The sequence below is a fragment of the Pseudomonas sp. HMSC067G02 genome (genome assembly GCF_001813485.1).
Lineage (GTDB): Bacteria > Pseudomonadota > Gammaproteobacteria > Pseudomonadales > Pseudomonadaceae > Pseudomonas > Pseudomonas aeruginosa.
This window is the reverse complement of sequence record NZ_KV812623.1, coordinates 65047-119240: the sequence shown is the minus strand read 5'-3', so window position 1 is coordinate 119240 and position 54194 is coordinate 65047. Positions and strand designations below refer to the sequence as shown.

The following is a 54194-nucleotide window of genomic DNA, read 5'->3' as shown; positions in this document are numbered from 1 at the left end:
CGGCGGCGAAGGCAGCCACACCTGCGTACCGTTGCAGGGCAGCGGCACCTTCGCCGTGGAAGCGGCGATCGGCACCCTGGTGCCGCGCGACGGCAAGGTCCTGGTGTTGATCAACGGTGCCTACGGCAAGCGCCTGGCGAAGATCTGCGAGGTCCTGCAACGGCCCTTCAGCACCTTCGAGACCGAAGAGAACGTGCCGACCACCGCCGCTGACGTCGAGCGCCTGCTGGCCGCCGATCCGGCGATCAGCCATGTGGCGCTGATCCACTGCGAGACCAGCACCGGCATCCTCAATCCGCTCGAGGCCATCGCCAAGGTCGTCGAGCGTCACGGCAAGCGCCTGATCGTCGATGCCATGAGCTCCTTCGGGGCGATCGGGATCGATGCCCGGAAAGTTCCGTTCGATGCCTTGATCGCCGCCTCCGGCAAGTGCCTGGAGGGCGTCCCCGGGATGGGCTTCGTCTTCGCCCGCAGCGCCGCCCTGGAAGCCAGCGCCGGCAACTGCCACTCCCTGGCCATGGACCTGCAGGACCAGCACGCCTACATGCGCAAGACCGGGCAGTGGCGCTTCACCCCGCCGACCCATGTGGTCGCCGCCCTGCACGAAGCGCTCAGCCAGTACGAAGAGGAGGGCGGCCTGCCGGCGCGCCAGCGGCGCTACGCGGGCAATTGCGAAACGCTGCTCGGCGAGATGGCCCGGCTCGGTTTCCGCAGCTTCCTGCCGGCGGAAATCCAGGCGCCGATCATCGTTACCTTCCACGCGCCGCGCGATCCGCGCTACCGCTTCGCCGACTTCTACCAACGCGTGCGGGAGAAGGGCTTCATCCTCTATCCGGGCAAGCTGACCCAGGTGGAAACCTTCCGCGTCGGCTGCATCGGCCACGTCGACGCCGCGGAGATGCAGCAGGCGGTCGCCGCCATCGGCGAGGCGCTGCGCGAACTGGAAGTCCTCGAGATCTGAACTGAACGACAACGAGCAGAAAAGGGTTCACGACAATGAATTACAACCAGCCAGCCACCCTCCAGGCCGCCATCCTCGACTGGGCGGGAACCGTGGTCGATTTCGGCTCCTTCGCGCCGACCCAGATATTCGTCGAGGCCTTCGCCGAATTCGGCGTCCAGGTCAGCCTGGAGGAGGCGCGCGGTCCGATGGGAATGGGCAAGTGGGACCACATCCGCACGCTCTGCGACATCCCGGCGATCGCCGAGCGCTACTGCGCCGCCTTCGGCCGCCTGCCCAGCGACGACGATGTCACCGCCATCTACGAGCGCTTCATGCCGCTGCAGATCGAAAAGATCGCCGAACATTCGGCGCTGATCCCCGGCGCCCTGCAGGCGATCGCCGAACTCCGCGGGATGGGCCTGAAGATCGGTTCCTGTTCCGGCTACCCGGCGGTGGTGATGGAGAAGGTGGTAGCCCTGGCCGAGACCAACGGCTACGTCGCCGACCACGTGGTGGCCACCGACGAAGTGCCCAACGGCCGGCCATGGCCGGCCCAGGCGCTGGCCAACGTGATCGCCCTGGGGATCGACGATGTGGCGGCCTGCGTGAAGGTCGACGACACCTGGCCGGGTATCCTCGAAGGGCGCCGCGCCGGCATGTGGACGGTGGCGCTGACCTGCTCGGGCAATGCTCTGGGCCTCACCTACGAGCAGTACAAGGCGCTGCCGGCGGCCGAACTGGAGCGCGAGCGGACGCGTATCGAACAGATGTTCGAAGGTGCGCGTCCGCACTACCTGATCGAGACCATCGCCGAGCTGCCAGCGGTGGTCCGCGACATCAATGCGCGCCTGGCGCGCGGCGAGATGCCGCAGGGTAACTGAGCCACGTCTGTGCCGAGGCCGCCGCGGGCAACCGCGGCGGCCTCGGTTTTCTAACCGGCGTCCGGGTGCCCCAGGCGAGTCTTGAGGAAGTCGATGAACGCGCGGACCTTCGACGGCAGGTGGCGGGTCGGCGGATAAACGGCATGCACGCCCTGGAGCGGAAACCCGTGGTCCGCCAGCAGGCGTTGCAGTGCGCCGCAGCGCAAGTCGGCCTGCACCAGCCAGTCCGGCAGCACGGCGATACCCAGGCCGTCGAGGGCAAAGGCGCGCAGGGCCGCGGCGTTGTCGGCCAGCAGCATGGGATGGCGCGGTCCGCGGTAGCTGCGCAGGGCGCCGTCGGGGGCGCGTACTTGCCAGGGCAGGGAGTCCGCCAGCCGGCTGTGACCGAGATTCTGCAGGCGCTCCAGACTCTCCAGGTCGGTCGGCGGCGGTTCGCCGAGCGCCGCCAGGCAGGCCGGGCTGGCCACCGCCAGGACCTCGAAGCTGGCCAGTTGCACCGCATGGTGGGTGGAGTCCTCCAGGCGCCCCAGGCGGATGGCGACGTCGAAGCGTTCGCCAATCAGGTCGGCATGCAGCGATGAGGTCGACAATTGTACCTGCAACGCCGGGTGCAGCCGGGCGAATGCCTGCAGGGCCGGCACCAGTTGGCGCAGGCCGTATTCCTGGGTGGTGGTGACGCGCAGGCTGCCACGCAGTTCGCCATGCTCGGCGCGGGCGTCGTCGATGGCCAGGCGCGCCTCGTCGAGCACCTTCACGCAGCGCTGGTAGAAGCGTTCGCCAGCATCGGTCAGGGCCATCCGCCGGGTGCTGCGGCTGAGCAGAGAAACGCCCAGCTCGGCCTCCAGCCGCTTGAGGTTGAAGCTGACTACCGCACGCGTCTGGCCGAGGGTGTCGGCGGCGGCGCTGAGGGAACCGCAGTCGACCACGGCGCGAAAGGTTTCGAAGCGGTCGAGGCTGACCATGGAAGGCGACCCTATTGTCAAATTCGATTTGACAGTCTATGCGCGATTAGCCTCTCCAGATAGCGCGAGCGCCTCGCTATGCTCCCCGGCAAACCTCCGGAGCGCCCATGAATCAACCGTCCCGCCTGGCCACTTTGTACCTGCTGGGGTTCGCCCTGGACCTGGTGAACATCTTCATCGCCAGCGTCGCCTACCCGGACATCGGGCGTTCCCTTGGCGCTTCGGTGGCGACCCTGGCGTGGATCGGCAACACCTACCTGCTCGGCTTGACCCTGGTGATTCCGTTGAGCGTCTGGCTCGCTTCGCGCCTGGGAGAACGGCGACTGATACTGCTGGCACTGGCCGGTTTCGCCAGCGCTTCGCTGGGTTGCGGCCTGGCTGGATCGGCGGCGACGTTGATCGTCTGGCGCCTGTGCCAGGGGTTGGCCGGCGGGTTACTGATCCCCCTCGGCCAGGCCATGGCCTATCGGAATGTCCCGGCGTCGGCACGGGCCGGCCTGACCGCACGGGTGATGCTGGTGGCGCTGATCGTTCCCGCCGTGGCGCCTGCCCTCGGCGGCTGGCTGGTGGACAGCCTGTCCTGGCGTGGGATCTTCTTCGCCAGCGTGGCGCCGGCGCTGCTGGTGCTGGCCCTGGCGATGCGCTGGCTGCCCAGGCACAAGCATGCGGCGCAGCGCCTGGACCTGCGCGGCCTGCTGCTCGGCTCGGCGGCGCTGGCCACGCTGCTGGTGGCGCTCGCCTGGCTGGGATCGCCCGGCGGCGGCGGGCGTGGCCTGCTCCTGGCGCTGCTGGCCTGCGTGCTGGGCTGCTGCTACTGGCGTGACGGGCGCGCTCGTACCGACGCGCTGCTCGACCTTGGCTTGCTGGAGGCGCCATTGCTGCGTACGGCGATTCTGGTCTATCTCTGCGTGCCGGGAGCCTTCATGGGCGCCAACCTGGTCGCCATGCTCTATCTGCAAGGCCCCCTCGGCCTCAGCGCGAGCCGTGCCGGTGCGCTGATGCTGCCCTGGGCGCTGGCGGCCGGCCTGGCCATCGGCCTGACCCGGCGACGCTTCAATCGCTGGGGGCCGAAATCCTTGCTGCTGGCGGGCATGGCGATACAGGCCGGCGGCCTGCTGTGGCTGGCTCGAAGCGGGGAGGGGAGCGGCTTCTGGCAACTGGCGGGGGCCTACGCGACCATGGGATTCGGCGGCAGCCTGTGTAGCAGCGCGGCACAGGGCATGGCCTTGCTCGACGTCCCGGCGGCGCGCATGGGCCATGCCAGCGCCTTGTGGAACATCAATCGGCAACTGGCGTTCTGCCTGGGCATGGCCGTGCTCGGTGGGTTGCTCAACCTATTGCAGGCGCGGGCCGACCCCGCGGCCTTCGTCCACTGCTTCCTGTTCGCCGCCGCTTTCACGCTATTGCCTCTGCCGTGGGTGAGGCGTATCGATTCCGCCGGGGTTCGCGCCCTGGTCCAGACCTGAAAGGAGCTACACCATGACTTGTGCCTACCGCCGGGAAATCCACCATGCCCACGTGGCGATCCGCGACTGGCTGGCCGGCGACTCACGGGCTGACGCGCTGGATGCGTTGATGGCGCGTTTCGCCGAGGACTTCTCGATGGTCACGCCGCATGGCGTGGTCCTGGACAAGACTGCTCTGGGCGAGCTGTTCCGCAGCAAGGGCGGCACCCGTCCTGGGCTGCGCATCGAGATCGACGGCGAGAGTCTGCTGGCTTCAGGCGTGGATGGCGCGACCCTGGCCTATCGGGAAATCCAGTCCGACGCGGCGGGTCGCAGCGAGCGCCTGTCCACCGTAGTCCTGCACCGTGACGACGAAGGGCGGCTGTACTGGCGCCACCTGCAGGAAACCTTCTGCGGCTGAGCCTGCCTCAGTCGCTGGCACCGAGCAGGCGCAGGAAGGCATCGGCGAGTTCGCCGGCCAGCGGCTGGGTATCCAGGCGGCCGCCGGCGATGGCGTCGTCGGCGGCGCCATGCAGCCCGGAGTAGAGCAGCAGGGCGTTCAGCCGTGGGTTGCGCAGCGGCCAGGCGCCGGCCGCCGCGCCGTTCTCCAGTAGCTCCGCCAATTGCTCCAGCACGCGGTCGCGCTCCTGGTTGCCGCGCTGGTGGTGATGGTGCTCGCTGTAGACCACATCGTGCAGCCGGTAGCCCTCCAGGTAGCCCGCCAGGCCGCTCTCGGTCCAGGCGCGCAGGCGGCCGGGATGGTCGTTCGCCGGACAGGCCTCGACGGCATTCGCGATGCGCTGCTGGAAAGCCTGGGTGAAGCGCTCGCGTAGGGCCAGGAGGATGTCGGCCTTGGCTTGGAAGTAGTGATAGAAGGTACCCTTGGCGACCCCCGCGGCAGCGACGATGTCGCTGATGGTGGTGGCGTCCACACCCTTGTCTAGGAACAGTTGCTGCGCCGCCGCCATCAGTTCCTCGAGACGAACCTCAGCAGGCTTGGTGCGCGGTTGGCGGGCAGGCTGTTCGGCGTGGCGATCGGGCATGGAGCGCGGGTCCGGTGGTTGGGTTGGCCGCAGTGTAAAAGAGCGTGGAGGGGAAGACGAGGCATGACAGGGAGATGAGAATGTTTCGCGATATTTATTGACTGACCGTCGGTCAATGGATTATTCCTGGGCCAGCGCCCTCTCATCGGAGTACTCCATGAACCCTTCGCGTCGTGTCGCCCTGGTCGCCGCCATTTACCTGGGAACCTTCATCGCCTCGCTCGACATCAGCATCGTCAACCTCGCCCTGCCGACGCTGCAGTACGCCCTGGATACCGACCTGGCCGGCCTGCAGTGGGTGGTCGACGCCTATGCGCTGTGCCTGAGCGCCTTCATGCTGTCTTCCGGACCGCTGAGCGACCGCTACGGTCGCAAGCTCACCTGGCTGCTCGGGGTCGGCCTGTTCAGCTTCGGTTCGCTGCTCTGCGCGCTGGCCACCTCGCTGCCGCTGCTGCTGTTCGGACGCGCGGTCCAGGGCATCGCCGGGGCGCTGTTGATACCCGGCGCGCTGTCGATCCTTACCCAGGCTTTCCACGATCCCGGCCAGCGCGCCCAGGTGATCGGCGGCTGGACCTCCTTCAGCGCGCTGTCGCTGATCCTCGGCCCGCTGCTCGGCGGCCTGCTGGTGGAGCACGCCGGCTGGCAGAGCATCTTCCTGATCAACCTGCCGCTCGGCCTGCTGGCGCTCGCCCTGGGCCTGTGGGGCATCGAGGAAACCGCGCACCCCGAGCACGCCGCCTTCGATCCCCTGGGGCAGTTGCTCAGCGTGGTCTGGCTGGGAGCGTTGACCTACGCCCTGATCGCCGCGGGAGAGGGCGGCTGGTTGTCTCCCACGGCCTGGCCGGCGCTGCTCCTGGCCGGGGTCGGCCTGCTTGGCTTCCTCTTCGTCGAGCGGCGGACCGCCCGACCGCTGCTGCCCCTGGGGTTGTTCCGCCAGGCCGGGTTCGCCGTCTGCAACCTGGCCTCGTTCGTCCTCGGTTTTTCCGGCTACGCCAGCCTGTTCTTCCTCTCCCTGTTCTTCCAGCAGGTGCAGGGTGCCTCGGCGCAGCAGGCCGGCTTCTACCTGGCGCCGCAGTTCCTCGCCATGGGCGCACTGTCCATGCTGTTCGGCCGGTTGCAGCGGCACGTACCGCTGCGACGCCTGCTGGTGCTGGGCTACCTGGTGATCGGCCTGGCCATGCTGGCGCTGGCCGCTTGCGGTACGGGAACCGCGTATCCCTGGGTCGGCCTGTTGCTGGTGGCGCTCGGCCTGGGCATGGGCCTGGCCGTTCCCGGCACCGGTCTGGCGGTCATGGCGAGCGTGGCCCGCGAGCGTTCCGGGATGGCCTCGGCGACCATGAATACCCTGCGCCAGGCCGGCATGGCCGTCGGCATCGCGTTGCTGGGAGCGCTGCTGAGCGGGCGGGCGATCGTCGTCCTGGGCGATCGGCTGGAGGAGCTGGGGATTGCCGATGCGCAACGGCTCGCCACCCAGGCGATCACGGCCCATCGCTTGCCTGGTTCCCTGGCGGGGCTCGACGCCGAGCTGCCGGCCGCGCTGGCCGAGGGCTTCCGTCTGGCTATGCTGGTGGCCGGAGCCAGCGCCCTGCTGGCCGCCGCGCTGCTCTGGCGCCTGCGCGTTAGCGCCGGCCCGGCGGCGGATACAGTTGGCGCATCTGGACGAACGGCAGGGGTACAGTTGCAGGCCGATAGACGCTGACTCTCGGGTCACGATGCTGGCGCGGGGGCGATTTCCTTGCGTTATGCTGCTCGAAGCGAAGAATATTCGCGTATTCCAACTGTTGTGCTAGGGTATGGCCTGCGACAACCTGTCGCAGGCAGGTAAAAGCCCTACTTTATCTATGTTTGAGAAAGTCTATTGCAAGATGTGTCATAGGCTCCTCAGCTGAAATGAATTGTAATAACTGACGCTCAGTTTCGGTCCAACGAGCGTCGCGCGAGTCTCTGCTCCGCATCGCGATAAATGGGTTCCTGCCTTGCCTGTTGCACAACAAATAGCCGACCGATAACTGCGACCTGATCACCCGGCGGGAAGGGCAATCCTTCTCGCCCAGGCATGCACGTGCCTTGGCCGCCCTTGGCCTCTTCCGGCACAGCTTCGAAAACGCTGTTCATCAAGGAACGACTCAGCGCGTGGAACGAGTCCGCCACCGGAATCGGGAAAGGTATCCGCTTGCCTTCTCCCGTGGCCGGGCAATGGCCGTTCCGTACCCCGGCGGCGACTGCATGTCTGGAACTGGCTGAAGCCAGCGGTCTCCGCCACAAGCCTTGCAAGGAGACATCCATGAGCGACCACTCGCTCCTTCCATCGATTAAGGCCGGAAGATGACCAAAGCAAACCCGTTTGCCGCATTGAAATGGCTTTCCCTGGCGCCCGCGCTGCTGCTCGGCGGCTGCGACATGACCCTGTTCAACCCGAAAGGGCAGGTGGGCATGGACGAGCGCACCCTGATCATTACCGCGACCCTGCTGATGCTGATCGTGGTCATCCCGGTGATCGTGATGACCCTGGCGTTCGCCTGGAAGTACCGCGCCTCGAATACCCAGGCCGAGTACAAGCCGGACTGGCACCACTCCAACCGCATCGAGGCGGTGGTCTGGCTGGTGCCCTGCGTGATCATCGCGATCCTCGGCTGGATCACCTGGGAAAGCACCCACAAGCTCGACCCGTACCGTCCGCTGGACTCCGAGGTCAAGCCGGTCACCATCCAGGCCGTTTCGCTGGACTGGAAGTGGTTGTTCATCTACCCGGAGCAGGGTATCGCCACGGTCAACGAGATCGCCTTCCCGAAAGACACCCCGGTGAATTTCCAGATCACCTCGGATTCGGTGATGAACTCGTTCTTCATCCCGCAGCTGGGCAGCCAGATCTACTCGATGGCCGGGATGATGACCAAGCTGCACCTGATCGCCAACGAAGAAGGCGTATTCGACGGTATCTCCGCGAACTACAGCGGCGGCGGTTTCTCCGGCATGCGCTTCAAGGCCATCGCCACCTCCGAGCAGGGCTTCCAGGACTGGGTCGCCAAGGTCAAGGCGGCACCGGCCAGCCTGTCGATCGGCACCTATCCGGAACTGGTCAAGCCGAGCGAGAACGTTCCGCCGACCTACTTCTCTTCGGTCAGCCCGGAACTGTTTGGCCACATCCTCACCAAGTACGAGCACCACGGCGACGCCAAGGGTGCCGCGCACGGCGAGCACGCCGGGGCTGAGCACGAAGCCGCCATGACCGGTCACGACATGCAGGACATGGACATGCAAGCCATGCAGGGCATGAAAGACATGAAGGACATGCACATGCAACCGAGTACCCAGGAGTAAGCGCAGATGTTCGGGAAACTGACACTCTCGGCCGTGCCTTACCACGAGCCCATCGTCATGGTCACACTGGCCGTCGTCGCCCTGCTGGGCCTCGGCGTGGTCGGTGCGATCACCTACTACCGCAAGTGGACCTACCTGTGGACCGAGTGGCTGACCTCGGTCGACCACAAGAAGATCGGCGTGATGTACATCGTCGTCGCCCTGGTCATGCTGGTCCGCGGCTTCGCCGACGCGATCATGATGCGCGGCCAACTGGCCCTGGCCGAAGGCGCCAACCACGGCTACCTGCCGCCGGAGCACTACGACCAGATCTTCACCGCGCATGGCGTGATCATGATCATCTTCATGGCCATGCCGTTCATGACCGGCCTGATGAACCTGGCCGTGCCGCTGCAGATCGGCGCGCGCGACGTGGCGTTCCCCTTCCTCAACTCGCTGAGCTTCTGGCTGCTCGTGGTCAGCGCCATGCTGGTCAACGTGTCGCTGGGCCTGGGCGAATTCGCCCGTACCGGCTGGGTGGCCTATCCGCCGCTGTCGGAGCTGGCCTATAGCCCCGGGGTAGGGGTGGACTACTACATCTGGGCGCTACAGATATCCGGGATGGGCACGTTGCTCACGGGGATCAACTTCCTGGTCACCGTGTTCAAGATGCGTGCCCCGGGCATGAAGCTGATGCAGATGCCGATCTTCACCTGGACCTGCACCTTCGCCAACATCCTGATCGTCGCCTCGTTCCCGATCCTCACTGCTGCGCTGGGCCTGCTGTCGCTCGACCGCTACCTGGACATGCACTTCTTCACCAACGAGCTTGGCGGCAACGCCATGATGTACATCAACCTCTTCTGGGCCTGGGGCCATCCCGAGGTGTACATCCTGATCCTGCCGGCCTTCGGTATCTTCTCCGAGGTCACCGCGACCTTCGCCGGCAAGCGCATGTTCGGCTACAAGTCGATGGTCTGGGCCAGCGCCGCGATCACCTTCCTCGGCTTCACCGTGTGGCTGCACCACTTCTTCACCATGGGGTCGGGCGGTGACGTCAACGGCTTCTTCGGCGTGGCCACCATGCTGATCTCGATCCCCACCGGGGTGAAGCTGTTCAACTGGCTGTTCACCATCTACAAGGGCCGCCTGCGCTTCAGCACGCCGATCCTGTGGACCCTGGGCTTCATGGTGACCTTCACCATCGGCGGCATGACCGGCGTCCTGCTGGCCATCCCGGGCGCGGACTTCCTGCTGCACAACAGCCTGTTCCTGATCGCCCACTTCCACAACACCATCATCGGCGGCGCGGTATTCGGCTACCTGGCCGGCTTCGCCTTCTGGTTCCCGAAAGCGTTCGGCTTCACCCTCGACGAGAAGTGGGGCAAGCGTTCCTTCTGGTGCTGGCTGGTGGGCTTTTACATGGCCTTCATGCCGCTCTACATCCTCGGCTTCATGGGCATGACCCGTCGCCTGAACCACTACGACAACCCGCTGTGGAAGCCCTACCTGGTGGTCGCGTTCTTCGGCGCCGTGCTGATCTTCTGCGGCATCGCCTGCCAACTGATCCAGCTGTTCGTCTCGGTCCGCAACCGCAAGCAACTGGCCGACGTCAATGGCGACCCGTGGGAAGGCCGCACCCTGGAATGGGCCACTTCCTCGCCGCCGCCGTTCTACAACTTCGCCGAGCTGCCGAAGGTACAGGACGTGGATGCCTTCCACGACATGAAGAAGGCCGGCACCGCCTACCGCAAGCTGCCGGCCTACCAGCCGATCCACATGCCGAAGAACACCGCCGCGGGCTTCTCCATCGCCGTGTTCGCCTTCGTCTTCGGCTTCGCCGCCATCTGGCATATCTGGTGGCTCATGGCGGTCGGCTTCGTCGGCATGATCGGCTCCTTCATCGTGCGCAGCTACAACCAGGACGTCGACTACTACGTCCAGCCCGAAGAGATCGAGAAGATCGAAAGCGCCCGTTTCCAGCAACTCGCCAAGCAGGTCTGAACCATGTCGACGGCAGTATTGAACAAGCATCTGGCCGACGCCCACGAAGTGGGCCACGACCACGATCATGCACACGATAGCGGCGGCAACACCGTATTCGGTTTCTGGCTCTACCTGATGACCGACTGCGTGCTGTTCGCCAGCGTCTTCGCCACCTACGCGGTGCTGGTTCACCACACCGCCGGCGGCCCCAGCGGCAAGGACATCTTCGAGCTGCCCTACGTGCTGGTGGAAACCGCCATCCTGCTGGTTTCCAGCTGCACCTACGGCCTGGCCATGCTCTCCGCGCACAAGGGCGCCAAGGGCCAGGCGATCGCCTGGCTCGGGGTCACCTTCCTGCTCGGCGCCGCGTTCATCGGAATGGAGATCAACGAGTTCCACCACCTGATCGCCGAAGGTTTCGGCCCGAGCCGCAGCGCCTTCCTGTCGTCCTTCTTCACCCTGGTCGGCATGCACGGCCTGCACGTCAGCGCCGGTCTGCTGTGGATGCTGGTGCTGATGGCGCAGATCTGGACCCGCGGCCTCACCGCGCAGAACAACACCCGGATGATGTGCCTGAGCCTGTTCTGGCACTTCCTCGACATCGTCTGGATCTGCGTCTTCACCGTCGTCTACCTGATGGGGGCCCTGTAATGAGCAGCGCTGCACACGACAACCACGGCGCCGGCCACGGCAGCCTGGGTTCCTACGCGATCGGCTTCGTGCTCTCGGTGATCCTCACCGCGATCCCGTTCTACATGGTCATGGACGGCGGCTTCTCGCGCCACGCGACCATCCTCACCATGGTCGTCCTCGGCCTGGTGCAGGTGGTGGTGCACCTGATCTGCTTCCTGCACATGAACATGTCGTCGGAAGGGCGCTGGAACGTGATGGCGTTCATCTTCACGGTGATCGTCATCCTGCTGGTGGTCGGTCTCTCGCTGTGGATCATCTTCAGCGCCGACATGCTGATGATGCCGATGCCCTGAGGGCCATGACGTGAAGCTGAAACGCTATCTCCTGGTGGCCAAGCCGGGAATCATCTTCGGCAACCTGATCGCGGTGGCGGGGGGATACTTCCTCGCCGCCCGCGGCAGCGTCGAGCCGATGCTGTTGCTGGCCACGGTCATCGGCCTGTCGCTGGTGGTCGCCAGTGGGTGCGTGCTGAACAACTGCATCGACCGCGACATCGACCGGCACATGGAGCGGACCCGCGGGCGGGTCACCGTGACCGGGCAGATCTCGCTGAAGGCTGCCCTGGCCCACGGCCTGGTCCTCGGGGTCGCCGGCTTCGGCCTGCTGTGGTGGCGGACCAACCCGCTGACCACCGCGCTGGCCGGCTTCGGCTACTTCGTCTACGTCGGCCTGTACAGCCTGTGGTTCAAGCGTCGTTCGCAGTACGGCACGCTGGTCGGCAGCCTCTCCGGGGCGATGCCGCCGGTGGTCGGCTACTGCGCGGTGAGCGGCCAGTTCGACGCCGGCGCTGCCTCGCTGCTGGCGATCTTCTGCCTGTGGCAGATGCCGCACTCCTATGCCATCGCCATCTTCCGCCTGAAGGACTACGAGGCGGCCGGCATCCCGGTGCTGCCGGTGGCGCGCGGCATCGCGGTGACCAAGATCCACATCGTGCTCTACATCCTCGCTTTCATGGCGGCGACCCTCGCCTTGTGCCTGGGCGGCTACGCCGGCTACGGCTACCTGCTGGTGGCGGTGGCGGTGAGCCTGTGGTGGCTGGCCATCGCCCTGACCGGCTACTGGACCGCCGACGACCGGGTCTGGGCGCGCAAGCTGTTCGCCTTCTCCATCGTCGCCATCACCGCGCTGAGCGTGATGATGTCCATCGACTTCCAGGTGGCGCCCGCCACTCATCTGGTCGCCTCGCTGTTCTGAGGCGACACGCTTTAGGGAAAGCCCCGCCGGTCGATTGGCGGGGCTTTTTTTTGTCTGCGCGATGGCAGGGATGCGGTCGCCGCCTGGCAGAAGGGCCGCGCGGCGAGCCCTCTGTTCCGGGACTCTGCCGTTGGTTATCAGATTTTTCCGGGAGCTTTTTCGGAGCTGTCCGGCTTGTGGAAAAAACCCTCCATCAATCAAATGCCAATGATTCTCAATAACCAAGATGGAGTACTTCATGGATCGTCGCAACGAGCCGTCCCCCTTGCCCACCAAACGCCCGCTGGCGCCGCTGATGCTGTTGATGGCCGCCTGCTCCTCGCCGGCCCTGGCCGAGGACGCGGCGCGCAAGGACGATCCCCTGGAACTGGGAGCCGACACGGTCACCGGCGAGCAGGCGTCGTCCAGGGTCGAACGCTCGGCCTCGGCCAAGTACGCCGTGCCGCTGCTGGATACCCCGCAGACCGTCACGGTGGTGCCGCAAAAGGTGATCCAGGAGCAGAACGCCCTGAGCCTGCGCCAGGTGCTGTCCAACGTCTCCGGCATCACCTTCAACGCCGGCGAAGGCGGCGGCGGTTCCGGTGACAGCATCAACATCCGCGGCTTCAGCGCCAACGCCAACATGCAGATGGACGGGCTGCGCGACAGCGCCCAGACCAGCCGCAGCGACCTGTTCAACCTGGAGGCGGTGGAAGTGATCAAGGGACCGAACTCGGTGTTCGGCGGCGCCGGCACCAGCGGCGGCAGCATCAACATGGTCAGCAAGCAGCCCAAGGCCGAAGCCTTCACCCACCTGGGCGCCGGGCTGGGCACGGACCGCTACCGGCGCCTGACCCTGGACACCAACCAGCCGCTGGAAGGGCTCGGCGAGTCGACCGCCTTCCGCCTCAACCTCATGGCCCACCACAACGATGTCGCCGGGCGCGAACAGATCGACAAGCAGCGCTGGGGCATCGCGCCATCGCTGACCTTCGGCCTGGACACCCCGACCCGCCTGACCCTGAGCTACTTCCACCAGCGCGACGACAACCTTCCCGACTATGGCGTGCCGGCGCTGAACGGGCGCAAGCTGGACGGCGTCAGCCGCCACGATTATTTCGGCTGGCGCAACCTGGACGAGGAACGGATCGACAACGACGTCGCCACCCTCAAGCTCGAACACGATTTCAGCGACGACTTCCAGTTGCAGAACCTCATCCGCTATTCCCACCTGCATCGGGACACGGTGATCTCCGCCTCCCACGTCAACCAGAAGGGCCTGCCGCCGGGGCGCTACCTGCCGGCGGGACCGCAAGCCTACGGGCGCGATTCGAAGACGCGGATGTGGATCAACCAGACCAACCTCACCGGCCGCTTCGATACCTTCGGCCTGGCGCATACGCTGATCGGCGGCTTCGAGCTGTCCCGCGAGACCTACGACCGCACCACCTACTCCTACAACCTGGGCAAGTTCTACCCGGCCAACGGCTTCGACCTGCACAACCCGCCGGGCTACTGGAACGGCCCCACCGACAAGCGCGACAGCGCGCGCAACCGGACCGAACTGGAGGTCAAGGCGCTGTACGCCTTCGACACCATCGCCCTGGACGAGCGCTGGGACCTCAGCCTGGGCCTGCGCTACGACTGGATCGACGGCACCTCGCGGAGCACGCCCTCAGGCAAGCCGACGGTGCGCGCCGACAGTTCCGACGGCAAGCTGAGCACTCGGGCGGGGCTGGTATTCAAGCCGCTGGAGAACGGGCGGGTGTACTTCTCCTACGGCACCTCCTTCAACCCCTCGGCGGAACACCTGGTCACCACCGGCTCGGGCGTGACCGAGGCGACCGGAGGCCTGGCGCCGGAGAAGAACAGTACCTACGAGCTGGGCACCAAGTGGGAGTTCCTCGGACGGCGCCTGGAGCTGGACGCGGCGCTGTTCCAGGTGAAGAAGGAGGACGCTCGCGAACGCCTGGCCGACGGCAGCTACGTGCTTGCCGGCGAACAGCGCGTGCGTGGCCTGGAGCTGAGCGCCAGCGGCAAGTTGAACGAGCACTGGGACCTCTTCGCCACCTACACCTACCTCGACAGCGAAACCCTGAAATCCAGCAACCCGCAGCGTGAGGGACAGGCCCTGGGCAATACCCCGCCGCGCTCGTTGAGCCTCTGGAGCACCTACGAACTGCCCGAGGGCGTGACCCTGGGCTATGGCGCACGCTACGTCAGCCAGCGCAACGTCACCTCGGTGGACAACGGCAAGCTGGATGCCTACTGGGTGCACAACATGATGCTCGGCTACCAGGCGACGCGCGACCTGAAACTGCAACTCAACCTCGACAACCTGTTCGACAAGGCCTACGTCGAGCGGGTGCGCCAGGTGTACGGCAACCAGTCGCGCTCCTCGGCCATCGAGTATGGCGACGGTCGCACGGCGATTCTTTCGGCGATCTACGCGTTCTGACGGCAGGCAGGCCATGGAAGCCGGCGCCCACTGCCTGGGCGCCGGTTCTTCCCGGCGATTTCCTCTGAACTTTTTCACTGCGGCGCCTATCAACTCCTTTGCAAGTCATTTTTCAGGGAGCCTCTTCGATGGCACGCAAAAACGCAGTGAAAGACAACCTCGAGCAGATCCAGCACCAGAGCTACAGCGAGCTGCAGGAACTGCTCTCCGAAGCCAACAGCATGCTCGCCGACAGCGCCGCCTTCGCCGGCGACAAGGCCGACAGCGCCCGTGCGCGGATCGGCGCGCTGCTGGAGAAGGCCAACGATGCCCTCGGCAAGGGCGGTAGCGCCGTGGCCGAACGCAGCCGCCACGCGGTGGATGCGACGGAAAGCTATATCGGCGCCAATCCCTGGCAGACCGTGGCCATCACCACCGCGGTGGGCCTGCTCGCCGGCTTCCTGCTCGGGCGTCGCTCCTGAGCACGCGGTCGGTGCCGCACAACGGACTCGTTACCTTCGCTTGAAAAAAGGAATTGCCCATGCTTTCGATCAAGAAGAACCTCGGCCTCCTGGCCATGACCGTGGCCCTGGCGGCCTGCGCCTCCAATCCCAACGACCTGCCGGATTTCCCGGAGCATGAATACGCGGCGACCCAGCAGGTGGGAGAGGGCGTGATCAACGGCGACCTGTACCTGACCAGCGCGTCGGGTGCGATCCAGAAGGGGACCAACACCAAGGTCACCCTGGAGCCTGCGACCAGCTACATGAAGGCCTACTACGCGAAGTTCGGCAACCTCGATGCCGCCAAGCGCGACCCCGACGTGCAACCGCCGGTGCTCGACCCGCGACGCGCCACCTACGTGCGCGAGGCGACCACCGACCAGAACGGTCGCTTCGACTTCGACCACATCCCCAACGGCACCTACTACATTTCCAGCGAGCTGACCTGGAGCGCCCAGAGCGATGGCAAGACCATCACCGAGGGCGGCACCGTCACCAAGCTGGTCACCGTGAGCGGCTCGCAGCCGCAGAAGGTGCTGCTGACCCGCTGACCTCCGGCGGTGTTCGGCCAAAACGGCAAGCCCCTGCCATCGCGGCAGGGGCTTTTTCCTGCCGGCGCGGCCGGACCGCTTGACAGCCAACCGGGCGGCGCCGTAGTTTCGATACCCATGACCTTCGCGACCCTGCTTACCCGCCGCAGCATTATTACCGCCATTCCAGCTATGGCGGGTTAGCCAGCGTCCACTCCGAACCCGCCCTCGAGGCGGGTTCTTCGTTCTGTCTCCTGGGCCAAAACCACCGAACCGGGAGAACAGCATGCAGCACCAGACCCTCCAGAACCTCGTTGGCCGGGCCGACGCCCTGATCAATGCCGGGCAGTTCGATGCCCTGATGGATTTCTATTGCGACGACGCCACCCTGGTGGTCAAGCCGGGCCTCAACGCCTGCGGCAAGGCGCAGATCCGCCAGGCGTTCGACGCCATCGCCCGGCACTTCGAGCACAGCCTGCGAGTGCGCCAGCACGACCTGCGGGTGATCGAGGCGGGAGATACGGCGCTGGTCATGGCCGAGGCGGTGATCGAGTCGAAGGCCGGACGCCTGCAACGTCGGGCCACCTACGTGTTCCGCCAGGAGGCCGATGGCCAGTGGCGCTGCGCGGTGGACAACTCCTACGGCACCGACCTGCTGGCCTCGGTGGCGGCGAGCGCGGAGGCCAGCCGATGAGCGCCTCGAGCCTCAGCGCAAGCAAACCCCTGCTGGCCGGCTACGTGGAACGCATCCTGGCCGCGCCGGTGTACGACGTCGCCGTGGAAACCCCCTTGCAGGTCGCGCCGCAGTTGTCCCAGCGCCTGGGCAACCGGGTGCTGCTCAAGCGCGAGGACCTGCAGCCGGTGTTCTCTTTCAAGATCCGCGGCGCCTATACCCGTGTCGCGCGCCTGAGCGACGAGCAGAAGGCCCGCGGGGTGATCACCGCCTCCGCCGGCAACCATGCCCAGGGCCTGGCCCTGGCGGCGCAGCGCCTGGGCGTGCGGGCGGTGATCGTGATGCCGCGCACCACTCCCGAACTCAAGGTCAAGGGCGTGCTGGCGCGCGGCGGCGAGGCGTTGCTGCACGGCGACGCCTTCCCCGATGCGCTGGCCCATGCCCTGCAACTGGCCGAGCGCGAAGGCATGACCTTCGTCCCGCCCTACGACGATCCGGACGTGATCGCCGGACAGGGCACGGTGGCGATGGAGATCCTCCGCCAGCACAGCGGCCGCCTCGACGCGATCTTCGTGCCGGTCGGCGGCGGCAGCCTGATCGCCGGGATCGCCGCCTACGTCAAGCACCTGCGTCCGGATATCCGCGTGATCGGCGTCGAGCCGGAGGATTCCAACTGCCTGCAGGCAGCGCTGGCCGCCGGCGAGCGGGTGGTGCTGGGCCAGGTCGGGCTGTTTGCCGACGGGGTGGCGGTGGCGCAGATCGGCGCTTGCAACTTCGAGGTCTGCAAGGACCACGTCGACGAGGTGATCACCGTCGGCAGCGACGAAATCTGCGCGGCGATCAAGGACATCTACGACGACACCCGTTCGATCACCGAGCCGGCCGGCGCCCTGGCCGTAGCGGGAATCAAGAAGTACGTGGCCCGCGAACGCACCGAGGGGCAGACCCTGGTGGCCATCGACTCCGGTGCCAACATCAACTTCGACCGCCTGCGCCACGTTGCCGAGCGCGCCGAACTGGGCGAACAGCGCGAAGCGATCATCGCCGTCACCGTGGCCGAGCGGCCGGGCAGCTTCAAGGCCTTCTGCGCGGCGCTGGGCCGGCGCCAGATCACCGAGTTCAACTACCGCTACCACAGCGACCGCCAGGCCCACCTGTTCGTCGGCGTGCAGACCCATCCGCTCACCGACAGTCGCGCCGACCTGCTCGCCGGCCTGCGCGAGCAGGGCTTCCCGGTACTCGACCTGACCGACAACGAGATGGCCAAGCTGCACATCCGCCACATGGTCGGCGGCCACGGTACCGAGGTGCGCCGCGAGCGGCTGTTCCGCTTCGAGTTTCCCGAACGCCCCGGGGCCTTGCTGAACTTTCTCGACAAGCTCGGCTCGCGCTGGAACATCAGCCTGTTCCACTACCGCAACCACGGCGCCGCCGACGGTCGGGTGCTGGCCGGATTGCAGGTGCCGGACGAGGAGCGCGGCGAGCTGGAGGCGGCGTTGCAAGCCATCGGCTATCCGTACTGGGAGGAAACCCACAACCCGGCCTACCGGCTGTTCGCCGGTTGAGCGGCGCTCCGCCAGCAGGACATGGCCCTGTCATGTCCCTCGGCTAGACTCCTGCCAGGGATATCCGCCCAGCGAGGGACATGGCCATGCGCAAGCGCAACCCCCGGCGGGCCACGCCGGAAGAACTGCGGGTCTGCTCGGTACTGAAGGAAAAGGGCACCCGCGAGGAACTCGCCCACCTCGCCGCCCGCGGTGAGTGGAGCAACGTGCCGGCGTACAACGCCAGCCGCGAGCAGATCGCCGACCACCTGGGCAAGAGCGTGTCGCCGGAATCCGACGCCTCGTTCTTCGACTCGCGGCGCTTCAGCGAGGCGATCGTTCTGCTCAAGAGCCGGCCGGTGCTGCTGGTGAAGAACGGTATCTTCGACGAAGCGCCGCTGGCCGGCCTGGAGCAGCGCCTGAAGAAGCATCGCGCCGCGCTGGCCACGCCGATCCGCTCGGTCGGCCGGCTGGAATTGATCGACCACGACAGCATGGACTGGTGCGGTACCGGCTGGCGCATCGAGGACGACCTGATCGTCACCAACCGGCATGTCGCCAGCCTGTTCGCCGAACGCCAGGGCAGCCTGTTCCGCTTCCGTCTCAACCAGGCCGGCAAGCAGGTGCGCACCCGCGTGGACTTCCGCGAGGAATACCGCCAGCCGGAAAGCGACGAGCATGTGATCGCGCGGGTCCTGTGGATCGCCCCGGACGTCTCCGAGGCGCCGGACATGGCGATCCTCCAGGTAGTGAAGGGCGACCTGCTGCCGCCGCCGCTGGTCCTCGCGCGCCAGGATGCCGAGCCGCGCCAGGCGGTGGCGGTGGTCGGCTATCCGGCGCGCGACAGCCGCAACGACGCCGGGGCGATGGAAGATATCTTCGGCAACATCTACGACGTCAAGCGTTTCGCTCCCGGCGAAGTCGTGGGATTGCCCCATGACGCCTGGTACCTGACTCACGACTGCTCGACCCTGGGCGGCAATTCCGGCTCGGCGGTGCTTTCGATCGACGGCGGCGAGGTGGTCGGCCTGCACTTCGGCGGCCAGTTCCGCAAGACCAACTATGCGGTGAAGGCCAGCGTGATCCGCAGCCTGCTGGCGCGTCGCGCCTGGGTGCCGGTGGCCGGGGCGGAGCTGAAGCGCGGCGCGCCGCGCTTCCAGGAAAAGCAGCGCAGCGTCGCCGACCTGGCCGAGCGCAAGGGCTTCGACGAGGCCTTCCTCGGGCCGAAGGCGACCTTGCCCAAGCCGGGCAAGAGCCACCAGGTGCTGCCGGTGGGCAAGGGCACGCGCCTGGACTATCTGCATTTCTCGGTGGTGATGAGCGCCAGCCGGCGCTTGCCGATCCTCACCGCGGTGAATATCGACGGCGCGCTCAAGCGTTCGCTCAAGCGCAAGGATTCCTGGGGCTTCGACCCGCGCATCGAGGCGGCCGCGCAGGTCGGACACAAGGACTTCTACGGTCCGGCTTCGTTCGACAAGGGCCACATGGTGCGTCGCGAGGATCCCGGCTGGGGCGACAGCGATGCCATCGCCCGGCAGGCCGAGGACGACACCTTCGTCTATACCAACGCGGTGCCCCAGGTGGCGCAGCTCAACCAGCGCAGCTGGCTGTCGCTGGAGGACTACGTGCTGCAGAACGCCAGGAGCGAGGGCTTCCGCATCTCGGTGTTCACCGGCCCGGTGTTCCGCGACGACGATCCGCTCTACCAGGGCGTGCAGGTGCCGCTGGAGTTCTGGAAGGTGGTGGCGATGATCGACGCTGACAGCGGCGAACTGGGAGTGTCCGCCTACCTGCTGGGGCAGGAAGGGATGATGCCCAGCGAAGGCTTCCGCTACGGTGCGTTCAAGACCTACCAGGTGCCGTTGGCGAAGGTCGAGGCCAGCGCCGACCTGCGTTTCTCCAGCGCCCTGCGCAAGGCCGACGTGCTCGCCGGCACGCCGCTGGAGGAGGCGCTGGAAAGCGGACGCTTCATAGAGATCGACGGACCGGACGACCTCCTGCTGAGCCGGCCGGGGCCGGCCGGCAAGGGCCGCTGAGGTTCAGGCCGGCTGCCGCCACTCGCGTAGCAGTTCGATGAAGGCGCGCAGCTTGGCCGGTACGTGGCGGCGGTTCAGGTAATACAGCCACATCGGCGGCAGCGGCAGGCAACTGCCAGGCAGCACTTCCACCAGGCGCCCGGCGGCGAGGTCCGCGGCGACCCGCTCGCGGATGAATGCCTGGGCGATCCCGGCGCCGGCGCGGGCCGCCTCGATGATCGTCTCGGTGTCGGTGCTGACGAAGCGTGCCGGCAGGTCCACTTCCAGTTCCCGCCCGTCTTCCCGCAAGCGCCACTTGTGCAGGCGGCCGCTGCGCGGGAAACGGAAGCGCACGGCGGCATGCCCATCGAGGTCGGCGACGCTGGCCGGCGTACCGTGCTCGGCGAGGTAGGCCGGAGTGGCCACCAGCAGGCACGCCAGCGGCGCTGTCAGTTGCACCCCGACCATGCCCGGCTGCAGGGCGTCGGCCAGGCGGATGCCGGCATCCAGCCGTTCCCTGACGATATCCACCAACTGGTCCTCGTAGCGGATCTCCAGTTGCACCTTCGGGTAGCGTCGCACGAACTCGTTGAGCATCGGTGCGATCACCAGGTTCTTCGCCAGGTGCAGGGCGCTGATGCGCAGCTGCCCGGAGGGTTCCTCGAGGCTTTCGCCGAGCGCTTCGCGGGCGCGCACCAGGTCGCGGTAGGGCTGTTCGGTCTGTTCGTGGTAGCGCTGCCCGGCCTCGCTCAGGCTGACCCCGCGGGTGGTGCGGTGGAACAGCTTGAGACGCAGCTCGGCTTCCAGTTGGTTGATCGCCTGGCTCACCGCCGCCGGCGTCACCCCGAGCAGGGCGGCGGCGCGGGTGAAGCTGCCGGTGTCGGCGACCTGCCTGAAGACGTGCAGGCCGGCGAGGGGATCGCGTCGATTCATTGTTAGAAAAACTTGAAAGTCTACGTAGGAGAAGGCCGGTTCTGTTAAAGCTTCGACCTTTCTAGACTGGCCCGCAAGCACTCGATGAGGACGCCGGCCATGTCTACCCACCTGTCTCTGCAACATGCCCAACGCTGCATCGCGGCGGCCATTGCCGAAGCGCAGCGGCAGCGCCTGGCGGTCTGCGTCGCGGTGGTCGACGCCCATGCCAACCTGCTGGCGTTCGTACGGATGGACGACAGCGTTCCCGGTGCCATCGACCTGGCCCAGCGCAAGGCGCGCAGCGCCGCGCTGTTCCGCCTGCCCAGCGGCGAGCTGGGCCGACTCGCCGGGCCGGGCCAGCCGTTGTGGAGCATCGAGCAGAGCAACGGCGGGCTGGCCTGCTTCGCCGGCGGCATGCCGCTGGGCGATGCCGGCGGTTCCTGCCTGGGTGGCGTCGGCGTCTCCGGCGCCAGCGCGGCCCAGGACCAATCCATCGCCGAGGCCGCCGTGGCCATGGCAACAATCCAGAGGTAATCGAGATGAAACAGAAGCGAATCCTGGTGACCGGGGCCGGCAGCGGCTTCGGTCGGGAGGTGGCGTTGCGCCTGGCCGCCCGCGGCCATCGGACGATCGCCGGCGTGCGCGGCGCCGGGCAGGCCGCCGACCTGCGCGAAGAGGCCGGGCGGCGTGGCGTCCCGCTGCGGGTGGAAACCCTCGACATCACCGTCGCCGCCGATCGCGAACGCGCCTGGGAATGGGATATCGACGTGCTGCTGAACAACGCCGGCAGCGCCGAGGCCGGGGCCAGCGCGGAGATCCCGCTGGAACTGGTGCGCGCGCTGTTCGAGACCAACGTGTTCGCCAACCTGGAACTGACCCAGGGTTTCGTCCGGCGCATGGTCGAGCAGAAGCGTGGCGGCAAGGTGCTCTTCGTGTCGTCCATCGCCGGCCTGATCACCGGTCCCTATACCGGCCCCTACTGCGCCTCCAAGCATGCCCTGGAGGCCTTCGCCGAGGCCCTGCATGCCGAGCTGAAGCCGTTCGGCATCCAGGTCGGCACCATCAATCCCGGCCCGTACCAGACCGGTTTCAACGATCGCATGATGGAAACCTGGAAACGCTGGTACGACCCGCAGCGTCACTTCACTGACCACAGCGGCGTGCGCTTTCCCTTCGAGCAGTACGATCCGGAGGAAATGATCGCGCGGATGGTCGAGCTGGCCGAGGCCGACGAAGGACCGTTCCGCACCCTGTTGCCGGAAGCTTTCGTCGAGGTGGTGAAGGACGAGCAGGTGCAGGCCTGGCAGCGCCGCCTGTAGCGGTCTGCCGCTGCGCCGGGGAGGGCGGCGGCCGGATCGGCGGCCGCCGCTTCGCTCAGCCCCTGCGCAGCAGGACCCGGGTCACCCGGCGTTCTTCCACTTCCACCCCCCGCAGTTCCCAGTCCTGCCACTGCAGGCGGTCGCCGATCACCGGCAGGCGGTCGAGCAGGCTCATCACCAGCCCGGCGAGGGTCTGGTAGTCCTCCGTGGCGCGCGCGTCGAACCCCACGCGTCGACGCACCTGGCTGAGGTTCATGGCACCGCTGACCAGGTAGCCGTCGTTCTCCTCGACCACGTCCGGACCGTCGATCTCGCTGGCGTCGGGTAGCTCGCCGGCGATGGATTCGAGAATGTCGGTCAGGGTCAGCAGGCCGATGAATTCGCCGAACTCGTTGACCACGAAGGCCACGTGGGTCGAGGCCTCGCGCATCTGCTCCAGGGCGTTGAGGATCGAGCAGTCCTGCAACAGGTTGAGCGGCTGGCGGGCCAGGCTTTCCAGGTCCGGCTGGGCGCCGGCGAGCAGCTCCTTGAGCAGTTCCTTCTTGTGCACGTAGCCCAGCGGCTCCTCGACGCGCCCGTCGCGCACCAGCGGCAGGCGCGAGTAGGACGATTCGAGCAGCGCCGCGCGGATCGCCTCGCGGCCGCTGTCGAGGTCGATGCAGTCGACCTCGGCGCGTACCGTCATCAGGCTGCGGATGGGCTTCTCGGCCAATTGCAGCACGCCGCTGATCATCACCCGCTCGCGGCGGTCGAAGACCACCTGGTCGTCGCCTTCCTCGAACAGGTCGGCGACCTCCTCGCCGATCTCGTCGGCCTCCAGGCGCTGGCCGCCGAGCAGGCGCAGCACCGCATGGGCGGTACGCGCGCGCAGCGGGCGGTGGCCCTGCAGGCTCTTCTTGCGGCGCTTGCGGGCGACCTGGTTGAACACCTCGATGAGGATCGAGAAGCCGATGGCCGCGTACAGGTAGCCTTTCGGGATATGGAAGCCCAGGCCCTCGGCGGTCAGGCTGAAGCCGATCATCATCAGGAAGCCCAGGCACAGCATGATCACCGTCGGGTGACGATTGACGAAGCGGGTCAGCGGCTTGCTGGCGACGATCATCAGGCCGATGGAGACGATCACCGCGATCATCATCACTTCCAGGTGCTCGACCATGCCCACCGCGGTGATCACCGCGTCGAGCGAGAACACCGCGTCGAGCACCACGATCTGCGCGACGATCGGCCAGAACAGCGCGTAGGTCTTGTTGCCGGCGTGCTGGGCGACATGGCCTTCGAGGCGTTCGTGCAGCTCCATGGTGGCCTTGAACAGCAGGAACACGCCACCGAACAGCATGATCAGGTCGCGGCCGGAGAAGCTCTTGCCGAATACCTCGAACAGCGGCTCGGTGAGGGTCACCATCCACGAGATGCTCGCCAGCAGGCCCAGGCGCATCAGCAGCGCCAGCGACAGGCCGAGGACCCGGGCGCGGTCGCGCAGGTGCGGCGGCAGCTTGTCGGCGAGGATCGCGATGAACACCAGGTTGTCGATGCCGAGGACGATCTCCAGCACGATCAGGGTCGCCAGGCCGAGCCAGGCAGTCGGGTCAGCTATCCATTCCATGTGCGCTTACCTCCCGGTCCGGCTGGCCGTCGCGCTGGCGCGACGCTGCACGGCGCGGCTGCGGCAGCCGGCGGTGACGGCGGGGGACGAGGCGAGGGATTCGGCGTCGAGGGGCGGACGCAGGTGGCGAAGGCGAAGCGGGGAGGGTTGTCCGGAAGGACGACTGGGGGGCTCCGAAAGGGTGGTCATGATGGCCATTGAGAGTCAAAGGGAAGTCGATCCTACTGTGTCGCGGGCCCTCGCCACAGCGGGAAACTATTACAAAACCTTAGGCGAAACCCCTGCCGGCGCTAGACTGGGCGGAACCCCGCCACTGCGAGCAGACATGAGCACCGAGGATTTCGACGCGATCACCGCCACCACCCTGGCTGACTATCAGCGCAACGCCGAAGGCTTCCGCGAGGGCACCCGCGGCCACGACGTGAGCCAGAACGTCGAGGCGCTGCTGCGCCATATCGACGGGCCGCCGCCGTACCGGATCCTCGATTTCGGCTGCGGTCCCGGGCGCGACCTGTCCACCTTCCGCCGCCTCGGCCACCAGCCGGTCGGGCTCGAAGGCACGCCGCGCTTCGTCGAGATGGCCAGGGCCGACAGCGGTTGCGAGGTATGGCAACAGAATTTCCTGGCGCTGCGACTGCCGGCTGGGCACTTCGACGGCATCTTCGCCAACGCCAGCCTGTTCCATGTGCCCGGCAGCGCCTTGCCGCGGGTGCTCGGCGAACTCTTCGAAGCGCTGCGGCCGGGCGGCGTGCTGTTCAGCTCCAACCCGCGCGGCGACAACCGCGAGGGCTGGAATGGCCAACGCTACGGTGCCTACCACGATTACCCGGCCTGGAAACGCCTGCTGGAGGAAGCCGGTTTCGTCGAGCTGGAGCACTACTACCGGCCGCCGGGCCTGCCGCGCGAGCAGCAGCCCTGGCTGGCGAGCGTCTGGCGGCGCCCCGTCTGAAGGCGCTAGAGGGTCTGCCGGTGCGGCGTGCCGAGCACGCTGCGGTACTGGTCGAGGCGCTTCGGCGAGAGGTCGCTGCGTTCCAGGCTGTCGAGGGCGTAGGACTTGATTTCGGCGTCGCTGTAGGGGCGTTCGACGCTGCGCGGCGGGTTGGCGCAACCGGCCAGGACGACCAGGCTGGCGGCCAGGGAGACGATCAGGGACTTGCTCATGGCGGATTCCTCGAAATGTTCCTCGATGCTATCGGTGGTCCCCCCTGTCCAGGAAATCAGGCCTATTAATAATGAATATCTGGCGAATTGAGTCTAGGTCTCGCCAGCCGTGGGTTCTAGTCGACCAAAGGCGAGGTTGTGGCGGCATGTTTCGCCAACCGGCCGCGCGCTCGCGGTTCGGTCGGCTAGGGGTTTCAACCGGCCGCCTGCGGCAGGCTCGGGTAGTCGGTGTAGCCGGCGGCGCCGCCACCGAAGTAGGTCGAGCGGTCGCCGTCGGCCAGCGCCAGGTCGTGCTCCAGGCGGTAGGGCAGGTCAGGGTTGGCGATGAACGGCCGGCCGAAGCCGATCAGGTCGGCCCAGCCCCTGGCCAGGGCTTCCTCGGCGCGCGCCTTGGTGTACATGCCGGAGTAGATCAGGCTGCCACGGTAGACGATGCGCAACGCTTCCTTGAACGCCGCCGGCATGGCCGGGGCGTCTTCCCAGTCGGCCTCGGCGATGTGGATGTAGGCCACGCCGATCTCGTCCAGTAGCCGCGCCGCGGCCAGGTAGGTGGCTTGCGGGGTGTCGTCGACCGCGCCCTGCAGGGTGGTCAGCGGCGCCAGGCGCACGCCGATGCGCTCCCTGCCGACCACCGCGGTGACCGCCTCGGCGACTTCGCGGAGGAAGCGCAGGCGGTTCTCCAGCGAGCCGCCGTATTGGTCGTTGCGCGCATTGGCCTGGGAGTCGATGAACTGGTTGATCAGGTAGCCGTTGGCGCCGTGCAGCTCGACCCCGTCGAAGCCGGCGTCGAGGGCGTTGCGTGCGGCCTGGGCATAGTCGGCGACGATCTCCCGGATTTCCTCCACGGCCAGCGCACGCGGCGCCGAGTGCTGGACCATCTCGCCGCCGCCGGCCTGCGCTCCGCGGCCCTGGGGATCGACGAAGACCTTCACGCCTTCGGCCACCAGCGCCGAGGAGGACACCGGGGCGGCGTTGCCCGGTTGCAGCGAGGTGTGCGAGACCCTGCCGACGTGCCAGAGCTGGGCGAAGATGCGCCCGCCGGCGGCGTGCACCGCGTCGGTGACCTGGCGCCAGCCGGCGACCTGCTCGGCGCTGTGGATGCCCGGTGTCCAGGCGTAGCCCTGGCCCTGCCGGCTGATCTGGGTGCCTTCGGAAACGATCAGGCCGGCGCCGGCGCGCTGGCTGTAGTACTCGGCCATCAGCGCGGTGGCGACTTCACCACTGGCGGCTCGGGAACGGGTCATCGGCGGCATGACGATGCGATTGGGGAGGGTCAGGTGGCCAAAGGCATAGGGGCTGAACAGCATGATGGCGATCTCGCTCGTGAGGCCGGCCGTGGCGCGGCGCGCTGGAAGAAGGTGAGCGCATTATTGGCGGAACGATTCGTGCGAAAAACCGCTGCCAGGGAAAATGACACTTGAGTTCAATTCACGAATGCCCGGATAGCGCATTCCCCACACCGGCGGGTAGGGCGAATAACGCCCCTGGCGTTATCCGCCGAGCGGAATCGCAGGCGGGTGAGAAATGCCGGATGAAGCATCGCGTCCTGCGCCCCACGCCAGGCGGGCAGGGCGAAGAGGGCGCTCCGGCCTATTGCAGGCCGTACTTCTTCACCTTGTCGAACAGCGTGGTCTTGGCCATGCCCAGGTCCTGGCTGGCCTGGGTCAGGTTGCCGTGGTGGCGGGCCAGGGCGTCGCCGAGCAGGGCCTTCTCGAATGCCTCCACCGCTTCGGCGAAGCGCGGGCCGCCGGTCTGTACGGCCTGGCCGCCCTTGTTGAACACCGGCAGGCCGAGGGCGAAGCGTTCGGCGACGTTGCGCAGTTCGCGCACGTTGCCCGGCCAGTCGTGGGCCATCAGGCTGGCTACGGTGGCACGGTCGAGTTCCGGCGCGGGGCGGTCGAAGCGCAGCGAAGACTGCTGGAGGAAGTGTTCGAAGAGCAGCAGGATGTCCTCGCGGCGGTCGCGCAGCGCCGGCAGTTCCAGGCTCACCACGTTGAGCCGGTAGTAGAGGTCGCTGCGGAACTGGCCGTTCTTGCCCATGGCGGCGAGGTCTGCCTTGGTCGCCGCGATCACCCGGCAGTCCACCGGGATCGACTGGTTCGAGCCGAGGCGTTCCAGGGTGTGTTCCTGCAACACCCGCAGCAGCTTGATCTGCAGGTTGACCGGCATGCTCTCGATCTCGTCGAGGAACAGCGTGCCGCCGTTGGCATGCTCGATCTTGCCGATCCGCCGCTTGTTGGCGCCGGTGAAGGCGTGCGCCTCGTGGCCGAATATCTCGCTGTCGAACAGGTTCTCCGGCAGGCCGCCGCAGTTCAGCGCGACGAAGGCATGCTGGTGGCGCCGGCTGTAGTCGTGGAGGCAGCGCGCTACCAGCTCCTTGCCGGTGCCGGTCTCGCCGAGGATCAGCACGTTGGCCGAGGTGTCGCCGACGTTGGCGATCAGCTCGCGCAACGCCTGGATCGCCGGCGAGCGGCCGATGATCCGTTGCGCCAGGTCCTGGCGGCCGGCCAACTGGCGACGCAGCGCGCTGACCTCGCGGGCCAGCCCGCGCTGCTCCAGGGCGCGGCGGGCGACCTCGACCAGGCGTTCCGGAGAGAAGGGCTTCTCCATGAAGTCGTAGGCGCCGGCGTGCATGGCCTGTACCGCCATGGAGATGTCGCCGTGACCGGTGATCAGCACCACCGGCAGACTCGGGTCGAGGGCCTTGAGACGCTCCAGCAGGGTCAGGCCGTCGATGCCGGGCAGGCGGATGTCGCTGACGACGATGCCGGCGAAGTCGCGGTCGACCCGTTGCAGCGCCTCCTCGGCGCTGCCGACGCCGATGCAGGGGATGTCCTCCAGCTCCAGCGCCTGCTGGCAGCCGAGCAAGACATGCGGATCGTCTTCGACGATCAGGACGGAAAGCGGCTCGTTCATCGGGCGGGACTCGCAGTCGGGGAATCGGGAACCAGGGACAGGCTCAGCTCGAAGGCGGTTCCGCCGCTTTCGGGGTGCTGCACGCTGAGGCTGCCGCCGGCGGCGGTGGCCAGGCTGGCCGAGAGGGTCAGGCCGAGGCCCAGGCCATGTTCGCCGGGCTTGGTGGTGAAGAAGGGTTCGAACAGGTGGACGCGCGCCGCCGGCGGGATACCGGGGCCGTTGTCGCGCACGCGCAGGACGTAGCGCTCCTCCTCGCGCCGGCCTTCCAGCCAGAGCTGGCGGTCGGCCTGCCCGCTCATGGCGTCGAGGGCGTTGGCCAGCAGGTTGACCAGGATCTGCTCCAGGCGGGTCTGGTCGATGCCCAGGCGCACATCGTCGAAATGCCGGTGCAGGGTCGGCGGGTCCTGCTCCAGGCGCCCGTGCAGGATCAGCAGCGCCGCGTCCACCGCCTTGGCCAGGCTGGCCTGGCCGGCGTCGTCGCTGCGCCGGGCGAAGGCACGCAGGCTGGCGGTGATGCGGCCCATGCGGTCGACCAGTTCGTTGATGGTGGCGAGGTTGGTGCTGGCGGTCTCCAGTTTGCCGCGCTGGAGGAAGCGCACGGTGTTGCCGGACAGCGTACGCAGCGCCGCCAGCGGTTGGTTGAGTTCGTGGGCGATGCTGGTGGACATCTGCCCGATCACCGCCAGCTTGCCGGCCTGGACCAGTTCGTCCTGGGCCTTGCGCAGGGTGTCCTCGGCCTGCTGGCGCTCGTGGATCTCGGCGGTCAGGCGTGCGTTGCTGGCCTGCAGGTCGGCGGTACGTTCGGCGATCTTCACTTCCAGCTCGCCGTTGGCCCGTTGCAGCGCCTCGCGCGCGGCGAGGCGGGTGGCGAGTACCTTGCGCCGCTCGTTCCAGGCGATCAGCAGGAATGCCAGGAGGGCGAAACCGATGGCGGCCAGCATGCCGTTGCGTACCGCGTCGCGGCGCAGGTCTTCCAGCGGACTGAGCAGGGTCAGGTTCCACGGTGTGTCGTTCAGCGCGCGGGTCTGCGCCAGGTAGGTGACCGCTTCGCCGCGCGGATGCTGTTCATCGGCGGGGAAACTGAGCTTCTCCACTCCGGCGGCCAGCGGCTCGCGCAGCAGCGGCTGCCACTCGTTCAGCGCCCACCAGTAGTACTGCATGCTGCGCGCCAGGCGCTCCTTGTCGTCGGCGCTCAGGGAGCGCACCGCCTTCAGGCGCAGGGCAGGGTTGCTGGAGAGGATGATGATGCCGTTCTCGTCGCTGACGAAGGCTTCCAGGCGCGCCTTCTCCCAGCGCTCCTCGAGGGCGTCCATCTTCACCTTGACTACCGCCACGCCGATGATCCGGCCGCCGTGGACCAGGCCGTGGGCCAGGTAGTAGCCCGGCTCGCCGCGGGTGCTGCCGATGCCGTAGAAGCGGCCCGGCTTGCCCTTCATCGCGTCCTGCCAGTAGGCGCGGAACGACAGGTCCTCGCCGAGGTAGCTGTCCGGGTCGCTCCAGTTGCTGGTGGCCAGGACCCGACCGTTGGTGTCCAGCAGGTACACCGCGCGGCTGCCGGCGCGGCGATTGAGGCCTTCGAGGTAGGCGTTGACCTGGTTGCGCCGGTATGGCGTCGGGTCGGTGAGCAGGTGGCTGACGCTGCGCTCCAGCTCCAGCAGGCTGGGCAGGTAGGTGTACTTGCTGATCTCGCTCTCGACCGTCCGCGCATGCAGCTCCAGCTGGCGTTCGCCATTCTCGGCGAGGGCACGGATGCCGGCGCTCTCGCTGACCCGGTAGCCGCCGTAGCCGAAGCCGAGCATCAGCAGGAGCAGGGGAATGGGGAGCAGCAACTGGCGGACGAGGCGGGGCTTCACGGTCAGTGACGGAGGTACGCTGCAGGGCGGGTCGGGGGATTCCATCACAGTCGTCGCGGCTAGGCCAGCCCGCCGCCACGATGGGCGGCGGAGCGGGCGGTTTTCCGGCACGGCCGGCAGGCGGCGCCGGAAGGGTTCACTCAGTATTCCCAGAAGATCCGTTGCAGCTCCTTGCTGTCCTGGGTCTTGGTCATCGCGACCGCGGCCAGGATGCGCGCCTTCTGCGGGTTCAGGTCGTGGGCGACGATCCAGTCGTTCTTGTCGTCCGGCTGCTCGGCGTTGCGCAGGACGAAGCCGCCGGCATTGACGTGCGAGGAGCGGATGATCTGCACGCCCTGCTTGCGCAGTTCCTGCAGGGTCGGCACCACGCGCGCGGGCACCGAGCCGTTGCCGGTGCCGGCATGGATGATCGCCTTGGCGCCGGCCTGGGCCAGGGCCTTGTAGGCGGTGTCGCTGACGTTGCCGTAGCTGTAGGCGATTTCCACCGGAGCCAGCGCGGAGATCTGCTTGATGTCGAACTCGGAGTTCACCGTGTGCCGCTTCACCGGTGCGCGGAACCAGTAGCTCTTGCCTTCGACCACCATGCCCAGCGGGCCCCACGGGCTCTTGAACGCTTCGGTCTTGATGTTGACCATCTTGCTCGCGTCGCGGCCGGAGAGGATCTCGTCGTTCATGGTGATCAGCACGCCCTTGCCGCGCGCCGACTTGTCGCCGGCCACCGCCACGGCGTTGTACAGGTTGAGCATGCCGTCGGCGGACATCGCGGTGCCCGGGCGCATCGAGCCGACCACCACGATGGGCTTCTCGGTGTGCTCGACCAGGGTCAGGAAGTAGGCGGTCTCTTCCAGGGTGTCGGTACCGTGGGTGATCACGATGCCGTCGACGTCGTCGCTATCGGCCAGCTTGGCGACGGTCTTGCCCAGTTCCAGCAGGTTCTCGTTGGTGAAGCTTTCCGAGGCGATCTGGAACACCTGTTGGCCGCGGACGTTGGCGATGTCCTTGAGCTGCGGCACGCTGGCCAGCAACTGGTCGACCGGCACCTTGGCGGCGGTGTAGGTGGCGCTGTTGGCGGCGCTGGCGCCGGCGCCGGCGATGGTACCGCCGGTGGCCAGGATGACCACGTTGGACAGTTTCTGTTGCGGTGCGACTTCCTTGGCCTGGGCGGCCTGCGGCAGCAGGAGCATCAGGGCCATAACACCGGGGGCGAACGCGTGGAGCAATGGCTTCATGGCGATATCTCGTGTCGGTAGGTTGGTAGGGTTATCGTCGTTGCACGCAATCAGGCGCGGGCGGCGTCGGCCGCCCGCCGTCCTGTCAGGGTTTCACCACCAGGCCGACGCCGCGGCCACGGGGATCGGAGGCGGTCTCCAGGGCCTTGCCGTCGACGCGGATGGCCTGGATATCGCCCATGTTCCAGCCCTGGTCCTCCAGGGTGTAGCCCATCGCCTTCAGCTCCTCGGCGACCTTGCCGGCGAGCGGCGCGTAGGCGTCGTAGTAGATCGTGTCCTTGGGCAGCAACTGGTGGTGCACGCGCTGCGCGGCCACGGCCTTCTCCAGCGGCAGGTGGAAGTCGTAGATGTTGTTCAGCACCTGGAAGATCGAGGTGAAGATCCGCGAGCCGCCGGGCGTGCCGACCACCAGGCTGACCTTGCCGTCGCGGGTGACGATGCTCGGGCTCATCGAGGAGAGCATGCGCTTGCCCGGCTCGATGGCGTTGGCGTCGCTGCCGACCACGCCGAAGGCGTTGGCCACGCCCGGTTTGGCGCTGAAGTCGTCCATCTCGTCGTTGAGCAGGAAGCCGGCGCCCTTGACCACCACGCCGCTGCCGAAGTCCCAGTTGAGGGTGTAGGTGTTGCTCACCGCGTTGCCGTCGGCGTCGACGATGGAGAAGTGCGTGGTCTGGTGCGGTTCCAGGCCGGGACGGACCTTCTCGGTCGGCGAGATCGCCGTCGGGTTGACCTCGGCGGCACGCTGCTTCAGGTATGCCGGATCGGTCAGGCGCGCCACCGGGACCTTGGAGAAGTCCGGATCGCCGAGGTAGTCGGCGCGGTCGGCGAACACGCGTTTCTCGATCTCCGCCAGCAGGTGGATGTAGCGCGCGGAATTCAGCTCGACGCCCTTGAAGTCGGCGGCACGGTTTTCCTTGATGCCCAGCAACTGGGCCAGGGCGATCCCGCCGGAGCTTGGCAGCGGCGCGGTATAGAGCGTGTTGCCCTGCCAGTCGACGCGCATCGGTTCGCGCCACCTGACCTTGTAGTCGGCGAGGTCCTGGTGGGTGATCAGTCCCTTGTCCTGCTGCATCTGTGCCACCAGCAGGTCGGCGGTATGGCCTTTGTAGAACTCGTCCGGGCCCTTGTCGGCGATACGCTCCAGGGTCTTCGCCAGGTCCGGCTGGAGGAACGCCTCGCCGGCCTTCATGTGGCCGAAGTAGTCGCCGAAGTTGGTCTTGCCGTTGAACAGCGCGACGGCGTCCTGGCGGTACTGGAACTGCTTGTCGGCGACCTTGAAGCCCTTTTGCGCGTAGCCGATGGCCGGGGTCAGCAGCTCGCTCCAGGGCAGCTTGCCGAAACGCTTGTGGGCTTCCCAGAGGCCCATCACGGTGCCCGGCACGCCGGCGGCCTTGGCGCCGACCAGGCTGAGGTTCTCGATCACCTCGCCCTTGTCGTCCAGGTACATGGTCTTGCTCGCGGCCTTCGGCGCCACCTCGCGGTAGTCGAGGAAGTACGGCTTGCCGTCCATGTACAGGGTCATGAAGCCGCCGCCGCCGATGTTGCCGGCCTCGGGGTAGGTGACCGCCAGGGTGAAGGCGGTGGCCACCGCGGCGTCCACCGCGTTGCCGCCGGCCTTGAGGATCTGCGCGGCGACCTTGGCGCCGTACTCGTCGGGCGCGGCGACGGCGCCGCCGTCGAGCGTGGCGGCGAAGGCCGAGGAGGATGCGGCGGCAATGGCGACGCCGAGGGACAGGGTTCTGAAGAGCACAGGTTGCATGGGCTTTCCCTATTTATTGTTATCGCAGGCGAGGGTAGAGCAGGCCCCCGCCGGGCGGGCCGGCGAGGGCGGGTACATCAGTGCGGGAGGATCTTGGCGAGGAACTGCTGGGCGCGTTCGGAGCGGGCGCTGACGTCGCCGAAGAACTCCTCCTTCTCGCAGTCTTCCACGATCTGCCCGCGGTCCATGAAGATCACCCGGTTGGCGACCTTGCGCGCGAAGCCCATCTCGTGGGTCACGCACATCATGGTCATGCCTTCGTGGGCCAGCTGGACCATCACGTCGAGCACTTCGTTGACCATTTCCGGGTCGAGCGCCGAGGTCGGCTCGTCGAACAGCATCACCACCGGGTCCATCGCCAGCGCGCGGGCGATCGCCACGCGCTGCTGCTGGCCGCCGGAGAGCTGGCCGGGGTGCTTGTGCGCGTGCTCCTTGAGACCGACGCGCTCGAGCAGGGCCAGGCCCTTCTTGGTGGCTTCTTCCTTGCTGCGGCCGAGCACCTTGATCTGCGCGATGGTCAGGTTCTCGGTGATGCTCAGGTGGGGGAACAGCTCGAAATGCTGGAACACCATGCCGACCCGCGAGCGCAGCTTGGGCAGGTTGGTCTTCGGATCGGCGATGGAGGTGCCGTCGACGACGATGTCGCCCTTCTGGAAGGGTTCCAGTGCGTTGACGCACTTGATCAGGGTCGACTTGCCCGAGCCGGACGGCCCGCAGACCACCACCACTTCGCCTTTCGCAACCTCGGTGGAGCAGTCGGTCAGGACCTGGAAGTCGCCATACCACTTGCTGACATTCTTGATGGAAATCATACGGTTAACCTTTTCTGCAGACGTTTGACGGCGAACGAGGCGGTGAAGCTTACGACGAAGTAGACCAGGCCGGCGAAAATCAGGAACTCGTTGGCCTGGCCGATGATGTCGCCGCGCGAACGGGCCGAATTGAGGAAGTCCATCAGGCCGACGGTATAGACCAGCGAGGTGTCCTGGAACAGGATGATGCTCTGTTGCAGCAGCAGCGGGGTCATCTTGCGGAACGCCTGCGGCAGGATCACCAGGCGCATGGTCTGCCCGTAGGTCATGCCCAGTGCCTGGGCGGCGCCCATCTGGCCTTTCGGGATGGCCTGGATGCCGGCGCGGACGATCTCGCAATAGTAGGCCGCCTCGAACATCATGAAGGCCACCAGGCAGGAGGTGAACGCCCCCACCGGGGTGTCCTCGCCAGTGATCCAGCGCAGGATGAAGGGCACCGCGAAGTAGAACCAGGTGATCACCAGCAGCAGCGGGATCGAGCGGAAGTAGTTGACGTAGAAGCCGGCGATGTTCGACAGCAACTTGCTGTGTGACAGCCGCATCAGCGCCAGCACGGTACCCAGCGCGACGCCGCCGAGGACGCCGAGGACCATCAGCTTGAGGGTCATCAGCATGCCTTCCCAGAGGCTCGGCAGGGCGGGAACGATTCCACTGAAGTCCATCATTTACCTCCTACGGAGATCAGGCCCGGTACGGCGACCTTTCTCTCCACCAGGCGCATGATCAGCATCAGGCTCATGTTCAGCGTGAAGTAGATCAGCGTGGCCAGGGTGAAGGCCTCGAACAGGTTGGCGGAGAACTCGGCGGTCTGCTTGGTCTGCGCCAGCAGCTCCATCAGGCCGATCAGCGACGCCACCGAGGAGTTCTTGAAGATGTTGAGGAACTCCGAGGTCAGCGGCGGGATGATGATCCGGAAGGCCTGCGGCAGCAGCACGTGGCGGTAGATCTGCGGTAGGCGGAAGCCCATCGCGCGGGCCGCCGAGGTCTGCCCGTAGGGCAGCGCCTGGATGCCGGTGCGCACCTGCTCGCAGACCCGCGCGGCGGTGAACAGGCCGAGGCAGACGACCACGCTGAGGTAGGCCGAGGTAGTCGGGTTGAGGTCCTGCTTGAACCAGGTCTGCAGGCCCTCGGGCAGCAGGTCGGGTACCAGGAAGTACCAGATGAACAGCTGCACCAGCAGCGGCACGTTGCGGAAGATTTCCACGTAGGCGGTGGCGATCCCCGATACCAGGCGGTTCGGCACGGTGCGCATGACGCCGAGCAGCGAGCCCAGCGCCAGGGCGATGATCCAGCCGACCAGGGCGATGGCGATGGTCCAGCCCAGACCGGCGATGTACCAGTCGAGGTAGGTTTCGCTGCCGATCCCGGTGGACTTGAAGAACACGCCCCAGTCCCAGTTGTAATTCATGTTGGGGTTTCCCCTCGGTTCAATCGGTTGCAGACACTGGCGGGGAAGGCAGGCGCCGGCGCGGCCGTGCGGGCCGGCGGCGCTGCTCTTCCGGGGGAGACGGCTGGGGAGGGGCAGGCCCCTCCCGCGTCCCCGAGGCCCCGCCGCGAGGCGGGGGCGACGCGCGAAGCGCTGGCGCTCCGGGAGGAACGCCTGGCGCTCGTTACATCTGCTCGGCGGCCTTGTCGGTCGGGCTGGCGATCAGCTTCTTCAGCTCTTCGCTCATGGGGAAGTTGAGGTTCAGGCCCTTCGGCGGGATCGGCTGGGTGAACCACTTGTCGTAGATCTTGTTGACCTCGCCGGAGGCGTAGGTATCGGTGATGGCCTTGTCGACCACTTTCTTGAACGCCGCGTCGCCCTTGCGCACCATGCAGCCGTAGATCTCGAAGGACTGCGGGGTGCCACCGACGACCCAGTCGTCCGGCTTCTTGGCCTTGGCCATTTCGCCGTAGAGCAGCGCGTCGTCCATCATGAAGGCCACCGCGCGGCCGGATTCGAGCATCATGAAGGACTCGCCGTGGTCCTTGGCGGAGATGATGTTCATGCCCATCTTCTTGTCCGCGTTCATGGCCTTGAGCAGGCGCTCGGAGGTGGTGCCGGCGGTGGTCACCACGTTCTTGCCCTTGAGGTCGTCGAAGTCCTTGATGTTGGCGGTCTTCTTCGACAGCAGGCGGGTGCCGACCTCGAAGATGCCGACGGAGAAGTCGACCTGCTTCTGGCGCTCTTCGTTGTTGGTGGTAGAGCCGCACTCGATGTCCACGGTGCCGTTCTGCACCAGCGGGATGCGGGTCTGCGAGGTGACCAGGTTATAGCGGACCTTCAGGTCGGGGAGGTTGAGTTCCTTCTTCACCGCCTCGACCACTTTCAGTTGCAGGTCGTGGGAGTAGCCGATCGGCTTGCCCGGCTCGGTGCCGAGGTAGGAGAAGGGAATCGAAGCGTCACGGTGACCGAGGGTGATGGTGCCGGTGTCCTTGATCTTCTTCAGCGTGCCGGTGAGCTCGTCAGCGACGACCGGAGCGGACAACAGAGCGGCCACGATGGCGGTGCTCAGCAGACTGGGAGCGATACGCATGAATTTCTTCCTCGACTTGTTTTGATTTTTATTGAGCCGCGAGCGCCTGGCCTCTCCGGGACAGGGTGTTTCGCGGTTTTCCCCGGCGGGGGAAGCCACGAGAGTATCGTGCTTGCCGAACAGTGTAGTGGCAGGATGCATGCCAGCTTATGAAATCCGGCTTTTTTTAGACTAACTATTTGAAAGTAAAAGAAATTAAATTTGGATGAAAATGCCCCGAAATGGCCTTTCGTCCGCTCTTCCGAATATTTTCGGGGCATGGCGTTCGGTTTTCCGAACGTTTCGCCGAGGTCCGTTCTTGAGCCATTCCGGGTTTTTCTGACGGTTCGTTCAGAAATTGTTCAGGCTTCGTTCAGGCCCGATTCAGGCCGGGTTCAGCAGAATTCACGCTGCGAGGCGCAAGCCGTCACGTCTTGCCTTCCTTACCTGGCGACGGCCGCCTGGAGTCCCCATGCGCTATCTCATCCTGAGCCTGCTGGCCGTGCTCGCCGCACCTGCCTGGGCTGCCGACGACGGCGACTTCTGGTACCTGCAGACCAGCGTCTACACCCGGCATTTCAACCCGGACCCGGAACACAACAACCACCAGGACCTGCTCGGCCTCGAATACAACCGCGCCGATGGCGTGCTGGCCGGCGGCGCGACCTTTCGCAACTCGTTCAGCCAGCGCTCCAACTACGCCTATCTGGGCAAGCGCTTCGACAGTGACAGCTACCCGGTCTACCTGAAGCTCACCGGCGGCCTATTGCAGGGCTATCGCGGCGAATACCGCGACAAGATCCCGCTGAACCGCTTCGGCGTCGCGCCGGCGATCATCCCCTCGGTGGGCGTTCGTTTCGGCCCGCTGGGCAGCGAGCTGGTGCTGCTCGGCAATTCGGCGGCGATGATCAACCTCGGCCTGCGTCTCTGAGGCCCAGGGCGGGCACGGAACGCTGGCTGGTCTAGGCTGTCGTCTGTTCCCCGAGCCGCGCTCCTGAGCGGTTCGTCACTCGACAGGAGACTCCCATGCAGATCGATCTGAGCGACAAACTGGCAATCGTCAGCGGTTCCACCGCCGGCATCGGCTTCGCCATCGCCAGCGGCCTCGCCGCCGCCGGCGCCACCGTGGTGGTCAACGGACGCAGCCAGGCGGCGGTGGACCGTGCGATCGCGGCGATCCGGAACGGCCAGCCGGATGCCAGGGTACGCGGCGTCGCCGGCGACCTGGGCACGGCGGAAGGCTGCGCGGCTTTCGTTGCGGCCGAGCCGAAGGCGGACATCCTGGTCAACAACCTGGGCATCTTCGAGCTGAAGGACTTCTTCGACATCGAGGACGCCGAGTGGAGCCGCTTCTTCGAGGTCAACGTGATGTCCGGGGTGCGCCTGGCCCGCGCCTACGTCCCGGGAATGGTCGAGCGCGGTTGGGGGCGAGTGGTGTTCCTGTCTTCGGAATCGGCGTTGAACATCCCGGCGGACATGATCCACTACGGCTTCAGCAAGACCGCCAACCTCTCGGTGTCGCGCGGCCTGGCCAAGCGCCTGGCCGGCACCGGGGTGACGGTGAATGCGGTGCTGCCCGGACCGACCCTCACCGAAGGCGTCGCCGAGATGCTCCGCGAGGATGCGCAGAAGGCCGGGCAGAGCATAGAAGAGGCCGGCACCGCCTTTGTCCGGCAGCACCGTTCCAGTTCGATCATCCAGCGCCTGGCGACGCCCGAGGAAGTCGCCAACCTGGTGGTCTACGCCTGCTCGACCCAGGCCTCGGCGACCACCGGCGCGGCCCTGCGGGTCGACGGCGGGGTGCTCGACAGCCTGGCCTGACGAGCGCGCAACGCCAGCGTAAAAATGCTCCTCGGCACTCGCGGCGCGGTACCCGGCGGCCCTGGCCGGTTGCCGCGCCGGCGCCTGGCGGCGGCGCTCGTAAAGCTTGCGTAACGAGGCGCGACAGGAGGCGCCGGCAGGTCTAGAACGGCAGGTACCGTCATTCAGAGGATACCGCCACTCATGTCAGCAGCCTCGTTAGCCACCCTCGACGGGTCGCTCCGCATGACCCCCGTCGAGCAACCCCGACCGCCGGCTCTCGCCGACCTCGGCAGCCGCCTGATGATCGTCGTCGAGCGACGCGAGGACTGGGCCTCCTACCTGCCCAGCGAGGAAGTACTCACCGCCCAGGAATACCTCGAGCAATCGGCGCGCGACCACGGCGGCCGCCGCGTGCAGGTGATCAACCTGTGCCGCGGCTACAAGTACCTCGGCCTCGGCTACTACTGTTCGCTGCTGGCCGAGGCCCGTGGCCACCGGGTGATCCCGTCGCTGCGCTGCATCAGCGAACTGGCTCGCAAGTCGGTCTACGGGCTGGCCCTGGGTGGCCTCGACAAGGCCCTGGACAAGGCGCTGTGCCGTACGCCCTATGGCGCCACCGACGGCTTCACCCTGACCCTGTATTTCGGCCATACCGAGTTCGAGCCGCTGGCCGACCTCGCGCGCCAGTTGTTCGAAGCCTTTCCCTGTCCGATCCTGCTGGTGGAGTTCCGTCGCCAGCAGGGCTGGCATATCGAGGGCGTGCGCCCTGGCGTGCTGAACCGCTTGCGCAGCGACCAGGAGGATGTCTTCGCCGATGCCCTCGACGGTTTCAGCCGGCGCGCCTGGCGCATGCCGCGTTCGCGGCGGGTGGCACGCTACGACATGGCGATCCTGCACGATCCCGACGAAGCGCTGCCGCCGTCCAACCCGCAGGCGCTGGCCAACTTCGTACGGGTCGGCGCCAGCCTCGGCATCGACGTCGAACTGATCGGACGCAAGGACTACGCGCGCCTGGCCGAGTTCGACGCCCTGCTGATCCGCGAGACCACCCGGGTCGACCACCATACCTATCGCTTCGCCGAGAAGGCCGAGCGTGAAGGCCTGGTGGTGATGGACGACCCGGCATCGATCCTGCGCTGCACCAACAAGGTCTACCTGGCCGACCTGCTTGGTTGCCGGCAACTGGGCATGCCGCTCACCGAGATCCTCTACAAGGAACGCCCGCAGGACTGGCAGCGGGTGGCCCGGCGCCTGGGTTTCCCGCTGGTGCTGAAGATTCCCGATGGCTGCTTCTCCCGTGGCGTGGTCAAGGTCAACGACGACAGCGAACTGCTGGCGGCGGCGAGCGAGCTGTTCGAGCGCTCGGTCCTGTTGCTGGCCCAGGAGTTCTTCTACACCGAGTACGACTGGCGCATCGGCGTGCTCGACCGCCAACCGCTGTACGCCTGCCAGTACTTCATGTCGCGCGGCCACTGGCAGATCTACAACCACAAGGCCGACGGCCAGGACGTCAACGGCGAGTGCCGCGCCGTGCCGCTGGAGCAGGTGCCGCCGGCGGTGCTGGAGCTGGCCCTGGAGGCCGCCGGGCGGATCGGCGACGGCCTCTACGGGGTGGACCTGAAGCAGGCCGGCGACAAGGTGCTGGTCATCGAGGTCAACGACAACCCGAATATCGATGCCGGCATCGAGGACGGCCAGCTCGGCGACGAACTCTACAGGCGCATCCTCCAGGCCTTCGTCCAGCGCCTGGAACTCAAGCACCGTGGCCAGTTGAGCAAGGCGCTGCGCTGAGCGGCGCGCCTCAGTCCGGCCGGCGCGTGGCCAGGCGCAGGCCGGAGCCGCGGGCGAGGGCGGCCGGCCTGACGCAACGGACCCGGTAGCGGCCGCGCTCATCGATCTCGATGCCCTGCAACTCGGGAGCGAAACCGGGAAAGTGCTCGCCGAAGGCCTGCAAGGCCAGCAGGTAGTCGATCAGCGCCGGCGATTCCTCGGCCACCCGTTCGCCGGGCAACAGCAGCGGCGTGGCCGCCGGATGGACGCCGACCAGGCTGGCGACCACACGGCCGCCGAGCCTGTCGATCGCCACCGCTTCGGTTTCGTCCCTGACCAGGTGCCCATAGACCGTGGCCGGCGCCAGCGCGGCGTGGCCGGCAGCCCTGGCGGCGGCGTCGGCGAGGGCGGTCAGGTGCAGCCGCAGGCTGGCTTCGTGGATCATCGCGCAGAGTTCGCGCAGGCCGATGTAGCGGTACAGCGGCGAGCTGTCGAGCAACTCCGGCAACACCTGCTTCAGCGGCGCATCGTCGTCGTGCCGGCGTTTGAATTCGCACAGCCTGTCCACCAGCGGCTGCGCGTGTTCCGCCCTGGCGCCCTGGGGAAACAGCAGCAGGAAGCGATAGTCGCCGGTGCGCAACGGGGCGATGCCGTGCCGGCGCAGGTAGCGGCAGACCACCGCGGCGGGTACTCCGAAGCTGGCCGGGCAACCGCGCGAATCGAGGCCGGGGGCGCTCAGGGCGACGCGCAGCGGGTCCAGCCGAGGACTGCTGTCGAGTGTCTCGGCGAGCCCGTGCCAGCGCTTCGCCGGCGTCTCCCGGCCGGCCTCGATGCCAGGCCCCGGGTTGCCCCGCAGTATCTCGAAGAACCACGTATCGCCATCCTCCCTGGCGAGCCGCGCGGCGGCTTCCCAGAGCGCCCGGCGAAAGGCTTCGGCGATGTCGCCGGCGTGCGCCGCCGGGGCTCCTGCGGACCTCTCGCGGTAGGCCGTGGAGAGGTCGTTCAGCGGCGTCGCCAGGTGCTCCGCGGTGCTCTCCGAGCCGATCCGCCACTGCTTGGCCGGCGCCAGATCGAGGCGTGCGCGGCCGTTGTAGCGGGCGCTCACCGGCGTGCGCGGGACCGGCGGGGCATAGTCGCGCAGCCGCCTGGGGCCCGCCGGGGCGCGCCATTCACGCAGGTCGCTGTCGATGCGCTCGGCGATGAAGCGTGCGGGGCCGGCGGCCAGGTTGAAGCATCCCTGGACCTCGTCCAGTAGCTGGCTGGACAACTGCTCGATGCGCAGTTGACGAAACAACAGGAACAGCGGGATGGACGGCGCGACCTGGCGGAGTTCATCGAGCGCCGCTAATTGTGCGGCTTCGTTCTCGCCTGTCGGCTCCGCGACGAGCAGGAGGATGCCGGCGGGGTGCGCGGCGTTGCCGAGAAAATCCAGGGCGACCTTGCGGCTTGGCGCCTGGAAGAGTCGATAGCCGCGTATTTCCAGTTGTCGACAAAGCTCGGAAAGACGATTCGCATCATTGGCCGCGTTTATGTTGGAAGTGACGAGTATTGAATGACGCGAAGGATTGTTTCGAGACATGCTGTTGTCCTTGTCCATTCGAACCGCTCGGTTTCGCCGGCAAAAGCGTCGCCCGGCACGCCGAAGGCTCTCGCGAGGCGCGACTAGTGATTGATGATGTACTTGGCGCTGGCGAAGGTCGGCGGGATATAGAAGTTCCACTTCTTTTGCCGGGCGAGTGCCTTGAAGGCGCCGATGCAACTGCAACCGACCTTCTGGAAGATGTTGCTCTTGTGGAACTTGACGGTACTCAGGGAGCGGCTGATCTGTTCGGCTATTTCTTTTTCCGAGAGACCGGAAAGCAGCAGGTAGATCACGTCCCATTCGCGCGAGGTGAACAACTCCGAGGGTGGCGTGAAGGTGAAGGTACCGATGCCGTCGGTGGCGATGAAGCCGCGCGGGGCGACCGAGGTCAGGGTCTTGGCATGGGCGATCACCCCGGTGCGGTTGCCGCGCCGGTCATACAGCGGCATGCGCTCGAAGTACAGGCAGCAGGGCGCCGGATGGTCGTCCGGCCTGAGCAGCGCCAGGGCCTCGATGCGCTTGCCGGTCTGGATGACCAGCTTGTCGTGCTCTTCGATGCTGGCACTGAAGGGGGACAGCAGGGAGTTCTTCTGGCCGAACCGCGGGGTGATCAGTTCGGTATAGCGACGATTGACATAGACGAAGTTGAGACAGTTGTCTTTCACACTCCAGGCCTCTTCGCTCTGCTCCCAGGAAATGATCAGTTCGATGGGAATGTGCACCGACATGTGGTGAGTCATGTCCAGCAGCTTTTCGATATCCAATAGCGTCATTGGCTACTCCACTCATTTACATGTGGGCGGGTCTTTGAATGGAAGAAAGATGGCGAGGCGAGTGCGTGCCGGGATGTTCGTTGGGTCCTGCGGAAGTTTCTCTGGCAAGTGCTATCTTCTTTTCGGTGGCGTTCGACTCCTGCGTCTGCGAAGTGTTACCGGAGCAACTACGCCGGGGCGCAATTCGATTTCAGGTTATATCCGCGACCTCATGCCCAGGCTGTACTTTTGATCGAGTTTTTTTGCGCTGTTCTAATAGGGGGCGGGCGCGTTGTTCGAAAAGTCGATTGACAGCTGACGGAGGTGGCCAGGGTCCTATCGAACAATTCCAGGAGTTCCCTTTTTCCAATGCGCGATGCCACCGGTCCGTACTTCGCTCGCCGGGGCCGTTGCGCGGCTATGGTGGAAGTCCCGAGGCCTATCGAGGCTTTGTCATGTCGCGTGTGCTTTTCCTGCTCCTGGCCATGGTGCTCGCCGGCCTGGGCCAACCGACCCTCGCCGCGCCCCTGCCGGACGAGCTGCCGGCAGCGTTGCCCGCCGCGCCGCCGGTCGCGCCGTTGCCCATGGGCAGCGCGCCACAGCCGCAACCGGAGGCCGCCGAGCCGGACCTGCCGGGCAGCGACGCGGCCAGCGCCGACGGGGAGGCGACGACCAAGGACGGCTTGAAGATCGGCAACGGCAGTCTCCGCCTGCGCCAGGACGATCCCGGGCCGACCCGGGAAAGCCCGCTGCGCGATCCCCGCCTGAATCCCTACGCACCGCGTCAGCCCTGACCGACGGCCCGCGCCCGGTGGCCGGGCGGGTCTAGGCTTGTGCTGCGGTCGGCGGCGTTCCACGGCGAGCGCCGACCGTTCGTCCGCGCCGCGGGCTTTTTTCCCCGCCGCTGTCGAAAGGCGCCCTCGCCGGGCGACTACCGAACGAACGGATCGTCGATCCGCACCAGGAGCCCACCGCCATGAAATACCTCTGCCTGATCTATTTCGACGAAGCGAAGCTGGCCGCCGTGCCGGCCGAGGAGCTTGCCGCCATCGTCGACGAGTGCATGACCTACTCCGACCAGTTGGGCAAGGCCGGCCACTACATCGCCTCGCACGCCCTGCAGTCGGTGCAGACCGCCACCACCCTGCGCCACCAGGGCGGGCGGCTGGCGATGACCGACGGGCCGTTCGCCGAGACCAAGGAGCAACTCGGCGGTTTCTACCTGATCGAGGCGCGCGACCTCAACCAGGCCCTGCAGATCGCCGCGAAGATTCCGCCGGGACGGCTCGGCTGTGTCGAAGTGCGACCGGTCAAGGAATGGGAGTGAGGGCGCCCGGCGCCGGAGGTGAAGCATGTGCCCCCTTTGCATCGCATCCCTGTCCCTGCTGTGCGCCGGCGGCGCTTCGCTGGCCGGCTTCGCCCTGGCGACCGGGCGCCGGCGCCGCTGGCGGAACGACCCCGGGCAGGCTGGAAAACCGAGAATTTCCGTGGAGAATCGGCAATGAATCCTTCTTTGCAGGACCACCCGGTGAGCAACCGGGAACAATGGCTGGACGCCCGTCGCCGTCTGCTGGCGCGGGAAAAGCAACTCACCCGCCTGCGCGACCAGGTCGCCGCCGAACGACGCGAACTGCCCTGGGTCAGGGTGGACAAGGACTACCGCTTCCAGGGCGAGCGGGGTGAGCGTTCGCTGGCCGAGTTGTTCGGCGGCAATAGCCAGCTAATCGTCTACCACTTCATGTTCGCGCCGGGCTGGAGCGAAGGCTGCGTCGGCTGTTCGTTCCTCGCCGACCACATCGACGGCGCCAACCGGCACCTGGCGCACCACGACGTCAGCCTGGTGGCGGTATCGCGCGCGCCCCTGGAGGAGTTCCAGGCGTTCCGCCGGCGCATGGGCTGGCGTTTCGACTGGTACTCCTCGTACGGCAGCGATTTCAACCGTGACTTCGGGGTGTCCTTCGACAAGGCGCAACTGGCCGCCGGCAGCGTCGACTACAACTACCAGCCGACCCCCGACGCCGGCGAGGAAATGCCGGGTGCCAGTGTGTTCCTGCGCAATCCGGCGGGCGAGGTGTTCCACACCTATTCGGCCTATGCGCGCGGCCTCGACATCCTGCTCACCACCTACACCTTCCTCGACCTGACGCCCAAGGGGCGCAACGAGGACGCGATCATGGACTGGCTGCGTCACCACGACCGCTACGACGAGGCGCCGAAAAGCGCCTGCTGCCACGCGCAGGCCAGCCATTGAGGGAGCACGGCGAGCCGTTGCGCAGCCGCATCGAGGCGCTGTACCGCGAGGAGTCGCGGCGCGTGCTGGCGACCCTGATCCGCCTGCTCGGCGATTTCGAGCTGGCCGAGGAAGCCTTGCACGACGCCTTCATCGCCGCCGTCGAGCAGTGGCCGCGCGACGGTATCCCGCGCAACCCGCGCGCCTGGCTGGTTTCTGCTGGGCGCTTCAAGGCCATCGACAACCTGCGCCGGCGAGCGCGCTTCGACGCCTCGCAGCGGCTGCTCGCCGAGCAACTGGAAGAGCAGGCCGAGGCGCCGGCGGAGGAGGGCGATGCGGTGGAAGACGACCGGCTACGCCTGATCTTCACCTGCTGCCACCCGGCGCTGACCCCCGAGGCACAGGTGGCGCTGACCCTGCGCGAGGTCTGCGACCTGCGCACCGAGGAGATCGCCCGCGCCTTCCTCGCCGCGCCCAGCGCCATCGCCCAACGCATCGTGCGGGCCAAGAACAAGATCCGCGAGGCCCGGATTCCCTACCAGGTACCGACCGTGGAGGAACTCCCCGAGCGGCTGGGCAACGTCCTGCAAGTGATCTACCTGGTGTTCAACGAGGGCTACTCGGCCTCCACCGGCACCAGCCTGACCCGCGCCGATCTCAGCGGCGAGGCGATCCGCGTCGGCCGCCTGCTGGTCGAACTGCTGCCCGACCCCGAGGCCCTCGGCCTGCTCGCCCTGATGTTGCTGCACGACTCGCGGCGCCAGGCGCGGACCTCGGCCAGCGGCGAACTGGTGCGGCTCGACGAGCAGGACCGCACGCTATGGGATCGCGGACTGATCGTCGAGGGGCTCGGCCTGGTCGAGCGGGCCCTGGCCAGCCGCCGTTTCGGGGCCTACACCCTACAAGCGGCCATCGTCGCGGTGCACGCCCAGGCCCCGCGCGCCGAGGACACCGACTGGGCACGGATCGTCGCCCTCTACGACGCGCTGCTGTACCTGGCGCCATCGCCGGTGATCGAACTCAACCGCGCCGTGGCCTTGGCCATGCGCGATGGCGTCGAGGTCGGGCTGGCCGTGGTCGATGCGTTGCTGGCGCGAGGTGAACTGGCCGATTACCACCTGGCGCACTCGGCGCGTGCCGACTTCTGCCGCCGTCTCGGTCGCCGCCGCGAGGCCCGCGAGGCCTACCGCGCGGCGCTGGCCCTGGCGCGCCAGGAGCCGGAGCGGCGCTTCATCGAGCAGCGCCTGCGCGAACTCGATTGAAGCCGGCTCAGGCGCCGTTGGCGCAGGCCGTACGCGCTTCGCCGCCAACGCCACGGGTGAACCACCAGAACGCCAGGGCCGCCAGGCTGATCGCCGCGCCGAGCAGGCTCACCGCGTCCCAGCCGGCCCAGGCGTACATGGCGGTGCCGGCGCTGGCGCCGAGGCCGCTGCCGGCGGCGTAGAACAGCATGTAGCAACCCACCAGGCGGCTGTGGGCGCGCGGGTCGATGGCGAAGACCAGGCTCTGGTTGAGCACATGGATCGCCTGGCCGGCGAGATCGAGCAGCAGCACGCCGAGAATCAGCGCCGCCAGCGAATGCGCGCCGAGGGCGAGCGGCAGCCAGGACAGCAGCAACAGCAGCAGGGCGCCGCCGCTGAGCGCCTGGGCGTGGCCGCGATCGGCCAGGCTGCCGGCCCGCGCCGCGCCCAGCGCGCCGAGCGCGCCGACCAGGCCGAAGGCGCCGATGGCGCTGTGCGACAGCGAATACGGCGGCGCGCCGAGCAGCAATACCAGGCTGCTCCAGAACACCCCGAAGGCGGCGAACATCAACAGCCCGAGCAGGCCGCGCACCTGCAGCACGCGCTGGCTCGCCAGCAGGCCGAACATCGAGCCGAGCAGCTGCCGGTAGGACAGCCCCAGTTCGTTGCTCGGCGCCGCCGGCAGTACCCGCCAGAGCAGCAGGCCAAGCCCGCCCATGCTCGCTGCCGAGACCAGGTAGACGCTGCGCCAGCCGCCGAGGTCGGCGAGCAGCCCGGCCAGGCTGCGCGCCAGCAGCAGGCCGATCACCACGCCGCCCTGCGCCGCGCCGACCACCCGCCCGCGCTCGCCAGGCGCCGCCAGCGCCGCGGCGTAGGCCAGCAGTCCCTGGGTCATGGCGGTGCCGAGCAGGCCCAGTCCGAGCAGCCCCAGCGCCAGGCCGAGGGTATCGCCGGCGAAGCCCACCAGCAGCAGCGACAGCACCAGCAGCAGGAGCTGGACGAACATCAGCCGGCGCCGCTCCAGCAGGTCGCCCAGCGGCACCACCAGCAGCAGCGCCAGGGCGCAACCGGCCTGGGTCGCGCCGAACAGCAGGCCGACCCCGGCCTGGCCGATGGCGAACTCGGCACCGAGGACGTCCAGCAGCGGCTGGGCGTAATAGACGTTGGCCACGCTGAGACCGCAGGCGACGGCGAACAGCAGCACCAGCGCGGAGGGGAGGGAGGATGGCGAGGATGGCATGCGAAGCGCTCCGTAAGGTTTCAATATGAAACTATGCGGAGGCTAGGAATTTTGGTTTTAAAATGCAACTTAAATTATCGCGGCAGTGCGTCTATCGATCGCGACTCGCGCACAGCGGAACGCGGGCCCGCCGCCGATTCACACCTGGCGGCGGGCCCGCGTAGCGGACGCTACCGGTCCTGCTCGCAGTTGACCATCCAGGCCACGCCGAAGCGGTCGGTGAACATGCCGAAGCTCGCCGCCCAGAAGGTCGGGCCCAGCGGCATCTGGACCGAGCCGCCCTCGGCGAGGGCGTTGAACAGGCGCTCGGCCTCGGCCTTGCTGTCGACGTTGAGGCTGATGGAACAGCCCTTGATGCCTTCGTAGGGATAGGCCGGGTGATTGTCCGAGGCCATCAGGGCGAAGCTGCCGACCACCAGCCGTGCGTGCATGATCTTGTCTTTCCAGTCGGCCGGGATGTCGCCGCACTCGGGGCTGTCGCCGAACGGCAGCATGGCCTCCAGGGTGCCGCCCAGGTGCTGGTGGTAGCAGCTGAAGGCCTCCCGGCAATTACCGTTGAAGATCAGGTAGGGGACGATTTGCATGGCGCTTTCCTCGTTCTTGGCGGAGTGCGGGGCGGTTCAGTTGCGTTTTTCCAGCTCGGCGCGCAGGCGCTCCTCGCGCTCGCGCAGTTCCGGGGTGAACTCCTCGCCGAAGTCCTCGGCCTCGAAGACCTGGCGGATCTCGATCTCGGATTCGCCGTCGAATGGGTTCGGGCATCGCTTGACCCACTCGATGGCCTCTTCCAGGGAGGCCACCTGGAACATCCAGAAACCGGCGATCAGCTCGCGGGTCTCGGCGAAGGGGCCGTCGATCACCGTCCGCGCGTTGCCGGAGAAACGCACCCGGGCGCCCTTGGCGCTGGGCTGTAGCCCTTCGCCGGCGAGCATCACCCCGGCCTTGACCAGTTCCTCGTTGTAGCGGCCCATCGCCGCGAGCAGTTCCTCGCTGGGCATCTCGCCGGCTTCGGAAGCCTGGGTGGCCTTGACGATCACCATGAATCTCATCTGCGTTCTCCTTGTTGTTCTGCGCAATGACGGCCCGTTCTGGCCCGCCTCCCGAACTGGTCGAACGGCGGGCCGGCGGATCGACAGGCGACGGCGGTTTTTTCGCTGGCCGGGGCAGTATAGGAGGCCCGCGCCGAGCGGCCGGGATGGCCGACGAGCGTCGCTGCGGAGTGTGCCGACCGCTGGGCGGGCCGCGCCAGCCGTGGCCTGCAGGGCTTCTACACTGTTCCAGCAGAACCATTTCCGCGAGCCTCGGCATGCCCCGTATCGTCTTCGCCCCGGCCATCCAGCGGCATGTCGCCATGCCCGCGCTGGACGTCGGCGCCGCCACCGTCGCCGCCGCCTTGCAGGCGGCCTTCGCCCGCGAGCCGCGCTTGCGCGGCTACCTGCTCGACGACCAGGGCAGTCTGCGCCGGCATGTGGCGCTGTTCGTCGATGGCGTGCAGGTCCGCGATCGCCGGGGATTGGGCGATCCGCTCCAAGACGATAGCGAGATCTACGTGGTGCAGGCGCTGAGCGGCGGTTGACCAACAGAGGAGGACATCCGGTGAGCGAGCGACTCTATGTCGGCACCCGCAAGGGCCTGTTCGAGCTGCGGCGCAACGCGGCGGGCCAGTGGCTGCCGATGGCCAGCCACTTCCTCGGCGAGCCGCTGAGCATGCTCCTCGCCGACCCGCGCGACGGCGCGCTCTACGCGGCGCTGAACCTCGGCCATTTCGGCGTCAAGCTGTGGCGTCGCGACGCCGGCGCGACGGACTGGATGGAATGCACGGTGCCGGTCTATCCGCCGCAGCCGCCAGCGGCCGAACCGCTGGAAGGCCAGGCGGCGGAGCCACCCTGGTCGCTACAGCAGTTGTGGATCCTCGAGCCAGGCGGCGCCGACCGGCCCGGCACGCTGTGGGCCGGGACCATCCCCGGCGGCCTGTTCCGCTCCGACGACCGTGGCGCCAGCTGGCGCCTCAACCGCGAACTCTGGGAACGACCCGAGCGCGCCCAGTGGTTCGGCGGCGGCTACGACCATCCCGGCATCCATTCCATCTGCGTCGACCCACGCGACAGTCGCCACCTCACCGTCGCGGTGTCCTGCGGCGGCGTCTGGCAGAGCCACGACGACGGCCGCAGCTGGACCTGCACCACCAAAGGCATGCGCGCCGACTACATGCCGCCGGAGCAGAGCGAGGAGGCGGCGATCCAGGACCCGCACCGCCTGGTGCAGTGCCAGGCGCGCCCGGAGTTCCTCTGGGTGCAGCACCACAACGGCATCTTCCGTTCCCGCGACGGCGGCCTGCATTGGCAGGGCGTGGTCGCCGAGCCGTCCAGCTTCGGTTTCGCCGTCGCCGTGCATCCGCGGCAGCCGGACACGGCCTGGTTCGTCCCGGCGACCAAGGACGAATGCCGCATTCCCAGGGACGCCCGTTTCGTGGTCACCCGCACCCGCGACGGCGGCCGCAGCTTCGAGACCCTCGAGCGCGGCCTGCCCGACGGCCCGGCCTACGACCTGGTCTACCGCCACGGCCTGGACATCGACCCCAGCGGCGAGCGCCTGGCCATGGGCTCGACCACCGGCGGCCTGTGGCTCAGCGAGAACGGCGGGGAGGACTGGCAGCAGCTCTCCGCCAACCTGCCGCCGATCTACTGCGTGCGCTTCGCCTGAGCGCGCGGTGCTGGACAGCCTCGGCGCGCTTGCATAAGTTCGTGGGTTTTCGCCAAGGAGCCCACCCCATGAGCCTCGAATCCGTCCGGCGGTTCTTCGCCGAGAAAGCCCCGGACCTGCGCATCATCGAGCTGGAAACCAGCACCGCCACCGTCGCCCTGGCCGCCGAGGCCCATGGCGTGGAGCCGGGGCGCATCGCCAAGACCCTGTCGCTGCGGGTCGGCGAGCGCACCGTACTGGTAGTGGCGCGCGGCGACGCGCGGCTGGACAACCGCAAGATCAAGGCCGCCTTCGGCGGCAAGGCGAAGATGCTCGGCGCCGAGGACGTGGTCGAGCTGACCGGGCACCCGGTCGGCGGAGTCTGCCCGTTCGGCCTGGCGACGCCGCTGGCGGTGTACTGCGACGTCTCGCTGCAAGCCTTCGACGAAGTGCTTCCGGCCGCCGGGGCGGTGCACAGCGCGGTCCGCATCGCCCCGCAACGGATGGCCGAGCTGGTGGATGCGCAGTGGGTCGATGTGTGCCAGGAAGTCCTCCAGGAAGCCTGACGGCAACTGCCGGGCTCAGGCCAGATTGAGCTGCCAGGACACCCCGAAGCGGTCGGCCAGCCAGGCGAAACGCTGGCTGAAGCCGTAGTCGCCGAGCGGCATCAGGGCCTTGCCGCCGTCGCTCAGGGCCTCGGCCAGGCGCTCGATCTGCGCGTTGCTCTCGCAGTCGACGAAGAAGGAGAACGCCGGGGTGAAATCGAAGGCGTGCCGCACATGGCTGTCGATGCAATGCACGCTCTGGTCGCCGAGGCGGAACAGCGCCTTCAGCACCGAGCCTTCCGGGCCCGGCCCCTCGGCGCCGTAGCGCTGGATCTGGAGGATCTCGGCGTCGTCGAACAGCGACAGGTAGAAGTTCATGGCCGCCTCGGCCTGGACCCCCTGGAACATCAGGAAGGGGCGTACGCGTGTGCTCATCGCGGTCTCCTCTGGAAGGCTGGCTCGAGGCTAGAGCCTAGCTCACCACGTTGCGGGTGAAACGCACCACCTCGTCCCCATCGTTGACGTAGGCGTACGGCTGGTCGCTGGCGAAGGCATGGAAGTCGCCGGCCTCGATGCGCCGTTCGCCGTCGGCCAGTTCCAGGCGCAGGCGACCTTCGATGACCAGAACCATCTCCCGCCAGCCGGCGGCGTCGGGTTCCGATACGTAGCGCTCGCCCGGTCCCAGCGACCAGGCCCAGAGTTCCACCTCGCGCCGCGCCGGTGCGCTGGCGAGGAGGGTGGCGCGGCTCTCGGGGTGGTGGCCGACCCAGGCCACCGCATTGATCCGCGAGCGGTCGGTGGCCGGTGCCTGGACCAGGTCGGGGAACAGCACGCCGAGGGCGGCGGCGATACGGTCGAGGGTCGACAGGCTGACATTGACGTCGCCGCTCTCGATGCCCACCAGCATCCGCCGGCTGACACTGGCCGCGCGGGCCAGCGCTTCCTGGCTGAGGCCGGCTTGCAGGCGCAGGCGGCGGACGTTGCCGGAGACATGTTCGAGGACGCTGGGGCGTTCGGTAGGGTTGGGCAATATATTGCTCACTGTCGCGGTTTTGCGCATTATAGTGCACATCCCGTTTCCCGCAGTCCATCGGGCTGCTTCCCACTGCCGGACCTCTTCCATGACCTCCACCTCCCGCGGCCTCGCCGGAACGCTGTTGCCGGTCGGCCTGCTATTGATCGCCATGGCCTCGATCCAGAGCGGCGCTTCCCTGGCGAAAAGCATGTTCCCCCTGGTCGGCGCCCAGGGCACCACGGCCCTGCGGCTGTTCTTCGCCGCGCTGATCCTGCTGCTGCTCCTGCGTCCCTGGCGCAAGCGCCTGAGCCTGCAATCGCTGCGCTCGGTGGTGGTCTACGGCATCGCCCTGGGCGGCATGAACCTGCTGTTCTATCTCTCGGTGCGCACCGTGCCGCTGGGCATCGCGGTGGCTCTGGAGTTCACCGGGCCGCTGCTGGTGGCGATCCTCTCCTCGCGGCGCCTGCTGGACTTCCTCTGGATCGGCCTGGCGGTGTTCGGCATCTGGCTGTTGCTGCCGCTGGGCAACAGCGCCGAGCCGCTCGACCTGGTCGGCGCCGCCTATGCCCTCGGTGCCGGCGTGTGCTGGGCGCTGTACATCCTCTTCGGCCAGCGCGCCGGCGCCGACCATGGCGCCCAGGGCGCCGCGCTGGGGGTGCTGGTGGCGGCGATCCTGGTTGTGCCGATCGGCGTCGCCCACGCCGGCGCCGACCTCCTCGACCCGGCGCTGATCCCGTTGGCGCTGGGCGTCGCGGTGCTCTCCACGGCCTTGCCCTACACCCTGGAAATGGTCGCGCTGACCCGCCTGCCGGCGCGCACCTTCGGCACCCTGATGAGCATCGAGCCGGCCTTCGGCGCGCTCTCCGGGCTGCTGTTCCTCGGCGAGCGGCTGAGCCCGACCCAATGGCTGGCCATCGGCGCGATCATCCTCGCCTCGGTCGGCACTACCCTCAGCGTCAAGTCGCGTGGCGCCGCCCCGGCGCTACCGGCCAAGGACTGAGGCGGCCGCCGCGTCCTCCCGCTGCAGGCGCTCGTGCTGGCGGATGAAGCGCCGCGCGCTGCGCGCTAGGCGGATGCAGAGCATGATCGCCGCGCCGGTCAGGCCCACCACCAGGCCCTGCCACAGGCCGCGCGGTCCGGTGGGTTCCTGGATCCAGTCGGTGAGGCCGAGGCTGTAGCCCACCGGCAGGCCGATGCCCCAGTAGGCGAACAGGGTCATGATCATCGTCACCCGGGTGTCCTGGTAGCCGCGCAGGGCCCCGGCGGCGGTGACCTGCAGGGCGTCGGAGAACTGGAACAGCGCGGAGAACACGATCAGCGAGGCGGCGATGGCGATCACCGCCGGGTCCGGCGAATACATCGCGGCGATCTGCTCGCGCAGCAACAACATCAGGCTCGCCGAGACGCAGGCGTAGCCCAGCGCCGCGGCCATCCCCACGCCGGCGGCGAAGCGCGCGTCGCGAGGCAGGCCGGCGCCGAGGTTGTGGCCGACCCGCACGGTCACCGCCATCCCCAGCGAATAGGGAATCATGAACACCAGCGCGCTGAAGTTCAGGGCGATCTGGTGGCCGGCCACCACGTTCTCGTCGAGCCCGCCGATCAGCAGGGCGATCACCGAGAAGATGCTCGACTCGGCGAACACCGCGATGCCGATCGGCAGGCCGACCGCCACCAGCGGGCCGATGGTCGCGCGATCCGGCCACTCCCAGCGCGAGAACAACTGGCTGGCGCGGTAGATCGAGGCCTTGTTCACCCAGAACAGCATGCCGAGGAACATGAACCACATCACCGAGCCGGTGGCCCAGCCGCAGCCGGGGCCACCCATCTTCGGCATGCCGAAGTGGCCGTAGATCAGCGCGTAGTTGATCGGGATGTTCAGCAGCAGCCCGCCGATCCCCAGCACCATGCTCGGCCGGGTCCGTCCCAGGCCGTTGGTGTAGCAGCGCAGTACGTGGTACAGCGCCGCCGCCGGGAAGCCCAGGGCGATGCCCTTGAGGTACAGCAGGCTCGGCCCGATCAGTTCCGGGCGCACTTTCATCAAGCCGAGGATCGGCTCCGACAACCACCACAGCACCGCCCCCGACAGCGGTCCGATCAGCAGCGCCAGCCACAGCGCCTGGCGCACCAGCGGCCCGGTGCCGGGCTGGTCGCCGGCGCCATGGCGCTGGGCGACCTTGGCCGTGGTGGCGAGCAGGGTGCCGGTCATCAGCAGGAACATCGGGATCCAGATCGAGTTGCCCAGCGCCACCGCTGCCAGGTCGTGCGGACTGGCGCGCCCGGCCATCACCGCATCGACGAAGCCCATGGCGGTGGTCGCCAGTTGCGCGATCATGATCGGCGCGGCGAGGGTCAGCAGTTCCTTGAGTTCGGCGCGGATGCGCAAGCCACGGGAAAGGGGCAGGGCGGGGCTGTTCACGGCAGTCCTTGTCTGGGCAGGGGAACCGCGTAGTTTACGGGTTGACGGGGTGGTCAGGAAGGGTCAGCAGGGTCGTGCCGGTTGCCCAGCCCCCCACCGCGCTACGCGCAGACAAACGACCCCGCGCTGCCCGCTTGAGGCCCGACCCCGTAGGGCGAATAACCGCCTGGCGGTTATCCGCCGGATACCCGTGACAGCGGCGGATGACATGCCCTGGAAACGCCGGACATCTCCCCCAGACTTTTCCGCAGCCTCTCTCAGACGCCCAGGAATTGGATAAAAAACCAGTAGGAGGAAGATGGAGGGGTCGCCAAGTCCATCTGTTTTCTTGGGGGCAGAAAAGACGCGGGCCGCAGGTGCAGGAACACCTACGACCCGCTAACCAGAGACCAGCTAATCAAGGAGCTGACCCATGGCTAAGGCCGATGATACGTCGAATCCCGCAATAACCGCACAGTCCCCTTCCACCTTCATCCCCCTGCGACGCACCTCGCAATGCAACCAGCATCCCGGCTGCGCCACCCTCTACCTGGACTGCAGCGCAGCCAGCGAAGATCTGTTCGACACCGCCCGCACCCGTCTGGAGTCGGCGATCGGAACGCTGAGCGTCCTCGACCTGCTCGACGAAACCGAAGAGCCCGGCGAAAGCATCTGCCGCATCACCGGTTCCCTGCTGTCGTTGCTCAGCGACGCCCTGTCGCTGTTCGAGGCGGAATACGCACGCAGAC

53 protein-coding genes (1 of these 53 running past the window's edge) are annotated in these 54194 nt (G+C 67.3%); 31 read left to right on the top strand and 22 right to left on the bottom strand.

Annotated elements, in window-relative coordinates; genetic code table 11:
- A protein-coding gene (phnW, locus tag HMPREF2914_RS02335) for a 2-aminoethylphosphonate--pyruvate transaminase (protein WP_023092017.1) crosses the window boundary here: on the top strand, positions 1–961 show its 3' portion. It extends 155 nt beyond the left edge of the window; the window shows 961 of its 1116 coding nt (coding positions 156–1116); the start codon falls outside the window, past its left edge; the stop codon is at positions 959–961.
- 35 nt (positions 962–996) lie between these two features.
- On the top strand, positions 997–1824 hold the full coding sequence (gene phnX, locus HMPREF2914_RS02330) for a phosphonoacetaldehyde hydrolase (protein WP_023083052.1): 828 nt from the start codon (positions 997–999) through the stop codon (positions 1822–1824).
- A 50-nt stretch (positions 1825–1874) separates the two neighbouring features.
- Here phnX and HMPREF2914_RS02325 read toward each other — a convergent pair whose 3' ends face one another.
- Positions 1875–2786 carry a LysR family transcriptional regulator gene (locus HMPREF2914_RS02325; protein ID WP_003082689.1) on the bottom strand — a complete coding sequence of 304 codons (912 nt, stop codon included), beginning with the start codon at positions 2784–2786 and terminating at the stop codon, positions 1875–1877.
- A 107-nt stretch (positions 2787–2893) separates the two neighbouring features.
- Between HMPREF2914_RS02325 and HMPREF2914_RS02320 the strand changes: the two genes are divergently transcribed.
- Entirely contained in the window at positions 2894–4252 is a 1359-nt protein-coding gene (locus HMPREF2914_RS02320; protein ID WP_023083051.1) for an MDR family MFS transporter, read from the top strand.
- A 13-nt stretch (positions 4253–4265) separates the two neighbouring features.
- A complete protein-coding gene (locus HMPREF2914_RS02315; RefSeq protein ID WP_003082694.1) occupies positions 4266–4652 on the top strand; it encodes a DUF4440 domain-containing protein in 387 nt (128 codons plus the stop codon).
- A 7-nt stretch (positions 4653–4659) separates the two neighbouring features.
- On the opposite strand, the gene HMPREF2914_RS02310 is transcribed toward HMPREF2914_RS02315, so the two are convergent.
- Positions 4660–5274: a TetR/AcrR family transcriptional regulator gene (locus HMPREF2914_RS02310; RefSeq protein ID WP_003120492.1), complete on the bottom strand. Its 615-nt coding sequence runs from the start codon at positions 5272–5274 to the stop codon at positions 4660–4662.
- A gap of 157 nt (positions 5275–5431) precedes the next feature.
- On the opposite strand from HMPREF2914_RS02310, the gene HMPREF2914_RS02305 reads away from it, so the two are divergent.
- From HMPREF2914_RS02305 to HMPREF2914_RS02250, 12 genes are all read left to right on the top strand, one after another.
- Positions 5432–6973 carry an MFS transporter gene (locus tag HMPREF2914_RS02305; RefSeq protein WP_003082699.1) on the top strand — a complete coding sequence of 514 codons (1542 nt, stop codon included), beginning with the start codon at positions 5432–5434 and terminating at the stop codon, positions 6971–6973.
- Positions 6974–7599: 626 nt separating this feature from the next.
- On the top strand, positions 7600–8595 hold the full coding sequence (gene cyoA, locus HMPREF2914_RS02300) for a ubiquinol oxidase subunit II (RefSeq protein WP_003082702.1): 996 nt from the start codon (positions 7600–7602) through the stop codon (positions 8593–8595).
- 6 nt (positions 8596–8601) lie between these two features.
- Entirely contained in the window at positions 8602–10578 is a 1977-nt protein-coding gene (gene cyoB, locus HMPREF2914_RS02295) for a cytochrome o ubiquinol oxidase subunit I (RefSeq protein ID WP_003082705.1), read from the top strand.
- Between the two features lie 3 nt (positions 10579–10581).
- A complete protein-coding gene (gene cyoC, locus HMPREF2914_RS02290; RefSeq protein WP_003086858.1) occupies positions 10582–11211 on the top strand; it encodes a cytochrome o ubiquinol oxidase subunit III in 630 nt (209 codons plus the stop codon).
- Positions 11211–11546 carry a cytochrome o ubiquinol oxidase subunit IV gene (cyoD, locus tag HMPREF2914_RS02285; RefSeq protein ID WP_003109258.1) on the top strand — a complete coding sequence of 112 codons (336 nt, stop codon included), beginning with the start codon at positions 11211–11213 and terminating at the stop codon, positions 11544–11546. The genes cyoC and cyoD overlap by 1 nt, the downstream gene beginning before the upstream one ends.
- A gap of 10 nt (positions 11547–11556) precedes the next feature.
- Positions 11557–12447: a heme o synthase gene (gene cyoE / locus HMPREF2914_RS02280; protein WP_003082726.1), complete on the top strand. Its 891-nt coding sequence runs from the start codon at positions 11557–11559 to the stop codon at positions 12445–12447.
- A gap of 238 nt (positions 12448–12685) precedes the next feature.
- Positions 12686–14884 (top strand): TonB-dependent receptor, encoded by a 2199-nt coding sequence (locus HMPREF2914_RS02275; RefSeq protein ID WP_023092015.1) that lies wholly within the window; start codon positions 12686–12688, stop codon positions 14882–14884.
- 128 nt (positions 14885–15012) lie between these two features.
- Positions 15013–15345: an ElaB/YgaM/YqjD family protein gene (locus HMPREF2914_RS02270; protein WP_003082731.1), complete on the top strand. Its 333-nt coding sequence runs from the start codon at positions 15013–15015 to the stop codon at positions 15343–15345.
- A gap of 59 nt (positions 15346–15404) precedes the next feature.
- Positions 15405–15917 (top strand): prealbumin-like fold domain-containing protein, encoded by a 513-nt coding sequence (locus tag HMPREF2914_RS02265; protein WP_003082734.1) that lies wholly within the window; start codon positions 15405–15407, stop codon positions 15915–15917.
- 265 nt (positions 15918–16182) lie between these two features.
- On the top strand, positions 16183–16590 hold the full coding sequence (locus tag HMPREF2914_RS02260; RefSeq protein WP_003082737.1) for a YybH family protein: 408 nt from the start codon (positions 16183–16185) through the stop codon (positions 16588–16590).
- Entirely contained in the window at positions 16587–18134 is a 1548-nt protein-coding gene (gene ilvA, locus HMPREF2914_RS02255; RefSeq protein ID WP_015503241.1) for a threonine ammonia-lyase, biosynthetic, read from the top strand. Before HMPREF2914_RS02260 ends, ilvA begins: the two co-directional genes overlap by 4 nt.
- 86 nt (positions 18135–18220) lie before the next feature.
- Positions 18221–20149: a DNA/RNA non-specific endonuclease gene (locus tag HMPREF2914_RS02250; protein ID WP_009314862.1), complete on the top strand. Its 1929-nt coding sequence runs from the start codon at positions 18221–18223 to the stop codon at positions 20147–20149.
- Between the two features lie 3 nt (positions 20150–20152).
- Here HMPREF2914_RS02250 and HMPREF2914_RS02245 read toward each other — a convergent pair whose 3' ends face one another.
- Entirely contained in the window at positions 20153–21061 is a 909-nt protein-coding gene (locus HMPREF2914_RS02245; RefSeq protein ID WP_023092014.1) for a LysR family transcriptional regulator, read from the bottom strand.
- 84 nt (positions 21062–21145) lie between these two features.
- Here HMPREF2914_RS02245 and HMPREF2914_RS02240 point away from each other — a divergent pair, with 84 nt between their 5' ends.
- Both HMPREF2914_RS02240 and HMPREF2914_RS02235 read left to right on the top strand, forming a co-directional pair.
- Positions 21146–21577, top strand: a complete 432-nt coding sequence (locus HMPREF2914_RS02240; protein ID WP_003082743.1) for a GlcG/HbpS family heme-binding protein — start codon at positions 21146–21148, stop codon at positions 21575–21577.
- Positions 21578–21582: 5 nt separating this feature from the next.
- On the top strand, positions 21583–22362 hold the full coding sequence (locus HMPREF2914_RS02235; protein WP_003145264.1) for an SDR family oxidoreductase: 780 nt from the start codon (positions 21583–21585) through the stop codon (positions 22360–22362).
- Between the two features lie 55 nt (positions 22363–22417).
- Here HMPREF2914_RS02235 and HMPREF2914_RS02230 read toward each other — a convergent pair whose 3' ends face one another.
- Positions 22418–23965 carry a TerC family protein gene (locus HMPREF2914_RS02230; protein WP_070702797.1) on the bottom strand — a complete coding sequence of 516 codons (1548 nt, stop codon included), beginning with the start codon at positions 23963–23965 and terminating at the stop codon, positions 22418–22420.
- A 325-nt stretch (positions 23966–24290) separates the two neighbouring features.
- Between HMPREF2914_RS02230 and HMPREF2914_RS02225 the strand changes: the two genes are divergently transcribed.
- Positions 24291–24914 carry a class I SAM-dependent DNA methyltransferase gene (locus HMPREF2914_RS02225; RefSeq protein ID WP_023083049.1) on the top strand — a complete coding sequence of 208 codons (624 nt, stop codon included), beginning with the start codon at positions 24291–24293 and terminating at the stop codon, positions 24912–24914.
- A 5-nt stretch (positions 24915–24919) separates the two neighbouring features.
- Here the strand turns inward: HMPREF2914_RS02225 and HMPREF2914_RS02220 are convergent, their stop codons facing one another.
- The 10 genes from HMPREF2914_RS02220 to HMPREF2914_RS02175 form a co-directional block, all read right to left on the bottom strand.
- A complete protein-coding gene (locus tag HMPREF2914_RS02220) occupies positions 24920–25126 on the bottom strand; it encodes a hypothetical protein (RefSeq protein ID WP_003086874.1) in 207 nt (68 codons plus the stop codon).
- A 194-nt stretch (positions 25127–25320) separates the two neighbouring features.
- The gene (locus tag HMPREF2914_RS02215) at positions 25321–26433 is read right to left on the bottom strand and encodes an alkene reductase (RefSeq protein ID WP_023092013.1); all 1113 of its coding nucleotides are present in this window, start codon (positions 26431–26433) and stop codon (positions 25321–25323) included.
- Positions 26434–26716: 283 nt separating this feature from the next.
- Entirely contained in the window at positions 26717–28042 is a 1326-nt protein-coding gene (locus HMPREF2914_RS02210; protein ID WP_015503238.1) for a two-component response regulator AauR, read from the bottom strand.
- On the bottom strand, positions 28039–29940 hold the full coding sequence (locus tag HMPREF2914_RS02205) for a sensor histidine kinase (RefSeq protein ID WP_015503237.1): 1902 nt from the start codon (positions 29938–29940) through the stop codon (positions 28039–28041). Before HMPREF2914_RS02205 ends, HMPREF2914_RS02210 begins: the two co-directional genes overlap by 4 nt.
- 95 nt (positions 29941–30035) lie before the next feature.
- Positions 30036–31124, bottom strand: a complete 1089-nt coding sequence (locus tag HMPREF2914_RS02200) for an asparaginase (protein WP_003109247.1) — start codon at positions 31122–31124, stop codon at positions 30036–30038.
- An 85-nt stretch (positions 31125–31209) separates the two neighbouring features.
- Entirely contained in the window at positions 31210–32883 is a 1674-nt protein-coding gene (gene ggt, locus HMPREF2914_RS02195) for a gamma-glutamyltransferase (RefSeq protein WP_003086881.1), read from the bottom strand.
- A gap of 77 nt (positions 32884–32960) precedes the next feature.
- The gene (locus HMPREF2914_RS02190) at positions 32961–33695 is read right to left on the bottom strand and encodes an amino acid ABC transporter ATP-binding protein (protein WP_003082761.1); all 735 of its coding nucleotides are present in this window, start codon (positions 33693–33695) and stop codon (positions 32961–32963) included.
- A complete protein-coding gene (locus HMPREF2914_RS02185; RefSeq protein ID WP_003082765.1) occupies positions 33692–34360 on the bottom strand; it encodes an amino acid ABC transporter permease in 669 nt (222 codons plus the stop codon). Before HMPREF2914_RS02185 ends, HMPREF2914_RS02190 begins: the two co-directional genes overlap by 4 nt.
- Positions 34357–35103 (bottom strand): amino acid ABC transporter permease, encoded by a 747-nt coding sequence (locus HMPREF2914_RS02180; RefSeq protein WP_003082767.1) that lies wholly within the window; start codon positions 35101–35103, stop codon positions 34357–34359. The genes HMPREF2914_RS02185 and HMPREF2914_RS02180 overlap by 4 nt, the downstream gene beginning before the upstream one ends.
- 202 nt (positions 35104–35305) lie before the next feature.
- Positions 35306–36214: a glutamate/aspartate ABC transporter substrate-binding protein gene (locus tag HMPREF2914_RS02175; protein WP_003140367.1), complete on the bottom strand. Its 909-nt coding sequence runs from the start codon at positions 36212–36214 to the stop codon at positions 35306–35308.
- Positions 36215–36665: 451 nt separating this feature from the next.
- Between HMPREF2914_RS02175 and pagP the strand changes: the two genes are divergently transcribed.
- From pagP to HMPREF2914_RS02160, 3 genes are all read left to right on the top strand, one after another.
- Entirely contained in the window at positions 36666–37124 is a 459-nt protein-coding gene (pagP, locus tag HMPREF2914_RS02170; RefSeq protein WP_003082771.1) for a palmitoyltransferase PagP, read from the top strand.
- A gap of 95 nt (positions 37125–37219) precedes the next feature.
- Positions 37220–38014: an SDR family NAD(P)-dependent oxidoreductase gene (locus tag HMPREF2914_RS02165; RefSeq protein ID WP_003086885.1), complete on the top strand. Its 795-nt coding sequence runs from the start codon at positions 37220–37222 to the stop codon at positions 38012–38014.
- A gap of 183 nt (positions 38015–38197) precedes the next feature.
- Positions 38198–39787, top strand: a complete 1590-nt coding sequence (locus HMPREF2914_RS02160) for a RimK family alpha-L-glutamate ligase (RefSeq protein WP_003133393.1) — start codon at positions 38198–38200, stop codon at positions 39785–39787.
- Between the two features lie 10 nt (positions 39788–39797).
- On the opposite strand, the gene HMPREF2914_RS02155 is transcribed toward HMPREF2914_RS02160, so the two are convergent.
- Both HMPREF2914_RS02155 and HMPREF2914_RS02150 read right to left on the bottom strand, forming a co-directional pair.
- Complete coding sequence (locus tag HMPREF2914_RS02155) at positions 39798–41363, bottom strand: Orn/Lys/Arg family decarboxylase (RefSeq protein ID WP_014603687.1); 1566 nt, start codon at positions 41361–41363, stop codon at positions 39798–39800.
- Between the two features lie 65 nt (positions 41364–41428).
- A complete protein-coding gene (locus tag HMPREF2914_RS02150) occupies positions 41429–42121 on the bottom strand; it encodes a helix-turn-helix transcriptional regulator (protein WP_003082787.1) in 693 nt (230 codons plus the stop codon).
- A 434-nt stretch (positions 42122–42555) separates the two neighbouring features.
- On the opposite strand from HMPREF2914_RS02150, the gene HMPREF2914_RS32715 reads away from it, so the two are divergent.
- From HMPREF2914_RS32715 to HMPREF2914_RS02130, 4 genes are all read left to right on the top strand, one after another.
- Positions 42556–42894 (top strand): hypothetical protein, encoded by a 339-nt coding sequence (locus HMPREF2914_RS32715; RefSeq protein ID WP_003112384.1) that lies wholly within the window; start codon positions 42556–42558, stop codon positions 42892–42894.
- A 182-nt stretch (positions 42895–43076) separates the two neighbouring features.
- The gene (locus tag HMPREF2914_RS02140) at positions 43077–43427 is read left to right on the top strand and encodes a YciI family protein (RefSeq protein WP_003082795.1); all 351 of its coding nucleotides are present in this window, start codon (positions 43077–43079) and stop codon (positions 43425–43427) included.
- 174 nt (positions 43428–43601) lie between these two features.
- Positions 43602–44351: a DUF899 domain-containing protein gene (locus tag HMPREF2914_RS02135; RefSeq protein ID WP_003086907.1), complete on the top strand. Its 750-nt coding sequence runs from the start codon at positions 43602–43604 to the stop codon at positions 44349–44351.
- Between the two features lie 17 nt (positions 44352–44368).
- Positions 44369–45592, top strand: coding sequence for an RNA polymerase sigma factor (locus tag HMPREF2914_RS02130; protein ID WP_023980816.1), 1224 nt, complete (start codon positions 44369–44371; stop codon positions 45590–45592).
- Between the two features lie 7 nt (positions 45593–45599).
- Here HMPREF2914_RS02130 and HMPREF2914_RS02125 read toward each other — a convergent pair whose 3' ends face one another.
- The 3 genes from HMPREF2914_RS02125 to HMPREF2914_RS02115 form a co-directional block, all read right to left on the bottom strand.
- Positions 45600–46811 carry an MFS transporter gene (locus HMPREF2914_RS02125; protein WP_003145238.1) on the bottom strand — a complete coding sequence of 404 codons (1212 nt, stop codon included), beginning with the start codon at positions 46809–46811 and terminating at the stop codon, positions 45600–45602.
- 170 nt (positions 46812–46981) lie between these two features.
- Complete coding sequence (locus tag HMPREF2914_RS02120) at positions 46982–47395, bottom strand: VOC family protein (protein ID WP_003082839.1); 414 nt, start codon at positions 47393–47395, stop codon at positions 46982–46984.
- A 36-nt stretch (positions 47396–47431) separates the two neighbouring features.
- Positions 47432–47857, bottom strand: coding sequence for a YciI family protein (locus tag HMPREF2914_RS02115; protein WP_003086910.1), 426 nt, complete (start codon positions 47855–47857; stop codon positions 47432–47434).
- A 257-nt stretch (positions 47858–48114) separates the two neighbouring features.
- Here HMPREF2914_RS02115 and HMPREF2914_RS02110 point away from each other — a divergent pair, with 257 nt between their 5' ends.
- From HMPREF2914_RS02110 to HMPREF2914_RS02100, 3 genes are all read left to right on the top strand, one after another.
- Entirely contained in the window at positions 48115–48384 is a 270-nt protein-coding gene (locus HMPREF2914_RS02110; protein ID WP_003086912.1) for a MoaD/ThiS family protein, read from the top strand.
- Between the two features lie 20 nt (positions 48385–48404).
- Positions 48405–49511: a WD40/YVTN/BNR-like repeat-containing protein gene (locus tag HMPREF2914_RS02105; RefSeq protein ID WP_003086913.1), complete on the top strand. Its 1107-nt coding sequence runs from the start codon at positions 48405–48407 to the stop codon at positions 49509–49511.
- Between the two features lie 68 nt (positions 49512–49579).
- On the top strand, positions 49580–50056 hold the full coding sequence (locus HMPREF2914_RS02100) for a YbaK/EbsC family protein (protein ID WP_003086914.1): 477 nt from the start codon (positions 49580–49582) through the stop codon (positions 50054–50056).
- Between the two features lie 15 nt (positions 50057–50071).
- On the opposite strand, the gene HMPREF2914_RS02095 is transcribed toward HMPREF2914_RS02100, so the two are convergent.
- Positions 50072–50470: a VOC family protein gene (locus HMPREF2914_RS02095; RefSeq protein WP_003086915.1), complete on the bottom strand. Its 399-nt coding sequence runs from the start codon at positions 50468–50470 to the stop codon at positions 50072–50074.
- A gap of 37 nt (positions 50471–50507) precedes the next feature.
- On the bottom strand, positions 50508–51158 hold the full coding sequence (locus HMPREF2914_RS02090; RefSeq protein WP_003082844.1) for a helix-turn-helix domain-containing protein: 651 nt from the start codon (positions 51156–51158) through the stop codon (positions 50508–50510).
- On the opposite strand from HMPREF2914_RS02090, the gene rhtA reads away from it, so the two are divergent.
- Positions 51157–52050: a threonine/homoserine exporter RhtA gene (rhtA, locus tag HMPREF2914_RS02085; protein WP_003086919.1), complete on the top strand. Its 894-nt coding sequence runs from the start codon at positions 51157–51159 to the stop codon at positions 52048–52050. The genes HMPREF2914_RS02090 and rhtA overlap by 2 nt on opposite strands.
- Here rhtA and pmpM read toward each other — a convergent pair.
- Positions 52033–53466 (bottom strand): proton-coupled multidrug efflux MATE transporter PmpM, encoded by a 1434-nt coding sequence (gene pmpM / locus HMPREF2914_RS02080; RefSeq protein ID WP_003086920.1) that lies wholly within the window; start codon positions 53464–53466, stop codon positions 52033–52035. The two genes, rhtA and pmpM, sit on opposite strands and share 18 nt — an antisense overlap.
- A gap of 412 nt (positions 53467–53878) precedes the next feature.
- Here pmpM and HMPREF2914_RS02075 point away from each other — a divergent pair.
- Positions 53879–54194: hypothetical protein (locus tag HMPREF2914_RS02075; protein ID WP_070702796.1), on the top strand; the 316-nt coding region annotated here is incomplete at its 3' end.

What these genes read in the sequence shown, in the direction of transcription:
- phnX (WP_023083052.1), top strand. Translation starts at nt 997, where the DNA reads ATGAATTACAACCAGCCAGCCACCCTCCAGGCCGCCATCCTCGACTGG.
- HMPREF2914_RS02325 (WP_003082689.1), bottom strand. Translation starts at nt 2,786, where the DNA reads ATGGTCAGCCTCGACCGCTTCGAAACCTTTCGCGCCGTGGTCGACTGC.
- HMPREF2914_RS02320 (WP_023083051.1), top strand. Translation starts at nt 2,894, where the DNA reads ATGAATCAACCGTCCCGCCTGGCCACTTTGTACCTGCTGGGGTTCGCC.
- HMPREF2914_RS02315 (WP_003082694.1), top strand. Translation starts at nt 4,266, where the DNA reads ATGACTTGTGCCTACCGCCGGGAAATCCACCATGCCCACGTGGCGATC.
- HMPREF2914_RS02310 (WP_003120492.1), bottom strand. Translation starts at nt 5,274, where the DNA reads ATGCCCGATCGCCACGCCGAACAGCCTGCCCGCCAACCGCGCACCAAG.
- HMPREF2914_RS02305 (WP_003082699.1), top strand. Translation starts at nt 5,432, where the DNA reads ATGAACCCTTCGCGTCGTGTCGCCCTGGTCGCCGCCATTTACCTGGGA.
- cyoA (WP_003082702.1), top strand. Translation starts at nt 7,600, where the DNA reads ATGACCAAAGCAAACCCGTTTGCCGCATTGAAATGGCTTTCCCTGGCG.
- cyoB (WP_003082705.1), top strand. Translation starts at nt 8,602, where the DNA reads ATGTTCGGGAAACTGACACTCTCGGCCGTGCCTTACCACGAGCCCATC.
- cyoC (WP_003086858.1), top strand. Translation starts at nt 10,582, where the DNA reads ATGTCGACGGCAGTATTGAACAAGCATCTGGCCGACGCCCACGAAGTG.
- cyoD (WP_003109258.1), top strand. Translation starts at nt 11,211, where the DNA reads ATGAGCAGCGCTGCACACGACAACCACGGCGCCGGCCACGGCAGCCTG.
- HMPREF2914_RS02275 (WP_023092015.1), top strand. Translation starts at nt 12,686, where the DNA reads ATGGATCGTCGCAACGAGCCGTCCCCCTTGCCCACCAAACGCCCGCTG.
- HMPREF2914_RS02270 (WP_003082731.1), top strand. Translation starts at nt 15,013, where the DNA reads ATGGCACGCAAAAACGCAGTGAAAGACAACCTCGAGCAGATCCAGCAC.
- HMPREF2914_RS02265 (WP_003082734.1), top strand. Translation starts at nt 15,405, where the DNA reads ATGCTTTCGATCAAGAAGAACCTCGGCCTCCTGGCCATGACCGTGGCC.
- HMPREF2914_RS02260 (WP_003082737.1), top strand. Translation starts at nt 16,183, where the DNA reads ATGCAGCACCAGACCCTCCAGAACCTCGTTGGCCGGGCCGACGCCCTG.
- ilvA (WP_015503241.1), top strand. Translation starts at nt 16,587, where the DNA reads ATGAGCGCCTCGAGCCTCAGCGCAAGCAAACCCCTGCTGGCCGGCTAC.
- HMPREF2914_RS02250 (WP_009314862.1), top strand. Translation starts at nt 18,221, where the DNA reads ATGCGCAAGCGCAACCCCCGGCGGGCCACGCCGGAAGAACTGCGGGTC.
- HMPREF2914_RS02245 (WP_023092014.1), bottom strand. Translation starts at nt 21,061, where the DNA reads ATGAATCGACGCGATCCCCTCGCCGGCCTGCACGTCTTCAGGCAGGTC.
- HMPREF2914_RS02240 (WP_003082743.1), top strand. Translation starts at nt 21,146, where the DNA reads ATGAGGACGCCGGCCATGTCTACCCACCTGTCTCTGCAACATGCCCAA.
- HMPREF2914_RS02235 (WP_003145264.1), top strand. Translation starts at nt 21,583, where the DNA reads ATGAAACAGAAGCGAATCCTGGTGACCGGGGCCGGCAGCGGCTTCGGT.
- HMPREF2914_RS02230 (WP_070702797.1), bottom strand. Translation starts at nt 23,965, where the DNA reads ATGGAATGGATAGCTGACCCGACTGCCTGGCTCGGCCTGGCGACCCTG.
- HMPREF2914_RS02225 (WP_023083049.1), top strand. Translation starts at nt 24,291, where the DNA reads ATGAGCACCGAGGATTTCGACGCGATCACCGCCACCACCCTGGCTGAC.
- HMPREF2914_RS02220 (WP_003086874.1), bottom strand. Translation starts at nt 25,126, where the DNA reads ATGAGCAAGTCCCTGATCGTCTCCCTGGCCGCCAGCCTGGTCGTCCTG.
- HMPREF2914_RS02215 (WP_023092013.1), bottom strand. Translation starts at nt 26,433, where the DNA reads ATGCTGTTCAGCCCCTATGCCTTTGGCCACCTGACCCTCCCCAATCGC.
- HMPREF2914_RS02210 (WP_015503238.1), bottom strand. Translation starts at nt 28,042, where the DNA reads ATGAACGAGCCGCTTTCCGTCCTGATCGTCGAAGACGATCCGCATGTC.
- HMPREF2914_RS02205 (WP_015503237.1), bottom strand. Translation starts at nt 29,940, where the DNA reads ATGGAATCCCCCGACCCGCCCTGCAGCGTACCTCCGTCACTGACCGTG.
- HMPREF2914_RS02200 (WP_003109247.1), bottom strand. Translation starts at nt 31,124, where the DNA reads ATGAAGCCATTGCTCCACGCGTTCGCCCCCGGTGTTATGGCCCTGATG.
- ggt (WP_003086881.1), bottom strand. Translation starts at nt 32,883, where the DNA reads ATGCAACCTGTGCTCTTCAGAACCCTGTCCCTCGGCGTCGCCATTGCC.
- HMPREF2914_RS02190 (WP_003082761.1), bottom strand. Translation starts at nt 33,695, where the DNA reads ATGATTTCCATCAAGAATGTCAGCAAGTGGTATGGCGACTTCCAGGTC.
- HMPREF2914_RS02185 (WP_003082765.1), bottom strand. Translation starts at nt 34,360, where the DNA reads ATGATGGACTTCAGTGGAATCGTTCCCGCCCTGCCGAGCCTCTGGGAA.
- HMPREF2914_RS02180 (WP_003082767.1), bottom strand. Translation starts at nt 35,103, where the DNA reads ATGAATTACAACTGGGACTGGGGCGTGTTCTTCAAGTCCACCGGGATC.
- HMPREF2914_RS02175 (WP_003140367.1), bottom strand. Translation starts at nt 36,214, where the DNA reads ATGCGTATCGCTCCCAGTCTGCTGAGCACCGCCATCGTGGCCGCTCTG.
- pagP (WP_003082771.1), top strand. Translation starts at nt 36,666, where the DNA reads ATGCGCTATCTCATCCTGAGCCTGCTGGCCGTGCTCGCCGCACCTGCC.
- HMPREF2914_RS02165 (WP_003086885.1), top strand. Translation starts at nt 37,220, where the DNA reads ATGCAGATCGATCTGAGCGACAAACTGGCAATCGTCAGCGGTTCCACC.
- HMPREF2914_RS02160 (WP_003133393.1), top strand. Translation starts at nt 38,198, where the DNA reads ATGTCAGCAGCCTCGTTAGCCACCCTCGACGGGTCGCTCCGCATGACC.
- HMPREF2914_RS02155 (WP_014603687.1), bottom strand. Translation starts at nt 41,363, where the DNA reads ATGGACAAGGACAACAGCATGTCTCGAAACAATCCTTCGCGTCATTCA.
- HMPREF2914_RS02150 (WP_003082787.1), bottom strand. Translation starts at nt 42,121, where the DNA reads ATGACGCTATTGGATATCGAAAAGCTGCTGGACATGACTCACCACATG.
- HMPREF2914_RS32715 (WP_003112384.1), top strand. Translation starts at nt 42,556, where the DNA reads ATGTCGCGTGTGCTTTTCCTGCTCCTGGCCATGGTGCTCGCCGGCCTG.
- HMPREF2914_RS02140 (WP_003082795.1), top strand. Translation starts at nt 43,077, where the DNA reads ATGAAATACCTCTGCCTGATCTATTTCGACGAAGCGAAGCTGGCCGCC.
- HMPREF2914_RS02135 (WP_003086907.1), top strand. Translation starts at nt 43,602, where the DNA reads ATGAATCCTTCTTTGCAGGACCACCCGGTGAGCAACCGGGAACAATGG.
- HMPREF2914_RS02125 (WP_003145238.1), bottom strand. Translation starts at nt 46,811, where the DNA reads ATGCCATCCTCGCCATCCTCCCTCCCCTCCGCGCTGGTGCTGCTGTTC.
- HMPREF2914_RS02120 (WP_003082839.1), bottom strand. Translation starts at nt 47,395, where the DNA reads ATGCAAATCGTCCCCTACCTGATCTTCAACGGTAATTGCCGGGAGGCC.
- HMPREF2914_RS02115 (WP_003086910.1), bottom strand. Translation starts at nt 47,857, where the DNA reads ATGAGATTCATGGTGATCGTCAAGGCCACCCAGGCTTCCGAAGCCGGC.
- HMPREF2914_RS02110 (WP_003086912.1), top strand. Translation starts at nt 48,115, where the DNA reads ATGCCCCGTATCGTCTTCGCCCCGGCCATCCAGCGGCATGTCGCCATG.
- HMPREF2914_RS02100 (WP_003086914.1), top strand. Translation starts at nt 49,580, where the DNA reads ATGAGCCTCGAATCCGTCCGGCGGTTCTTCGCCGAGAAAGCCCCGGAC.
- HMPREF2914_RS02095 (WP_003086915.1), bottom strand. Translation starts at nt 50,470, where the DNA reads ATGAGCACACGCGTACGCCCCTTCCTGATGTTCCAGGGGGTCCAGGCC.
- rhtA (WP_003086919.1), top strand. Translation starts at nt 51,157, where the DNA reads ATGACCTCCACCTCCCGCGGCCTCGCCGGAACGCTGTTGCCGGTCGGC.
- HMPREF2914_RS02090 (WP_003082844.1), bottom strand. Translation starts at nt 51,158, where the DNA reads ATGGAAGAGGTCCGGCAGTGGGAAGCAGCCCGATGGACTGCGGGAAAC.